We start from the raw sequence: 57,671 nt of genomic DNA on the forward strand, positions 1-57,671 counted from the left end.
AACTCGACCTTTACACTTGGCGTCAACAAGAGCAGTTGTTATGGGAAAAGATCAATAATCAAAACTTGCTTGGCGATGTCCAAGTAAATGTAAAAGTCATTGACTTTGATACATATCAGTCCCATGTACAGCTGGCAATGCAAAATCAGCGTGTTGATCTTTTTCAATGGATGCCAGGCCCTGCGGCACTGGCACCACTGATTGAGCACAACCTGATCTCTGCGCAAAGCAATGAGTTAACTTCAATTAATTCCAACGCACTTCCGGCGGCGACAGGTGCCGATGGCAATATATATGGCGTCCCATTTGCAATGCAACTAGAAGGGGTATTAGTCAATAAAAAATTACTAGAAAAGCATGGTTTAAATTCACAACCACGCTCTGTTGCTCAATTGGAAAATGTGTTTGCACAATTAAAGCGTCAAAATATTACACCACTGCAGATGGCCAGTGACCAATGGTATCTATCGCAAGTAGTTGCTGAAGTCATGGCTGCGGGATTACTGAATGCATCTCGAGCACAAGCGCTTATTGCGGGCCAAGCTTGTTTTACAGATCCTGACTATGTAAATATTTTAAGCACATTGAAAAACTGGCATGCGCAAGGTTTTATTAATCAAGACGTATTAACGCAAGACTATCATGGCATGGGCACCAGTAAAGCGCTTGGTAACTCAGCTTTAGCATTGGATGGCGGCTGGCGCGCAGGGCCAAACTCAGTGTTTTATCAAATAGATAAAAGCTACCAAGTGGGCTTTTGGGCTATCCCCGGACAAAGTGGCAAGTTCTATGGATTTGCTGACGGTACATACCAAATCAATGCCACCAGTGAGCATGCCGCTCTTGCACAAAAGGTGCTTGATTTTACAACAACCAAAACTTTCGCCAACTTATTTGCGAATACCCTGAATGAAATCCCAGCTTATGATGGGCAAGTTCAAATCAGCAGCGCAAACCTTAGAGCGCAAGCTCAGCTATTAAATGAGCAAAGCTATGATGCGAGCTTATTTACTGCTTCATCATTAAACCAAGGAACTCCAAGTTACCAGCAACTTGTTGCCGAGGCCATAAAGCAAGTGTTTTCTGGTCAATCATCTGAACATGCAGCAGCCCATATTCAAAGCGGGCTGAACAGTTGGCAATACATAGGAGCTACTCACTGCCCAATTTAAAGTATAACTGGTGGGTTTAGCTACTTAAGCCCACCAGTTGAACCCTAAAGTAACTTTGTACTTCCCTATTTTTTATTAATTCTAACATCTAATTTACCGAGAAAATCTCTAAAAGAATAAGTTGATAAATCATAGTATTACTAGGTATACACAGCTGCGTACTTATTTATATCAAACACAAAATAAATTTATCAGATAGTCAGAAATAGCAAAAAAACCACTTTGAAAAAAACTCTGTTTCATACAAAGTATAGACAGAAGAAATAAGTGAAACCCGAAAAAACATAAAACTTTATAATTAAAAATAAAAAAATAAAATTTAAGTTAAAAAGATAATGATGAAATAAATTGAAACACTTTTATGAAAAAAAATTAAAAGCATCATTTACAAAGCAATAAAATTAAAATAATGTACCGCTCGACACAAAATGTGTTTTATATAAATTAAGGAATGATAATGAAACTTTCTATAAATAAGAAAAAAATAAAATCTCTAAGCCAAGATAATAGCCAACTTCCAATTCAAGCAACACCAGCGATTGCTGGCGGTAATAACTCACAACCTTGCACAACAGCAGGCGATCGCCCTACTGGTCCTTGTACAAATGATTACTACTCTGAAGCATATCAGGGCTGTAACACCATGGTACATACAGACCGCCGACAATCAGCCTGTTGTAATACAGCAGCTTGCTAATAGTTAACTTTTAAATAAAAGTAACAAATTAAAAAAGAGGTAATTAAAGAAAAGATTACCTCTTTTTAAAATAAAAAATATGAAATATTTAATTTAAATTAATAATTCTAGAAACCGCCAACTCAACATTTAACAATACTAACCTTCCCACCTAGCGCATTAATATTTAAAAATACATTCTGTAAAATATCATACCCACGTTCATTTATAACAGATTGAATCCATTGACTTGGCCGGATTACCTACTGATATATTTGTGTAATTGTACATTCGTTAACTTCTTAACTATTTGGTCAACAATGATGTCTTCATTGATACCCATTGTCACTTAACCTATGATTGAAATAACTCGTACTTTGAACGATATTCAGCATGTATGCTCTGCACTTTAATTTTACCGACCGCTAATAACAAGCTTAAACAACTTACAACACTTTTAGTTATCAGACAGCCTTGGTGACTATGATAATACCAATAGTTCAGATAATCTCTGTTCAGCCAAAATGAAAGTCCCAATCACTGTAAGTTTGTCTGTCATGTGACTTAAAATCTTTAACGTTAGCGAGAGGTTATTAGAATAAGCGCGCAAGTCTAGCATTGTTATTTTTTAACTTCTCTACAATTTATTTAATAGTGCTTCGTCAGCCATAGCAGTCTACACAAGAACATTACCAAAGCAGAGGCTAAGCTATCAATGATCATCAAGTGGCCCCTTATATGCGGCTCCCATTATGATGCTGAAGAACTCACCTTAAGACTTTTTAAAGATCAGCTTAAAAAAAGTTCTGTGTTTTAAAGCTAAAATGAAAAATCGATACAGCGATTTCTTTCAGCATGTGAACTTCTATATGTGCAGCCTAGTTCAGCATTAATATGACCTTTTATTGACACACCACCAGCCACAATCCAATCAACTACCATATCAGCTAACACAGTACAATAATGCATTATTTGTTCAAAATGATTTGAACATCAACTAACTCTAAATTAAGCGAAAATTGATAATCATCAAATTTAGGAGATTGCACATGAAAATAAAAAATTGATTTTATTGTATTTTTAATTCTTCATTGGTACTGCACGCTGTTTGTTTTTTGCTTATCCCATACAAGCTGTCAGTAACCTTAAGTGGCTATTTTTTCCAATTGAGCGGAGCTTTTGGCGGATACGCAAATGGGCACTTACTTTTTCATACTCAGGAATACCATCTAGCCCGCTTGATAGAAATAAATTTTTCTGTGTTGATATTCACCCAGATATAATTGCTCGAACAAAAAGCTACTCAGAAAGTGTATGTACACGATTAATAAAAAATATAACATAAAAACAGGTGGTTAAGGTTCATTTACAGTTTATATTGAATCTGATTGTAAGTCACCTTAACCAGTTCAAAGTCTTTGAAAACGAATTGGTCATATCAATCTATGATAAAAGTAGAGATAGGCGTGCAAAGATAAAATGAAGATTCTACTCTCATAAACACATAACCTGAACACACCTCGATAGATTAGCTAAACGATATGTACACCTAAAGTCAGCTATGACAAGCATAGTCAAAGGCAGCTAAAAGTCTTGGAATATTAAAAAAAATCATGAAAAACAGTGACAAAAAAGCCAAAGCTTTTTAATTATGAAATAATCAACATCCATCAATGGCTGAATAAAGATACTTCTCGTCAGCTACGCTGCTAGCTTTTTCCATCTCTCTCATTTTTGAGTGAAGTCAGCTACCACCTCAACAACACACTCCTTGAAAATTATTTCAACATGACAGAACGACTAAACACCGAAAAAGTAAATAATAACTTAATAATATAAAAAATAGAGAAACGAGTAAGCCATAAAAAAACCTTGATCCAGATCAGGTAAATCTACATTTTGATAAATTTATTTATTTTTTATTATTTTATTTTATTAAAGCCTCAATTAAATAAAATTGAAAATTTATTGCCGATAATAAAACAAAAACCTTCAATTCACATAATTACAAAAACAAAAAAACCAGATGAGAACGTTAATGATAACTATAATCAATAATAAAATATAAAATTAAAACTCTATATTTCAGAGTATTAAGTTTTAAGAATTGAGTTTTTTTAGATTATTACTTCCAGATAATGAAAGGCTATCTAGGAAATGTGAATGTAAAACTCATGCTTCAGCGCTAGGTGATTGATAATTTTTCAATCCCAAAAAGCACAACAAATGGATCGAAACCCATTCAAATCTGTACAATCAACGCCCAAACCGTTAACCAGACAAGGGTTTGACACAAATAAGTAACATCATGTACAAGGAAATGGAGGACTTTCCTCAATGAAATAAATTAAATTTAAGAAGGAATTAAAAATGATCGTTGAAGCACCAAAAGAGAAAGTATCTATCTCTGAAAAACTTGATGCGCTAAAAAGCAGCTTTTCAGATCAAACGCTAAACATTGCTAATGTTGATCAAGCACGTGTTGATAGCATTTCTGTAGCGCCTCCTATCACAGCTTGGAACTGGTCGAAGTCATTCGAAAAGTAACCTAAGACGTGATAACTATGCTGTTAAATACTTGTATTTAGCAGCTTTTTAAGGACAAATGTATGAATACGCTCACCAACGAATTACCCAAGTGTTTAGAATTTAACAGCGATAGTTTTGCTGATGTATTCAGTCAATGTAAAATTGACCTTTTGGTAGATATTTTTAAACGAGAAATCTTATCACACAAAGAACTCTCAGAATTGTTTGATAAGCTTTCTAATACTTTCTCTTCTGAAGAGTTATACCACTTTTTCAAGCTCCCAAAACTATGGAAAATCATTTTTACTAGCCGTGGTACAGATGATTATATTAGCAATATAAAAGCACTCTTTATCAACGAATTAAAAGTAACTGAACTAGATAATCATGCAATATCAAATAGTGCTCTAATAGAGCAGTCACAACTAATCTGGAACTTACGCTCTGATATAGCCTATAACCCATTAACACAAAAAGCATATAAGAATAACTACCTGCATAAAGAAACAGGCATTGTCATTGATTACTTTAGTGATCTTGCTCGCGGCGAGCAAAGAGATATTCCTTGGGGTGACACCGGAATATCGCAATCCCTCATTGACAGCACAGCACCAAAAGTTATCTCTGCAATAGATTATATCCAGTCCGTGTCACCAGCGTGCTTTAATGTTTTAAAAGCCAGTATCTACTCCATCGTTGTTCGATTTGACACCACTAAAAATAAATTCAACTGCGCATCGACCAATATATGCAACGGACTTGTGGTGTTAATAAACCCACACCTCGATGAGGTAAGTGTTGAAACACTTGCAGATGCCATTGTCCATGAAATGACACATAACCTATTTGATATTGCAGAGCTTTATGAACCTTGTTTGCCTACCAAGTTTCACCCTCAGACGATCAAATCGCCTTGGACGGGCAGAATGCTTGACCCTAACACCTATATTCAAGCCTGTTACACCTGGTATGGGTTGAGAAACTTTTGGCAAAAAGCCTATAAGCATTTTAACACCGAAAATGCACACAAATACCTGCAACAAGCATCAAAAGGCTTTGAGCAGGCTGAGTTCGTGCGTATCGCAAAAAATTCAGACGAAATCATAAACACAAAACTCATAACAACATTAGAGCGCTTAAAATAAATAGGAATTTAAGATGTTGAAGTTTTTAAGCAGCCCAAAGGGACTTTCCTCTATTACAGGAATTTTTTCACTGTCATTAGGCACTATTTTACTCGGAGTTATCATTGCATTCGTATTTGCAGATAATAGGATCAATAATGGCATTGCTGGTGATATTTATAAAATTGAAACCCAATTTAATTTACCTAATGGAGAGCAAGTTAATAGCTCCCAAGCCCCAGCCGCACTAATACCAGCTCTATCTTCACTCAATGAAATCAAGCGCGTCGGTATAACACATAGAGAAACAATAAACGTATTACACAATACCACTGAAATAAAAGAGGCACAGGTATATGCACTTGATGAAGCAGCATTTAATATGCTGTCATTCAGTTCAAATGGTATCTCTGCTGTTGAAAATAGCCAGGTTTATTTATCAAGCACATTCGCCAGACAGCTCACTAATAACCCCGCAAGTCTCATCGGACAAACTCTAAAGCTAGGTCAATTGGGCAGGTTTCAAATTACACAAGTAATTGAGTTAGATGAGAGCCTATCAATTAAACCTGACCTCATGATTGCTTTTGCATCCACCTTTGAGCCTGTTATTCAATCACACTACGGTGATTGGTATGACACACATGTTCATCTGTTCGTTGAATTAAAGAATAATACATCGCTAAATCTAGATCAGGTTGTGTTAGAAAATGCCCCTCAAATACCCGGAGCCCCTTTCACACCTTCTTCATTTATCCACTTATCAAAGCGCTCTATCTCCCAATTACATTATGATTTAGCACTACCTGATGAACTGGGGACTACATTTGCTAAGTCAAGCTTATATTTGATTTATGGTGTGTGTGGTTTTTCATTCTTGCTCGGCTGCATCGGTTTTTTTAGTGCAGTGTCTTCTGTCCAAATTTCACATTCAGAGCGCATAAAAACCTTATTAAGTATCGGCGGCAGTTATGGCCAAATTACGCTGAGCGCATTACTCGACAACAAGCTATCTCTACTTATTGCCAGTGTATTGTCGTTATCTGTCTTTTATTTCGGCATGCAATTTCTCAGCGCTGAATTTCCGCTTTTAACCATACTAAGCACCGCACATATGTGGATAATTTCAATCTGTATGCTGTTGTTACTTGCCTCTATGTATATTTCAATTATCTGCCTTGTCTTACGTAAAATTGTGACGTCACAAGAAGATCAAACAATTTCAAGATCAGCAGGCGTGAATACCATCTGGATGACGCAATTAACCATTGTCATGCAAACGCTCATCACTGCTCTGGTTATGTTTGTCGCTGTCAGTGTGACCTACGAATTGTTTTCCGCTAAACAAGCGGACTATGGATATGATATTAGCCGCACACATTACGCAAAATTAGATGGACACAATGACCTGTTGCCCACACGTATTCGAGATAATATAAATACCAACCACGGCAGGGTGTCAGAAGTATGTAGTTGGCGCCCTTTCGATAAATCAGCGAATTACATTTCGGTATCAACAGCACAGCAAAAGTTGGATGAGCAGCTCACACCTGTCCACTATTTTTTTGCAGGCCCTACTATTTCACAAGTGCTGGCGCTTGAAGTATTAAGCAGCAACCAAACAACCTTAGCGCTAGGCAAGGTAAATAATGACGATGGCAAAACTCGGGTCATTGTCACCCAAGCCTTTTCCAAACTGTTCGACAATATTCAAGTAGATCAGCTCATCAACCATCAATTTTATGCCGATTTTGGCGAAGGTTTAACTAATATAGAAATTGTACAAGTCGTGAGTAATTTCTATCTAGGTAAAGTGAAAGCTGACTTTGATCCCATCATGATAGTGCTTGATGACACGAAGGCAAATACCTTACTGGTTAAGCATGAAAGTCCAGCAAACTTAGTGTCTCAATTATCCCTAATCTCTAGTGAACAAGCCCTAGACGCAGAATTTTCAGACTTGAGTAAAATCGTGTTCTACCTGCTTTTTGTCGTTATTTTAAACATCGTCTTGATTGCGATGAACACCATTGCTAACTCACTGGTGGATGCTGAAAGACATAGCGACTCGCTGCATATTATGAAACAACTTGGCGCAGACTTAACCGCCATCTTTAACTTTGTATTTAAAAAGAATGTCTATTTATACCTAGCTTCATCACTCATTGGGATACTGCTGGGTTATATCACCCTTTACCATCAATTAATCCCTCTAGATCAGATGCAGTTTAGCTTCTACCACTATGCATTATCGCTCTTTGTTGTCGCGACACTTATCGCCTTTATCATTGCATTGAATTTTGGCGTGATAAGTAAAAAGTACTTGTCAGAATAAGGAGTCATGAGATGGATACAGTCATAGAGCAGCCAAAATATAACAAAGCTAAAATCATCTTTGCCATTGTCGTTATTATGCTGTCAATTGCATTGGGGCTTTTATACAGCAATCAATCAATCTCCAGCATACCGATTAAAGACGTTAATCGCGTTAAAATTGACAGCGTAAATCCAAACATCACTGCTGTGGGTACCATCAAACCCAGAAAGTCAATTAAGCTATCTTCAGATATTGGCGGTCGCGTTAAGTATTATCTCAACAAGAAAAATTCATTCGTAGAAAAAGGCGAGATACTCCTTGAGTTAGAAAACTACGATTACATTCTCAAGCTCACAGAAAAGATTGCGCAAATATCAGAGCAAATAAGTAACCTTAAAAATATGCGCTTAAATCTGCGTCGGGAATTAAAAACCTCAAAACTGTCATTAGAGGATGCCATTTTTCAAGTCAGTGTATTGGAAAGGGAGCTCGCTCAAAAGCAACAGCTATTACGAAATAACCTAACGCAAGAGTCGGAAGTACAGGACGTACAAAGTAACCTCACCCGTTGGCACGCAAAGCAACAAGTATTGGCAAGTTATTACCAATCACAGAAAGACCATATAAAGAATCAACTTAGCGAAATCAATGATACGGTTGATATACTCAATACCCTTCTGCTCAAACTGCAAGAAAGCGAACAACAGCTGGTGATAAGAGCACCTATTTCAGGCAATCTATCCGGCTTTGATATTGAGTTCGGTCAGCAGATATTACCTAAGCAAGAGTTTGGTTCTTTAGATCTTATTGATGACTTTTTAATTGAAGTAGAGCTCAGTGAGTATTATTTGAGCCGTGTTCATGACGCCATGCAAGCCGAGGGAAGTATCAAGAATCGCGATGTTGCGTTGAACATTATCAAAATTTTCCCTCTGGTAAAGCAAGGTAAATTTCGTATGCACCTTGAAGTGCCCTTCCAGCAGAGCATGAACACGCAAGTCAAAGTTGGCCAGTCTATTGAAATATCCCTCACAGGCACAGCAGACACAAAGCTACCAAGCGTACCTTTGAATGCCACATTTAAAGAAAATAACGACACGTTTATTTATTTGTTGAAAAGTAACCAATCCAAAGCAGTTAAAACACTGTTGAAAATCAAGGAGCAGATTGGCGATAAAGTGCTCGTAGATAACCCCAACATCCTTGGCAAAGAGCTCATTATTTTGGATTGGAATAAGAATTATAAAGAGGAGCTGTACATTGAGTAACATGATCAAATTAGAAAATGTATACAAGCATTTTTACACCAAAAAGTTAAAAACGACTGCACTGAACAACGTGTCATTACAGGTCGAAAAAGGCGAATTTTTGGCTATTACAGGCAAGTCGGGCTCTGGTAAATCAACGCTACTCAATGCGATAGGTCTTTTTTCAAATATTGATCAGGGTCTCATAGAGCTAAACGGCACAAGCGTTGCGGGCATATCCCAAAAAAAGAAGCTCAAATACCGTCGTGAGCACTTAGGGTATGTATTCCAGTCATTCAATTTGATCCCAGATTTAAGCGTAATCGAAAACGTGATGCTGCCCCTTAAATTTAGAGGGGTGGGACTAAAAGAACGCACAGCTGTAGCAGAGCAAGAATTAGACAAGCTGTCTCTGTCATCACGACGCGACCACTATCCAAGCCAACTCTCAGGCGGACAGCAACAACGCGTTGCCATCGCCAGAACCATGGCATGTCAGCCCAGTATCATTTTGGCCGATGAGCCAACAGGTAACTTGGATGAAAAAACAGGACAAACAGTACTCGATATTCTACACCATGCAAATACCGCCTGCGATGCCACCATCGTCATGGTAACGCACAGCGATAAAGCGGCTAGCATGGCAAATCGGCAAGTAAAAATGGTTCAAGGTGAACTGATTAGTTAGGGAGAATGCATCATGCTCGGAGATATTTCCGTCAAAGTAATAGAAGAACCCGTTAATCCCGTCAATCAGCTAGAATTAACGGATTACCAATACTCTCGTTTAGCGTCACAATTGATAGGTGAAATCCCAGATAGTGATATGCTTGACGAGGAAGAGCTTGCGCTATTTAGACGTGAGAAAGACGCCTATTTCGAAGCCAAGCCACTCAACGCAAGCAAGGTAGTGGTGGTACTAAAAGCCACACGACTGTGCAATCTCAGATGTACTTATTGCCACTCATGGGCTGAGGGACCTAACCAAACGGTCAAATTTGAAAACCTCATTTCCATTGTAAAGCGCATCTTAGCTATTCCCAATGTCTCACGAGTCGAATTCGTATGGCATGGCGGCGAAGTCACCCTGTTGCGCCCTGCGTTTTTCAAAAAATTGATCTGGCTTCAAGAGCAGTTCAAACGCAAAGATCACTTTATCACCAACACCATGCAATCAAATGCGGTGAATATCTCAAAAGAATGGCTCACCTTTTTACAAGGTATTGGCATGGCCGTTGGGATTAGCTTTGATGGGGTGCCTGAGATCAATGATACTCGTCGGCTTGATGTCCGTGGACGCCCGACTAGCCTAAAAGTTGCAGAAGGGATCAAACGCTTGCAAGAATATGGGATCCCCTATGGCGCTCTGATAGTCGTTGATAGAGATGTGTACAATGTAAGCCCGCAGCGGTTGCTCAGTTACCTCGCATCGATTGAGCTCAATGACATTGAGTTTTTAAACATTGTCCCCGATAACCGAGCACAGCCCGGCGATGACATTGGCGATGCTTATATTAGCTACAAAGAGTATATCGAGTTTCTAAGTCGAGTTTATACCGTTTGGCATGCCCAATATCGCGGCATTATTCAGATCCGCATGTTCGAAAACTTTATGGACGTATTAGCAGACAGAAGCAAACAACTCTCTGCCTGTTATTGGGCTGGCAACTGTTCACAAGAGATCATTACCATCGAGCCAAACGGGGACGTGTCGCCCTGTGATAAATATGTTGGCGACATTGGTAGTATTTATGGTTCATTGCTGGATTCAGATTTAGCCACGCTGCTAGCCGACTCGAAACATAACCAAACCTCAGTACAAGAAGAGGTTGAGTCACACTCTCGCATGCATGAATGTAAGTGGTTTTCAATTTGTAATGGCGGTTGCCCTCATGATCGTGTAATCAATGCCCGACATGTAGAAGACTACGACGATAAATGTTGTGGCACAGGCAAATTATTAAAAGTCATTGAAGAGTCGATTTAAACATATGCAATTCAATGTAGAAGGGGCCGTTTATCAAACACTGAAGTCGTTATGTGCCAAACGCTACTGGGCAATAACGTGTATTGTTATGCTAAACGTCCTTGTCGTTTGCAGCTCATTTGGGATTGCTTATACCGTTGAGCTGCTGTTTAAACAAGAGGTCACTGCAACCAAACTGAACCAATTTGTTGCCATCATTTTACTTCTGTTACTGACCTTTGTAGCAAGCAATGCCCTGAGACAAAAACTCGTATTTGATGTCAAAGAAATGATGAGCACCAAGTTGATGAGCTTTGCCATTGGCCGGTTAATGTATAAGCAACAGCAACTCTTTGACCATACAGCGCCGTCTAAACTGTATTCTAATGTCGATTACGACATCAAAGCCATTAATGTCTATGTCCACTTTGTTTTGAGTATTTTAATACAAGCATCTGCCACCTTGCTGTGTGGATTTATCTATTTGCTTGCTACTAATATTTATATGACCTTAGTTTCCATCGTTGCCGTGCCTGTGGTGATCTTAATGATCTTTCGTATCAGCCAAAAAGTCTCACAAGCCAATAACCATAAACGAGATATGGTCTCTATGCTCAACGCCGCCACCATTGAATCTCTCAGTGGTATCCAATCTATCAAAGTGCACAAAATGGAAGGTTTACTCTCCAAGCAAATAGAGTCAAAAGCAAGTGACGTTTACCGCGCGACAAAAAGGCTGCACTCATTAGAGTCTATTGTCTCAGGCTTGATTATATTTGGCGGATTTTCAAGTGTTATCTTGGTGCTCTGGATAGGCGGGCATAACGTCATATCGGGGACAATGGCATCAGGTGAACTGGTCGCTTTTGTTATGGTATTGCTTTTAATGTCATATTCATTTGCCTCGATCAGCGACATTAATACCGTTACTGCCAAAGCAAAAAGTGCAATCAACAACTTAGAAAAGTTATTGCAATGTGACTACGAATTGCACGCCATCAACACAAAATCAGCCAAAGATATCAAGCATATATCACTGTGCGATTTGTCGTTTAGCTATCAGAATAATAAAGACAAAGCCCTCGATGGGATCAACTACACTTTTCAGCGCAATCATATTTACTCCATTGTCGGTCGCTCTGGCTCTGGAAAAAGTACACTGATCAAACTCATTTCCGGGCTGTATTATAACTACCAAGGCAAAATCTTATTGTCTGATGCTGAAGCAAAATCACAACAAGGCAGTCCATACAAACATGTGGCGCTGATTGAGCAAGACCCCTTTTTTTTCAATGGCACAATTTGGCAAAATATTACGCTTGTCGATAACGATAAAAAGATTGATGAGCTGAGGCTTAACCGCGCACTTGCACTCTCACAGTTTGACCGTGTTTTAAAAAACAATCAGATCACAATCGACAGTATTATTAGTACTAATGCCAACAATTTGTCCGGTGGCGAAAAACAACGCCTTGCCATTGCAAGAGCACTATACAGTGACTGCGGCATACTCATACTCGACGAAGCCACTAACTCTTTGGACAGGGCTACAGAATCAATACTGCATCAGCACCTAAGAGAAATCGCGAGGAATAAAATCGTCCTTGTCATCACACACAACTTAAACAGTATCAATCTGTCTGATCAGGTGCTAGTTATCGAAAAAGGTAAAATTGCAGCTGCGCAGCCACCCAACCAAATCATTACCAACGAACACTTTATAAAAATCAGTGAACAGACTAAGTCATTACAAAAGGAGTGTTAATAATGGAGTCAAATCACCAAGTTGTTATCATTGGCGCAGGCCCTGCCGGCATGCAGCTCAGCTACTTTTTAAACAAAGCAGGCGTGTCTCATGTTGTGCTTGAACGCGCCGATATTCCAGGTAGCTTCTTCGCTACATACCCTGTACATCGCAAACTTATTTCAATAAATAAAGTGCATACCGGATTCGACGATAAAACCAAAAACCTACGCTGGGATTGGAATTCATTGCTCAATGATGATGATGACTTTTCATTTAAGGACTTTGACCAAAGTTACTACCCGAGTAGTGATAAGCTGGTCGAGTATATGGCTCAATTTGCCACACGCTATGAACTACCGATCCAATTTAATACCCATGTCGATTCAATAACAAAAGCCAATTCGCAATTTGTAATTAGCTGTTGTAACAACAAAACTTACAACGCTAATATCTTGGTCGATGCAACCGGTATTGGTGAATTAAATGTGCCTAATATTGATGGTATCGAGCATGTGATCCCCTACACAGCAATGAGCAATGATGTCTCTCAATTTAAAAATAAACGCATCTTGATCCTTGGTAAAGGAAACTCTGCTTTTGAAACGGCTGACAGCCTGATGGAAGTATCAGCCAATACGCATGTAATAAGCCCTAAAGACTTTAATTTTGCATGGGTTAGCCACTACCCAGGGCACTTGCGCTCAGTCAATCAAGGCTTTTTAGATACCTTTTTCCTCAAGCAACAAAATGCCATCCTAAACGGCACCATAGCGTCAATTAAACCGACTGAGCAAGGCCAATACTTAGTTGATATGATTTTCTCAGAGGATGGAGAACGAGAGCTCAACACTTACGATCATATCGTCAATTGCAGTGGCTTTAAATGTAATTTTGACCACTATAGCGCTGATTTAAAGCCTGACTTATGCTTGATGGACAAATTCCCCAAGCTCAACCATCAATGGCAAAGTACAAATATTGATAATCTGTTTTTCTGTGGCGCGAATATGCAGTGCAATGATTACAAAGACTCCTCTACCCCCTTTGTACATGGCATTCGACACAATGCACAAACGCTTGCCGAGATACTGGTGAACAAGCTCCAAAATCGCACATGGCAAGCTAAACAAACAATCACAGCAGAAACAGATTTATATGATGCCATCAGCGAGCAAATTCGACGCGCAACCACCATTTGGTTTTTATTTGGTAACGTATATGATGTTTACGCACTTGATGCGCAAAATAATTTTCAGTTTTACGAAAGTATCCCTAAATTAGTCTTTGAACAAGATGAGCTATTTAAAAATTTCAGTGGCTATACGCTTGAGTTCAGTTACAAGCTGCCAAAAGATGAGAACGAAAAGCCCAAGTTTTCAACACATGGCTTTTTGCATCCCATCATCATGAAGTATCAAGGTGGCGAATGCATTGACGAAATACACATGCTGGAAGACATTTATAGTGAATGGGAAGATTTAGATAAACTTGATAATGGCATTAAAGAGTTTATTTTAACAAGCCAATTTGAAGTCTAACCTTATTCCCTTATCTACATTAAAATCAATATGGCGCCATTTGGCGCCATATATACCCTGCTAATATCTAATTTCCCATCATATCATCAAGCACTTGTCGGGCTTTTTCTAATTGAATATCACTGTTGGTAGCAAATGATACTTGCGTAACTGGTACCAAGTGATCAGGCTGAATCCCGACACCTATCAGCTTGCTGCCATCCACTTGATCGGAGCGTTTACTGGTATACACATATGTAATCGCACTGTCGTTATCACCTTTAAACACTTCACCAACCATGATGTCTCCATTAATACCAGTTGTGACTTCTCCGATAATTGGGAAACCCATACTTTGGACAAACATCAGCATGTGCTCACCGGCGCTTTGATTTTTCCGCTCACTCATAACAACCGTAGGCACGTTAAACAGCTTTTCGGTATCAGGCAATCTTGGTGGCTCTGATAATACAACTGAGTCCGCTTGTTCTGGTAATCTCTGAGCTGCAACAATAAAAGGCCCAACCGTTGTGAGTTTATCTGTAAAATAACTTAAAAACCTTAACGTCAAAGAGAAATTACTGGGATAATTGCGCATGTCTAGCACTATCCCTTTGGCGCTTTTTAACGCCTCTACCGCTTGCTCTAACTCTGCCTCATCAGCCATTTTAAACAGTCTAAATAAAACGACGCCATCACCGAGTTCTTCTAGCAAAGGCTGTTCCGGTCGATGATCATGCAGTGGCCCCATGACATCTTTATGCACGGTGCCCGTTGTCGTGGTGAAGTCTTCTCCGGATAACTTTTTAAAGGTCAGCTTAACAAGCTCAGGGGTTTTGTAGCTGCGATAGAACCTAGAAACGGCAATTCTTTTTTCAACATGCGGGCTTCTAAATGTTTTGCCTAGCTCAGCATTGATAAGATCTTCGACTGATACATCATCAATCGCAATTAATTCATCTCCAATATCAGCTTGCAAAGTCAAATAATGCGTTTTCTTACTTAAGATGACTTTTCCTTCAATGTACTCTAAATCAAGCGGAAGTCGATAATCACCAAATTTAGAAAACGGCGCAGGTAACATAATAAACAAGTGATTATCTTGGAGTTTGGTAAACTCTCTTTGAACTTCGGACTCTATATTTTTTGCGTCCCGAGTACAAGCTGCGAGTAAGTTTTCATGGCTATTTTTCCAGTTGAGCGGCACCTGTTCAAAATACGGCCAAAAGTGATTAATTTCTCCCCATATCATGCTCAGTGCAGCCATACATTTTGGGGGGGAAGCCAAAGAAGTACTTAGGTTGGAAGCGGTATAAGCTTGTCCGTTTAGACCTTGCTGATATTCTAAGTATAGTGGCCAAAAGATGGGCTGCCCTGCATACACATCATCGTATACTTGACGTTTCGATGTCACTTCCCAATTAGAAATATTGCCATACTCAAAGGTTTGCATGACGCGAAAATTACCATTTATTGTCCTTGCGCCGATATTTATCCACGTATTTACAACGTCGGTATCACTGAAGGTAGGTAACTGATCTACACTGCGATAAATATGCGGTGCGACCTGCTTTAACAAAGACAACCCCTGCTCAAGCCTTTGTGTAGTCGGTGCTTCCACCATCTGACTGATACTATGTTCTAAAAAATCCTCCCATTGTGTATTTGATACTGCATGACTTGGATAGTAGTAGCGCACCCTATGTACCAATTCACTGAACTCTAGAATATCTGGTAATGCTGCTTGGTACTGAGCTTTATCGTAAGTTAAATCTAATGATGCTTGGGCGACTTGACTACTTGCATATGACGCACTACTGATAGTAATTAACGCGAGTGCACACTCCCGGCTATTAATACATTTTATTGCCATGTCATTTCCTTGTTATTATTTTGCACACTCTATAGTCGATAAAAATAAACTTTAATGTCAACTTATTAACAAACAAGATGAAATATTTAATAAAATATGTATGCTTGGCTTATCCGAATAAATACGCGTTTAGCGTTAAGCTTTATCAAACTTCGGTGATCGTAATTCGTATGAGCAATCAAATAATTAAAATTGGGAAAGTATATTATTTTAGGGGTTAGGGAGCTTGTTCTTACCTAAGCCTGCTCAATGAAACCAAGAGGAATTTAGCAACACGGCTTTCTAATCAGTAAGCGGGTTGATAAAACACCGGTCCATACTCAAAATCGATGAAATAACTAAGACTTATTTCTCATAAGTACACAAATTATGCTTGTGTTAGAAAATAGGAAAGGTATCGTATAGCAAATTTTATATTCAAGCTTGTTTGTTGGAAGTCAAATGCGTTTATTTATGTTGTTACTTTTCTGGTTATCAGTCCCTGCCTTGGCCTACCAAGTCCAACCTATGATTGTTGATCTTGCAGCGCATGGTAAAAAATCACTGGTTACTTACCGACTGCAAAACCCCAGTGAGAACACATTACCAATCGAAATAGAAGTATATAAACGTACATTTGATGAAAACCAGCAAGAAGTACTGGTGCCTGCTGAAGATGATTTCATTGTACTTCCTCCACAGGTCGAAGTTGCCGCAAACAGCTATCAAGTATTTCGCGCCAAATACTTGGGCTCACCAGAGCTCAAAGAAACGCACTCATACCGCATCGTTTTTAAGCAGCTTCCTTTACCTGAAGAAGATGACAAATCTGGGGTAAAAATGGTCTTTAATTTCGCCACTCTGGTATTTGTCAGCCCAGAGGGGATCAATGCGCAAGCACAAACCTCTATCCAGTGTGAAAAAATTGAAGAGTGTAGTCTTACCATTGCCAATTCTGGAAAGCGCGTTTTAGATTTGTCGACCTTTGACTATCAGTTCCATAATGGCGAAACCAATATCGAGTGGGCACAGCTTCAATCTATCACCTCTGGCCGATTTATCATGCCTGGACATAAAATGGAAGTTGACTTGCAATCTATCTTGAATGAAAAGCCTAGTAAGAGCGCAACGCTGATCAACCTATTTAATCAAAAGTAATTTCGTCCATGTTTAAAATAGGCGCTTATTTCTGGCCTACTCGTTTGCGAAGTGTGTTAGTCACTCTTCTGTTGTTTTCGGCTACTCGTGTTTTTTCAGCCTCATTCGAGATGGACTTTCCAGTACGGCTATATCTTGCCGAGGTGGGGCAGATTTCTGCCACCACAGACGGCTTTGAACTAAAATCCGTTTCTGCTGCTGAGTTTAAACAACAACTAAGCCCTCAACTAAGCCATGATGTCATTATGTGGCTTACCACCCAAGGCGAAAAAGCCATCACACCAGAAGCGTTTGCGGCGCAAGGTATTGAATTAAAATTACAACCCCAAGATCTCATCATTGATATGACACTGTCAGAAACAGCCATGGCAACTGACAACTTATCATATGGTCGACAAACCCATTTTGAGCAACCCAAAGGGGAAGCTTATTGGGCCATGCTGAACAACCTCAATTTAAATCATGAACGTTTCAACAATCATAATGACCACAGATCACAATTTGAGTGGCTGACAAACGCAAACATTGGTGGCGGGGATGGCGTCAACATACGCAGTTCATTATTTTGGGAAGATGGCAGTCGCAGAGAAAGCAAAGTCTACCGAGGAGAAACGGCATTTTATTACGATCAGCCAAACAAGCCACTGCGCTTAACCTTGGGTGATACCAGTATAACGAGCACAGGGCATTTATCTGGCGCACAGCTAGCTGGATTCAGTTTCAGCAAAGCCTATTCTAAGCTTCAGCCACAGCGTAGGATAACCCCCGGCAATAGCCAACAATTTGTTCTACCACGCATGGCCATATTAGAAGTCTACATTAACGACTTTTTAATCTCACGATTGCGTCTAAATGCTGGTCGTTATGACCTCAGTGATCTTCCCCTTACTTCAGGCGAGAACGACATTCGCGTTATTGCCACCTACCCTAATGGCGAAACAGAAGAGTTTAACTTTACCACACATTATAATGCAAGATTACTTGCCAAAGGTTTAAGCGACTACGCTTTTGCTATTGGGTATTTGTCGACATTTGAAGAAAGACGTTTTGAATACGATAATGAGTTACTCATATCTGGTACTTACGAATACGGTTTAAGTGACAATTTTACCTTTGGATTTAGCGGTGCAGTGCACCCCATTGGCCATGTAATTGGCTCTTTGGCTACCATAAACACGCCTCTGGGTAATCTTTCATTACGCTACTCGCAAAGCGAGAAAGATGGCACTACCGGTAATATTTATTCAGTAGAAACCGAACACAGTGTTTGGGGTCATGGTAACTTTGGCTCACCCAACTTACGCCTTGGCTACGAGATCAGCCATAACTTTACCAACACTCCTTGGCTTGAGTTTGATACTATTAATAATCGAAATCGTGCATTTGTTGATTACAGTTATTTTATCAATCAACATATGGATATTAACCTTAATGCTGCTCGTGCAGACAATGACGACAATGAAACAACAGATATCATCACTGCTGAATTCAATGTACGCTATGAGGATATCCGCTTTAGGCTAGGTTACAACTTTAGCGACAGTGAAGATGAACGGTTTGTCTCGGATAACAGGCTTTTCCTCACCTTTACCTGGAACTATGACAGCCGTCGTTCAAACCACAGAGCACGAACGCAATATAATAGTCGCACAAAAGTCACCAGCGCCAGTTATGGCAAAACCAATTACAACTTTGTCAATGACTACGGCTATCAAGTCTTGGCAGAGCAAGGCGAAGACTTTAGACAAGAACAATTAGAGGCCAGCTATACAGGCTCATTGATGAGAGCGGATGTCAGTACCAGCAACTATTCTCGCTATGGCATTGGTTCCGATAGTACCAGCAGTGTAAATCTGTCGACCAGCCTCGGTATTGCCGACGGACACATCGGAATGAGTGCAACCACAACAGCGCCCTTTGCTGTTATTACCAAACATAAAACGTTGCAGGGCACAGATGTATTAGTCAATATCGACAGAGCGGGACGAGCCCAATCAGAGCCAAGTGATCACATTGGTTCACTTATAGATTTAGGCAGTGGATACAGTAAAGCGCAACTCAATATTGATGTACCGGATGCGCCACTTGGCTATGACTGGGGGCCAGGTATGTATGTTAAGGTCGGAGGCGCAGCCACAGGACATCATATTCAAATTGGTTCTGACTTGTCTTATACCGTGATAGGCACATTGGTTGATCACTCAGGCACACCAATTGCAATGAAACGAGGACGTATCATCAAACAGTACGCTGACAACTCGGATTATAAAAATACAACCGATACACAGGCGCAAAGCTGGGCATTCTTTACCAATAGAACAGGACGCTTTGTAGTCGAAGGCATCAGCACAGGCCATTTTCGTATTGAGTTGGATGAACTGAGTGGGCAATTCAGTATTGCAGATACAGCACAAAGGTTTGTTAGGCTAGGTACTATCTCCACACACATTGCGCAGCCCAAAGGAGGCACACAATAATGAAAATCAAAATCTTGACCTTAATGATTTTGAGTTTTTTGATACTCAGTGCCAAAGCTCGCGCAGACTGGTATAGCTGTTACGGCAACTTATGGGTCACGTCTAATTCAACCGACATCATCACTGAACATACAAATAGAGTTTCCGTTTTTTTGCCACTTAAAGTTCAAGTTTCTGAGCAGCTGCTAAACTGTGCAGACGAAATTTGGGTAGAAGATGTCTATTACTACTCCATGGTGTTTGAAGGGCCAACCCAAGACAAGTATGCCAAATTGTTTGATGCCCAATTTAAAAAAATTAAAGTCAGAAATGGCATTTGGAAATCACCATTAAATGAACGCACCACACAAATGTGGGTTCGACTGCGTCATTACAGCTTATTCCCTGCAGGTGCTTACAACGGAGCGATTAGAGTCTCTATTGTCAAAAACAATCAAATTGTTGAAGAACAATATTTTGACATGACTTATTACTCTGAACCGCAAGTTTCAATCTCTTTAGACAACAACAGTCAAGGCAAAGTCGCTGGCAGCAACGGCCAATATCAAATTAACCTCGGAGAGCTAAAAAGTAATATGCGCTTTTATTGGGGTATAAAAATCCTCAGTAATAGTTCATACGATATCGTTTTGGATTCAGAATTCAATGGCTTGCGTCATGAAACCAACACTAATGCGCTGATTAATTACTCGGTCAGCTTTGATAACGTCAAAATGTCGTCAGCTGATCAAATTTATCGTAGTTACAACTTCAACCCAGGCGTCAAAAATAAGTGGTACGGCTTTGAGTTCATTTTGGGCAATGTCGAATTAATGCCAGCCGGTTACTATAGAGATAATTTATCATTAACCGTTTACCCAAGGTAAGTTTATGATTTAAAAAGATTTAACAAACTTTTATGACGAAGGATACAATTTTTTTGGAATAATTTTTCATTCTTGGCACACCCTTTGCTTTTAATTAGCCAACTAGGTGAACACACCTAGAAATTAAAATTAGATATAAAAACTACTTCTGTTTTTTAAAGGGGAAAAGCCATGAAAACACTATTAAAATCACTATTCGTTGCAACTGCATTCACATCAATCACAGCTGCGGCGGCTGTATCAAGTACAACTGGTACAGAGGCGAAGTTTACTTTTGAAGGCACTATTGAGCCAATGTGTAAAACAAGCAGTGGTAGTAACAACAGCATCACTGGTCTAAAACTTGATTCTACTCAGCAAACTCAAGAAATCGGTACTCTTGATGTTTGGTGTAACACAGGTGAAAACGCAACAACAGAGTATACTTCTGCCAACGGTGGTTTCTTAGTAGCAAATAATGCACAAGGCAGTAAAATTGCTTATACACTGAACATCGGTGATACATCTGGCATTGATTTACAAACAGGTACTTACAAGCATTCAAAAGCAACAGCAGCTGGTACAGGTGTTTCTGGTGAGACACAAGCAACTTCACTTAAAATCACACCTCAGTCAAACGGTTTAAATGACGCAGGTACTTACTCTGATACTATTACCGTTACTGTAAGCCCGAACTAATTTAATATTAGGCAGCAAAGTTTTTATGGCTTAATCTTCACTGCCTAATATAAGATGATGGGTTAATTTTTAAAAGTTAGCCCATCAAGCTATAAAAAACACTTTCCATACAACATTTAAATTAAATATTTATAATAAATTTTATTTTAAAACCCACCCCAACACTTTCTTTAAAAACACATATTTAAATATAGATCACAAACTTTAACACCTTGACAAAAAAACCAACCTAAAGCCTAATTAAGTTAAAATTATATTGATAACAATCAAAGTTATAATGCTTAGCCCATAAGGATATAAAAATGATAATTTCATTAAAAAGCAAAATGGTTTTAACTTGTTTATTGCTCAGCACTTCATATGCAAACGCAAATTGTAATGACCTGTTAAACCAGCAACTTTCCTTGCTAGACAAGACTTTAACTGAATTTGACCAAACACCAAACCGTGGCTGGCGGGTCTTATCAGAGCAAAAGTGCTTTTCTGAATCAGCCCTGCTAATTGAACGCTATATGGCACATAACAACCAAAAAAGTGCAGCTCTACTGTGGCACCTGTTTCAAATGAACGCGATGGCTGGGCAGAATCAAAAAGCGATTAAAATTGCTAAAAGCATTGCAGCATCGGCACCTGACAGTCAGCCTTCATTTTTATGGAAGGAATATGTACTGGCAAATATTGCTTTTTTAGAGGGTGATAATAACGCGTTATTAAAAAATAGAAACTTAATAGCACAGCATAAAGAACACAAGCCCAACGCTATGAACTTAGTAATGTTAGATAAATTAATTAGCAATATTAAGAAAAGCTATCTAGATGCATACTCAATATAAACGGAAGAAGTCAATACAGTATTAAAAAGACTATATTGTTTTAAACTTAGTGCGCTTAGTTCAAACTTAAAGCGCACCTTGGTTAATAAAACGCTAGCAAGCTATTTAGGTGAGCGCCAAATAGCTGCCAGTATTAACATCACTGCTATCAGCGCAAAAGGCAACCCATAATCTAACCCGTAAATGGCAGTGCCCACGATTGGGCCGGTCACAATTCCTAGCCCTTGTGCAGCTGAGACCGTGCCTGCAGCAGCACCTTGCTCATGTGCTTCAACCGAATTAGCAGCCAATGCAGAGAGTGATGGATATACCCATCCCATCCCAAAACCTGCCAAGCCATACCCTACCCATAACATGACTGAAGATAAAGAAAGGTAGGCAACAATAAAGCCCGCCGCAGCAATGAGCGCGCCAAACATAATGAATCTCTGTGGTTGCCACGTCAGCTTTTGCACTGCGACTTGCGCAACAATTAAAGCCACACCTACTATCGCAAGCGCAATACCAGCGGAGCGCGCAGCTGATGACGTATCGAGTTGAAGGCGATCAAGAATAAAAAAGCCCACGGTAATTTGTGCAATCGCAACACTAAACGCAGCAACAAAAGCTACTGCCACAGGTCTGCGAATACGCACATCTGTCAAACTCACTGAGTGTCCATCAGGCTTTGCATGTTGCTCCACTTTAGGCAGTACGCGCCAAAGTACCACCAGTGCAATGGCCGGTAACATGGCCGTAACGTATAAAGGAATGCTTAAGCTATAAGCACCAACCAAACCCACAAACCCTGGGCCAATCACCATGCCTGCTGCACTTGCCGCACCTATACCTGCCATGGCCGCAGTGCGCTGTTTAGGCGTTACATGATCTGCTACCAATGCTGCACTGGTGGCTGGTACCGCCGCATAAAAGACCCCAGCAACTCCTCGTCCAATCACCAGTCCAATAAATGCCAGTATCGGAGCAACAGCTGTTTTCATGGAGAAATCAATAAATAATGCAAGGCTTGCATAACTGATCACAAACCCGCTAAGGCCAAATAATATAACTGGACGTCGCCCGCGTTTATCACTCAAGCGCCCCCAAAAACGAGCCATCAATACCCAAGCTAAACCCGCAGCGGTCATGGCAGTACCAACTTGCCATGCTTCTAACCCAATCACTCGGGCTATCGGCCCTGCCAATGCAGCAAATGCCATAACGGCCATCGTGCATACAAAGGTTTCAAACATCAGTGGTTTTATACTAAATGGTGCGTTTTCTTTCGACGCTATTTCACTGCTTGCTAAATTGGTCATTTGCATTCCTTGTTATTGAAACTGAGCCACATTTGCTGTTTTCTTTTGTGTCAGCGCATTTATTTTGAAAGCGATTGTCATCGATTGAGCGTTCATACCCTATCCCTGCATAAAACAAATAACTACCGTCAAGCTCCACACCGCGCTGAGCCAATGACTGCGGCTTGTATTCCTGCATACGCATGTCTGAGCCTCGTAACAATAGCTTTTGTGATGCAGATTGTGCCTGCCAGCCACCTTCTTTCCAAACCCAATTTAATACAGACACTTCAACGCCTGTATCGCTGTTTTTTATCGCCACATCACTGCTTCTTGGTGCACCAATGAGTAACTCAAGGGATTCATTCCCGACAGTGTTAGACAAACGAGACAATAAATCACCTGAGTCAATGCTCTCAAACATCCTCATCATAGAGCTGGGTGTACGATACTCAGATGCGCCCCAACTATCCAAAGATAATGCGGCATAAAGGCCAAGCCAACTGATATCTCCATCCATTGCCTTGGTAATAGGTTTATCCGTTGTCGCAAACTCTTCCGCAAGCTGTTCTGAGGCACGCTTACGCACCGCAATTGCAGCATCAAACCCACTTCTAATTTCGACACAGCGCAGCGCCGTCCAGCCAGCGACCCCCTCGACAAACCAACGAGCACCGGCTTCGTCTCGTAACTCACCTCGCCTGCTGATCGCTTCACGCGCCAATGCTGTCGCCAAATTATATTGCCTTTGCCAAGCACCTCTGCCTGTACCATCACTTTGCCACGCAATGTCTTCTGGCGCCCACAATACGCCGTTATAAAGCGCAATTTCACCAGATTTACGTGGCGCTTGAACCACCGTATTGATAGGTGAAGCTCCCCCTAATTCAGACTCGACACACTGTTGCAATGACACCAATTCTTGTGCAAAACCATCGACTAGCGGCTGGCGAGCATCCCCCACTAAAAACTCAACACCAGATTGTTGATGGGTTGATGATCCGTCACGCTGCCATATCGATGCAAAGGCCAGTACCCCGTCGATATCTCCTTTATCAAATACCTGATACTCACCAGAGCCACTATCGATGGCAACCGACCAAGTCCAATCGCCTATAGGCGCAACCCCCTCTAATGAGGCTAGAGCAGCAGCTTGCGGGATTGCTGGCAACTGCGTCGGTAAACCGAGCAGGGGCCGATCGCCAATAGAACGAACCAAACGCTGTGGGTCATGGCCTAATACAGGTAATATATCGTGTGCACGCAGCCAAACACTGGCTGTATCTAGCCAAGGTGCCGCCTCTGTCTGCCAACCTTGCGCGCCAATGTTAAGCTCCAGTGTCAGTTCACAATCTACCAAGCAGCCAACCTCAACAACAAAATGCTCACTATCCACGGCAAAATCAAGTGGCACGCCTTTTCGTGTCGCGCCAACAAGTTCAACGCCATGAGGTAATGTGCCATGCAGCCTTTGTGCGCGCACACCTTCTAAACGCCAATTGACATCACCAGTCCCATTTGATGGGTTGAGGCGAATTAGCACTTCTCCACCACTGATTGAATAAGGAGATGCCTGCTTCCACCACTTTTTCTCCCAATTTCCATCATGTGCCAATGCATCCATTGAAGAAGCATATCCACCTTCATCAACAAACCGAATATTCAGCACAGCAATACACACAAATACCAAGGACAGAGCGGCCGTGGCAGCGATGCCTGCGGTGCCGAGCACACGCCTTTTTGCCTCATTAATACGGTCGCGCAGAGTCAATGCGGTCCCCCGTCGCCAAGCAAGCCAACTGCCAGCAAATAACAAGAAGGCAAGCGACAGCTTTAAGCTGGCAAGGGCAACAATCATAGTTATCCACGGAGACCAACCGGCCAGTTCAGATGGGTAAGCATGAATAGGCGTACCAATCGCAGCAGGAGTATATTGCACCAGCTCCACTTCATGATTCACAATCGCAATAAACGCAGCGAGTATGGATACAACATAGGCCGTCCCAGCACGTTGGAAAATAGCATGGGCAAGCACTGCAATAGCACATAGTTCAGCCAATGCTGGAAACACTGTGAGCAATACATAGGCAAAAGGATAAGTGATATCAAGAGCATGCGGCGCAGCAATTGCCGTCATGAATACCGATGCGACAGCGGGTACCAAGCATAGTAACGCTGTGAGTCCCAGTGCGGCAAAAAAACGTGCGAGCAATCTCGTGCCAAGTGGCACTGGTGACGTATCTAACCACTCAATAAAGCCATCGCAATCATCTCGGCGCATTAATGCCCCGACAAAGCCCACCACAACAAAGACAATAAAAACAAAGAAGAACCCGACCATAAAGTAAATTAATGCCTGAGGTGTGGGCACCAAAGGACCGTCAATGTGACCAATCGAATTTACCCATGCTGCGGCAACACCAATTGCGGTGAGTAGTAGTAGCGCGAGCCGTAATCCAAAACTCTGCAATGAGATCTTTAAATGCCATGTACACTCCACTACCAAAGTACGCCACCAATTAGGGTTGACAATTAACCCTGCTGGCGCTGCTAAATACTTTGAGACTGACGCGCCTTTACGAGCTTGTGCACGAGGAGCACGTTCCATTGCAAGGTGCTCACGGCGTAGTCGAACTAAAAGTATGCCCCCCACGATTAACCCAACAGACAACCACAATCCACGGTTGATCAATAACATATCTGTCAGGCCAATCATCGCGACTTTTTTCTCAGCAGGTGTCCATATCAAGGCTTGTCGTTCAGCTTCCACATAAGCAGAGGGGTCGATAATGGAGGCAAGCATCGGGCTCACTCCGCCCTCGTGCAATACAACTAAGCCAATCATCCAAATCAGGCTCAGTATTGCTGCAGTGGCAAACGCACCAGTATTTGAGCGAGTTAATGATGCACCAGCTAAAAACAGCACACCAGTGGCAAATGCACTGGGAATGGTAAATACCAGCAAGGAAACCGCAGCTGCCGCCCAAGGAACAGGGCCGACAGCATCAGGCGGAAGTGCACCAAATGTCACTAGGATTGGCGCCATCAGTAAGCCGACACAAATGGAAGAACCCAAGATCACAGCCACGACGAGTGCACCACTAAACCGCGCAGCAAGCAGTAATCGCAGCGAGATGGGGCTGGCTAAAACAACCTCATGGAGCTCAGCTGAACGATCTCGTACAACAATTTGCGCAAAAACCCATGCCCATGCAAAAAATAGCCACAAGCTTTGCCCTGATACCATCAAATAAATCACGTGCGGACTGTTTCGATAAATGTCCACAGCGCCCATACTGCGCATATAATCTGCGTTGAGTAAAAAAATAAGCATGTAAGCTGTCAGGCCGAAAAAGACAATAGGCGTGATCAAGCTCTTCAAGCCCAGCTTGGCCTCATTGGCGGCTTCTTGGAAAAAGAAGCTGATGCGAGAATGTCCCATCAGACCTCCTCGACTTGCGCACTGCGCAAGGCATGATAATAAACATCTTCAAGGCGCACCGTGCGCTCGCTATACCCAGCCAAAGCCTCACCAGCCATCACAACTCGCGTACCATAAGGTGTCGCTGTCGCATGGAGTGCATCATCTGGTACAGCCTGCTCGCGTGATATTTCCCTCTCCCAAATCAGTCCTTTGAGGCTCGCCTTTAAGCTATCAGGCGTCCCAGCGGCAACGATACGGCCTTTGGCCATGATAGACAGTCGTGTACATAAGTTTTCAATGTCTTCAACGATATGCGTCGATAAAAGTACAACTGCATCAGAGCCAATATCAGCAAGAATACGATGAAAACGACTTCTTTCTGCTGGATCTAAACCCGCAGTTGGTTCATCAACAATGAGTAAACGAGGTTCACCGATAAGGGCAACAGCAATGCCAAAACGACGCAACATACCACCTGAATAGGTAGCAACAGCCCTGTGTGCATCACGCTCCAAATTAACACGCTCAAGCAGGTATTCGACTTCTTGCTTACGCACCTTTTTATCCGTGCGACCCTTTAACCAAGCAAAACGCTCAAGTAAATCGCGTCCTGATACATTTGGATATGCACCAATTTGCTGAGGCAAATAGCCGAGTTTAAAACGCAAACTATCTGGATCTGCTAACGCATCGATACCGTCAAGGGTAATTGAACCTGAGTCTGGCTGCTGCAAAGAAGCCAGTGTACGCATCAAGGTACTTTTCCCAGCGCCATTAGGCCCGAGTAACCCATACAATCCAGGCGTCACTTCAAGATTAACGCCATTTAGCGCACTGACACCGCCTTTATAAGTCTTCCTTAGCCCTTTCACTACCAGACCACGTTTGCTCACTTGTTGTTCAGTCATGTCTTGTCACTCATTCCTTTCTAATATTGTCTAAAAAGAACGCATGACCCAATGAGCAACGCGTTCCTTACTGCACCGATTTTTACACCATCACGTCGGCTGCTTTACCAGTCTAATTGGAAGCCAACACCTATCGTACGCGGCTCACCGATGCTGCCATAAGCGCCGGACAGGCCAAAGTCCCTGCCGTCTTGGACAAAGATTTCATAATCATCATCAAGCAGGTTATTACCCCAAACATAGGCTCTCCAATCATCTTGCTGATAGCCGATCCGGCCACTCAAAAGGCTACGATCGCGGATTTTAGTGATTTCAGGGGCATCAATGCGAGAATATGTTTTATCGGTATAGCTGTAAGTCATAGAGACAAAAAAGCCATTATCGTTTTGGTATAAACCGCCTAAATTTGCCGTAAACTCAGGAGCTTGAGAAAATGACATTCCAGCCAGATCAATACCTTTGGTAACGAACTCTTTGAATTCAGTATCAATAAAGCCAAAATTTGCGAATAGATTTAAATCAGCAGTTGCCTGATACTCAATTTCAAATTCGGCACCACTGACTTTTGATTTACCAGCATTAACCACCGCGTCATCAAAACCCGGTAAGCCACCTGGTAAGGTAATAGTGACTTGTTGATCTGACCAATCAAAATAGAACAAGTTAGCATTCAATAACAATTTGCCGTCAAGGAGCTGGTTGCGCATAAAGAGTTCATAGTTATCAATGTACTCTTCTCCATATGGCGTCGCTTGTCCAAGGAACATCGCAAAAGAAATACCGCCGGCTTGAAACCCTCGACTGTAACTGGCACCGACTCGAGTAATGTCACTGATATCATGAGCGACTGTAAAAGATGGGATAAATTGGCTGAAAGACTCAGAAGCGGTCTGATCGCTGACAAAGCCATTGTCCTTAAAATCTTTTGTTGTGCGCTCTTCTTTGTTAAAACGCGCGCCAAATTTAAATTCCCAATCTTCGATAGGTTGCCAATTTAGTTGGCCGAACAAGGCTTGCTGTTCAATGATTTCTGTACTTTCAACGGTGTTGTTAAATGGCACAACTCCGCCTTGACCGTCAGGAAAAACACCTGCTCCGGTGAAGCCATTATTGTAATCTCCATCAGAGTAAAATAAACCGACTAAGGCAGAAAACTGCTCTCCTTCATAATTAAAGCGAAACTCTTGGCTAAACAGCTCTTCATTCATAAAGCCGTCAACACCTAACAGGTCAAAAGCAGTGTGATCTCCCTCAAAACGCTGCTCAACACCAAAATCATTGAATCCTGTAACCGAGGTAAAACGAAGCTTATCGCTTATTTGCCAACTGGCCTCTAAAGAAAATAAATCAAAGTCAGAAGGGAAGTCACCTTCAATATTGTAGACTTGTTCACCATGAAAAATATCACCGTCAGGTAAAGCCGCCACAAAAGGCGTTGCATTGGTGTCTGATTTATTATGCATATACGTGAAATCAAACACCAAATCCTCATCACCACGAGGCTGCCAACGAACTGCCAAACGAATTGTTTCTTCATCTTCGTTCTGCACATCCTCGCGACCAGTGGTTGTATTGATCACATCACCATCAGATTGACGTGTTTCGACCACGACTCTTGCAGCTAGTGTGTCTTCGGATAATACAAAATTTTGCATCAGTGCTAGGCGCATGGTATCAAACTGCCCGGCTTCTGCTCGCACCGCACCTTCATAGCCATAAAAATCAGGACGATTGTAATTAATATAAACAGAGCCAATCAGTGCATTTGGCCCTTGTAATGAAGACTGCGGCCCACGTAGCACCTCAGCAGAGGTTGCATCAAACAGCGATGGTTTGACATAGTTACCAGCAGACACGCCCATGGCAACTTGGTTTATCAAAATCGATGCCAGTGCGTTTGATCTATTCAAAGAGCCTGCAATGCCATCCGTATTTACACCTCGAATGCTATATGCACCAGAAATCGAGCTGCCTATTGAAACGTTTGCGGTACGATCAAAGGCATCTTCAACGTTATAAATGACTTGGTCTTTAATTTGGTCTTCACCAAAATACCCAACGCTAGATGCCATCTCCTGTCGTGTTTCACCTGTTTTACTGCCCACGACGACGATTTGCTCAATCTTACTCGCCTCAGGCTTGCTGCTCGGCACGTCCACCTCTAAAATAAAATCACCCGAAGCGGTTTGAGCAATACGTAAATCATTACTCGCAGCTAATTGTACTAACGCCTGTTGTGCAGTGAAGTTCCCTGAAACAATTGCGCTTTTATATTGGCTAATGTCGTCAACTTGCACTACAACCTGTTGCCCGGTTATTACCGTAAAATCTCGCAGCGCCTTCATCAATGGCTGAGCCTGAATCTCAAATCGATAAGTCGCGCTGCCATCAGCTGCGCCTTGGCCTAATGCAACTGGCGCGGTGATTAAAGCAGGCACAAACGCCAATGAACATAATAAATTAATGCGATTATTTTTCTTCCGGTATTCCATGCATACCATGCTTGATGTCTCCATTCAGTGTTAGACTCCGGTGACAAACTCACCGGTTCTTAGCTAGGTAGACAATTAAGCTGGCTGTACCCGTAAAAAATTAATCAAAAAAATAAAATAAACTTTCTAGAGAGGTCTTTGTGGCGTTTCAGAACGCAGTACCAATGTATTGCGCCCTTCTACATCACCACTTAAGCGGTAACTTTGCATAATAGCTCGCAGGGCATCATCCCCTTTATTCAGAATAAATGTACCTGAAACTGGGCGTTCCCCATCATAAATATAGCGGGTGTCCAATAGATAAGAAGTATAAGGTTGCAGGACTTCAAGTGCTTCAATCAGCGGCCTCTGTTCAAACACAATGATGCCGTCTCGCCATGCGCCTATCTCGGCCAAAGGTCTGGTTTTGACCTCACTGAGCTTGCCATCGGTTACCCGTACAACATCAGACTCACCTAGTTGTTTGGTCACATTGTGATTTGTGTCACTCACACCAACTGCACCACTTAATACTTCAATTTCTACCGCTTGATGGTCCAGTTTGTTCACCACAAACTGCGTACCCAGTACCGTTGCAACCGCACTGTCACTGGTCACCGTAAAAGGTCGACTCGGATCAGGCTGCACACTAAACAGCGCTTTACCACTGAGCAAAGTGACATGTCGACTTGAGTCAGTCATTGAGACTTTAAGATCAGTACTCCAATCTAACCAAACCTCAGTGCCATCTTCTAGCTCAACAGTTTGCTGTTGTCCCCATGCAGTTTGATAGTGTTTAGTCGACACTTTGGGTTTACTCGTAGGAGGAACCACTTTAACGACTGAAGGCTGAATGGGAGTAGAGGCTTGCTCATCGACACTGACATACAAGAGCGTCGATAAAGCCATAGCGATACCTAGAGGAGGAATAAGTTTAAGAGGTGCTTCTGCAAAACGCTCAAATCTCAATTGAATGGCGAGCTTAATTTTATCAAAAAGAGATAAAGACACATGCTCTACTTGACCCAATATAGCCCAATCAGCTTCCGCCTTTGCTGCTGCTTGCTCATGCATGGGTGACTGCTTTCGCCAAGCATCCAACTGTGATCTACTTTTTGGGTCATCGTAAACTGCGACCACTAAGTCAAACGCTTCTCTTAATAGGCGCTTGTCAGGCTGTTGGTTATTCACAGCTTGTTCCTCAATTAACGTATCGTGTCCTATGAAGCCCAAAGGCTTCAATGTCTTCCTATTATAGAATACACGTCACGCGTAAAAAACCGTAATATTTAGTCATAAAGGCATGTGAAACAATGAGAAAGTGCTTTTTTTACGTGCTTCTCCACAGTGGAAAGGCTGACTCCAAGTTGCTGGGCGATGTCTTTTTGGCTGATCCCATGAAGTCGATACATGGTAAAAATTTGACGCGTTAGTATCGGTAAGTCCTGAATAGCTTGATTAACTTTTATAACATTCTCCCCAGATTCTACGATGGTCTCTGGGGTGCGCTCATCCCGCTCATCCATCATTGGTGCGATCAAAACATTTAATTCAGCTCTCGTGCGCTCAGAGCGCTGCAGGTTAAACGCTGCATTTTTAGCGGCTCGATATAAAAACGCTCGAACATCTTCGATGGGAGGATTTGGATCACGCTTTAGCAGGTTTTCTGCGACGGATTGGAAAATGTCAGCAGCCGTATCGGCACAGCCCACACGTCTGGTCAGGAAGCGATTAACTTCCAGTCGATATCGTTCGATTGACCCTGTGAGCGACTCAACATGGGACTTCAAGGATTTTTTACTCTTTACAGACAAATACATTATAAGTTCTTGATAAAAGGTTGTTGAACAAAATACTACTGACTGACAACGACGACTGAACAAACTATGTTATTCAGTACCCATGACACTATCACGAATAAAAATCATTCTCAATAAAAACCAGACCAATATCAGGAACTAAAATCACCCCCTTTAGTTTGCAACCACTTACAAACTACATAAGTTAAGAATTAAAAGTAGTAAGCACAATTAAATAAGCGCCAATCAAGCATGTGAAATGCTCACAACGTTAGATCAGCGCTCATTGATTTTCTATCATTAATCGCCGTGGAGATTAACCACCAGCGATTAAATTAGCTGTCATCTTCGTCATCATCATCTTTATCTGACGGCTTTGTAAACTTAAAGCGCTCAGGCAAGGTGTCTAGGTCTCGACCTTTACTCGGCGCTCTCAGCTCAGCAGTACCGTTTACTAACTTTGTCATATAGTCATATGCTAGGTTTCCAAACATAGGACAAAACTCAGCACTTTCATCAACAGCTGCTTGGAAGTGTACGCCACCCCATACACGGCTTTGGCCGCATTCTTCTGCAAATTTAGACCATGTATTGTAGGTGATTAGTGTATCTTTCGCTGGTGTCACTCCCGGCTCAATACGTGATTTACCTGCAGGATAAGTCAAGTTAAACGTCATGTTATCATCGCCAAAGTACAGTCTTGCTGCTTGTGCATGCGCATAACAAAAGCAAGTCGATGCAGACGGATATTCTGGGTGGTCGGCCTCTTCAAGGTAGCTCTTCCAGTCTCTGCCTTTCATGGTAACCGTGCCCTTACCTGGACCGCCCCATGCCTCAACAACATTGTCTTTAAATAGCTTTTGAATTGCACTGAAAGGTCTTACAGCGTCATATCTGTATTTCTCTTGCCAAACAAAAATACCCGCATCAAATGTTGCCATATTGACCACAAATTCAAATTGCATGAAGTCGAGAAGCGGTAAGTTTCTCGCGGTCGTATTTGATGCAACAGAGTAAGATAATGAACTGAATTTATCGTCAAATAACTCAGCTTTAAGCTTAAGCTCATCAGTTAAGTTTGCCGATACTTCTAGCACTTCTTTCGCTTGCTGACGATATGCTTTGCGATTACGGTGGTTACTATTGTGCGGAGGCGGCATTTCAAAATCACGCGGATCTTCATATGAGTAAGGTTCTGCCAATGCAAATTGTGGAGTTACAAACTGTTGGATCTTGTACAAGCCCAATCCTTTACGCTGCATATCTGGCTGCCAACGTGACGGGTTTTTCAATTTATACGCCGTGTTGACTGGTTTGTAATTTGTATAATCCGCATAAGGCGTTGGGTTATATGTTCTGCCGACATCACCATATTGATTCATACCATCGTTAAGGCGACCTGCGACAACCGCTTTACCAGCCACATTACCTAAACCAATCGGTGTGGTGATATCTGTACTGTTGTTGTCTGGATCAAGGCCAACATCAAGCAATAGCTTGCGCCAAGTTGGCTTGTACGTTGGCATGTAGCTATTGAGTACATGATATGACGCATAAAACACCGCAATATTGATATTTCTGTTTGTTGCCTCACTTTGCGGTCTGCGGCCTAAGTGCGAATAGACACCAACCGCGGTTGGGTGATAAGCAGCGGTGGCATCGTACCAAGCGTTTGTTAGCAAAATTGCATAACGAAATACCAGTGATGCATCACCATAATTTGCCGATACGTGCTCGCGCAGAGCTGGCAGACTACCAAAACCAACAACATCCAATGCCGCATTGTCGACATCAAAATCAAAGTCTTGCTTTACTTGTGCCGCACTGTGCATTGAGCAAAATAGAACAGACACTAATAATCCGACTTGGCAGATGTTTTTTCGTATTTGATAAATCATGTGTCTAATCGAAAGATACATTTTCATTTTCTTAAATTTCCTTGTACAAGTAGGAACCAGAAAAATACAGTACTGAGCTACACATTAAGCTCAGTACTGCTATCACTGGCATATGCAAAAAATTGAGCGGTTAATCCTCATCAACAGGTAACCCATGCTTAGCCCGCCAATGCTGAGTTTGCTGGCTGATAAACCACTGAATAATTCCGTGGTACAACGACTCAATATAATCAGCTGGCAACTGGTGTTGCTCAGCCCATTGACGCCTTTCCAACAACATGGCGGCAACCCGCTCTGGTGCAGGAATACTGGCTTGGTTTGGTTTAAAACGCGCAGCGGACAACACATATTCCATGCGTTCTCCCAACAGTTTGATGATCTCTTGATCAATGGAATCAATGCCGTGACGGATGTCCGTCAGGTTTTCACAGTCTGATGGACGCTTCATAGATTTCACAAAATTATCCTTCTTTTCTAATCATTGTTGTTTCTCGGTGCCCCATGCATACGCAGATCCGTATGCCCATTTTTTGCTTGCCTCTTTTGACCAAATTCACCAGTTTCATTAATGAAAACACCTGCAACGACGCGACCCGTAAAATTTGCCTAAAAATTTTCCTAAAAACCTCATCACTGCGCCCTAAGCTGTGCTTGAAGCACTTCAGCAATGTAACTAAGTAGCGCAGCGCGACTAGTCTCATTTAGATAAAAATGATCGCCTGCAAATAATGTTCGATTAAAATAACCATTCGTTTCATTGCGCCAAGCGTCAAGCTCAGCCACACCAAATTCGGGCTCATCCTCACCACCAAAAGCATGAATAGGGCAATCAAGAGGCGCTTCGGCTGCATAGCTATAAACATCTGTGATGGCAAAGTCGGCACGAATGACTGGCATAAACAGCGCCATCAATTGGGCTTCCTGCAACACGGTCTCAGAGGTACCACCTGCATAATGGGTGCGTAACACATCAACAAATTGCGTATCTGGCAAGGTATGATAAAAAGGCCGAGATAGCGGCAAACTCGGTGCGCGGCGCCCGGACACCATCAGTATTTGTGGCATTGGTCCACCGCGTCGACGTAAGGCCCGCGTCAATTCAAATGCCAATAACGACCCCATACTGTGGCCAAAAAAAGCAAATGGTTTATCCAAATAGTCACTCAGACCATCAGCCAGCGCGTCGGCAGCTTGATAGGCATCATCAAAACATGCTTCACCAATTCGCATTTCTCTTCCCGGTAACCTTATCGGGCGTACCTCAATATCCGAAGGTAATTGCTGCGCCCAACCTCGAAAGGCCAATGTGCCGCCACCTGCGGCGGGAAAGCAGAATAACCTCATTTTTGCTTGCGGGTTCTCTGTTCCACCAACCCATAATGATGCTTCGTGGCTCATGTTGCGCTCCTTGTAAGCGTTAATTTTTAAAACATTTATAAATTGCCAACTTCACCCAATGGTGAACTAGCAAACAGTGAAAAATGAACTTAGCTTAGGCATCTCTTCTCACATCACCTCAATATGCTTTTAAACTAGGTTCGGCCCCGATTGCGGGGCCTTAGGTGCCAATCATGACTTTGTTTAGTTAGTTAGATACGCAGTGATATGCTCTGAAATTTGCTCAGTGCCCGCAGTATCATGCATTGTGAAGTGACTACCCACTATCTCAAAAGGCACTACTTTTGATGAAACCTCTTGCCAACCGGATCGCAAGCTGTCGCCCTGTCCTGCAAGACGCTCTGCAGCGCTGAAGTAAAGGATTTCCTTATTCAAGGCATTTGCTTGATAAGCTGATAGCGCACTGAGGTTGGCACGATAGATAGGCAACAATTGCGCTATTTCATCAGGACCGAGTGGATTTGTGGCCTGTGCAAGACGTGCCCGCAACACAGCGCAGCGGCGCTCAGGTTCAATATCTTGAAGCTCGGTAAATACAGCCTCGCTGAGCTCACCAGTTTCAGCCAGCAGGTGCAATAACACCTCATCATCTTTAGGGGCTTGATGGTTTGTACTCAGGCTTGGCAGAGTTGAATCCGCTATCGCAATCATGCCGACTTCGCGCCCATCAGCAAGTAGCTGGTGCGCCATTTCAAATGCAATAACGCCGCCCATCGACCAACCATACAAGTGATAAGGACCTGCTGGGTAACGTGTGATAATCTCCTCCACATACTGTGCAGCCATCACCTTGATATCATCGAGCGGTTCAGCTTCGCCCTCTAAGCCTAAAGCCTGTACACCATAAATACTGCGTGATGTCCCAAGTGATTCAGCCAAAGCTTGGTAGCAAAACGCACTGCCGCCCACCGGATGAATACAAAACAGTGGCGCCTCTGAACCACCGCTTTGCAGCGGCACCAGCAGGCTCTCTTGCCAATGCTTATTCTCTTGGATTGCTAGCGCCAAGGTACTTGGGGTCGGGTGTTGAAATAGCACACTGAGCGGCACTTCAATACCAAGCCCTGTTCGCAGTATAGATAGTAGTCGCATCGATAAGATTGAGTGGCCGCCTAGGTCAAAAAAGTTATCGTGAATGCCAACCCGTGATGTACCAAGTAACTCAGCAAATGCCTCACATAAATCCGCTTCCACACTGTTGCGCGGCGCACTGTACGATGGACTTGTCTCACACAGCTGCGCGTCGGGTACGGTTAATGCGCGTCGGTCAATTTTGCCACTGGGTGTCAGAGGTAAAGTATCCACAAATACAAAGCGCGTTGGGATCATCCAATCAGGTAACAACGCGCGTAAATGTGTTTTAAAATCATCTTGTTGCGGCTCACCGGTCATATCATCTAACCTAACCCAAGCAACTAGCTGCTTACTTTCACCTTCTCCCCAGGCATCAACCACCACAGCTTTAACCAAAGCATGTGATAGCAATGCACTTTCAACTTCGCCACACTCAATTCGAAAACCGCGTACTTTAACCTGTGTATCTACTCGGCCCAGATATTCGAGTGTGCCATCGGATAACTGTCGACAAAGATCGCCAGTGCGATAACAAGGTGTTTCACTCTCACTGTTCAGCGGATCAGCAATAAATCGTTGCGCGTTAAGTTCAGGCCTATTCAGATAACCTCGAGTAACCCCAGCTCCACCTACATACAGCTCTCCAGGAATACCGACAGGCACAGGCTGACCCCATTGATCTAAAATATAGACGTGTAAATCTGAAATAGGCGTGCCAATGTTGCTCGAGGTATTCTCTACATCTTGTGGCTGTAACACATGCAAAGTCACATGCACCGTCGTTTCGGTGATACCGTACATGTTTACAATCGTTGGTCTCCGCTCACCGCGATGTGCATACCAAGGTTTTAAGCGTGTTGGCGCGAGCGCCTCACCACCAAAAATGACCCAACGCAGTGCCAGCGATGCTCGTTGCGGCGCGCTTAACGTTTGCTCATACTCTATCAACTGATAAAAAGCAGACGGCGTTTGGTTTAAAACACTTACTCGTTTTTCTTTCAATAGCTGATAAAACAATGCCGGTGTTCGAGTCGTCGTATAGGGCACAATAACCAGCGAACCACCATAGATAAGCGCACCCCAGATCTCCCACACTGAAAAGTCAAAAGCATGTGAGTGAAACAATGTCCAAACGTCATCACGACCGAATTGATAGGTTGATTGGGTAGAATCAAAAAGCCGAACAATGTTGCGATGCTCAACACACACGCCTTTAGGTTTGCCCGTACTCCCCGAGGTATAAATGATATAAGCAAGGTCACTTGAACCACAGAGCGGCTCTGGATTTTCGGGGCACTCTTTTGCTATCGCTGCTGAGGACATATCTAACGTCTGCACCTCACACTTTGGCAAACGCGCTTGTGTCGCCTCATGGCACAGTAATACTTGAAGATCGGCATCCTCGACCATAAAACTCAAGCGGTCTGCCGGGTATTCAGGATCAAGGGGGACATAAGCACCACCCGCTTTGAGGATTGCCAAAATACCAATCACAACATCAATTGAGCGCTCAACAAACAAGCCAACCAACACATCTGGACCGACGCCTCTGCGGCGTAAATGATGTGCCAAGCGATTAGCGCGCGCGTTGAGTTCACCATAACTCAGCTGCTGTGCTTCAAAGATCACCGCCGTTGTATCGGGGTTGTTTGCGGCATGTTGTTCAAACAAGGTGTGGACACATGTTGCCCTTGGCCCATGCTCACTGCTGACAGATGGCTTTTTCACCCACATTTGTTGCTCAGACTCCGTCAGCAAAGGGAGCTGTGCAATCGATGTGTGTGGTTCACGCACCACCGCCTGTAAAATCACTTCAAAGTGACCCAGCATGCGCTGGATCCTGTCCTCATCAAACAGTGCCGCATTATATCTAAACATACCTGACAAAGGCTGCCCAGCCACATCCAATACATCAAGACTTAAGTCAAACTGGCCTTCTTGCTGGGGCATTTTAAAGGGCTCAAGTGTCAGCCCAGCACTTTGAATAGTTTGACTTTCACTGCTACTCGTTGCTGAATAAGCGGGCGATAACACATGGCCTTGCTGCGGTTGTTGAAGGTTGAATTCCACCTGAAAAAGTGGAAACCTATCGCTCTCTCTTTGCAGCGCTAAACGCTCAATTAATAACAGCGACGGGTAATCTTGATGCGCCAACGCCTCTAACGTCGTATGCTGCATGTGTGTCAAAAATGAGGCAAAACTTTGCTGTGGTTCTAGTTTTCCACGCAGTACAATAAAGTTAAAAAAGCAGCCGCAGATATCTTTAAATTCATCAAGGCTGCGGCCCGCCGCTGCTGAGCCAACCCAAATATCTTGTTGCCCAGTATAGCGATGCAAGAGTACTTGAAAGCAAGCCAGCAGCACCACGTATAAGGTGCTGCCAGTACCATTCACATACATTTTCAGCTGTTCCGTCAAGGCTTTTGAAAGAGTAAAATTAACGGAAGCACCTATATTTAGCTGCTGCGCTGAACGAGCTCTATCCGCCGGTAAATCAAGGGGCGCTGGCGGATCTGACAACTGCTTTTGCCAATAAGACCAAAGACGCTCTCCTGCATTACTGGAGAACAGCGCATTTTGCCAACTGACATAATCTTGATAACACCAAGGTAAAGGCGATAGTTCTGAAGGACGATGTCCCTTTATAGACTCATATACAGATAAAAACTCAGACATTAAATTCCATAACGACCAACCATCAAACACAATATGATGGATGGTCATTAATAAGACATGCTTTTCCTCTGCTTGAGTGATTAAATGCGCTCGAAATAATGGGCCTTCTTCTAAGTCAAACGGACGCAAATAAGCCTCCCTGACTTTTTTAAACACGCCCTCTTCACTGTCTTTATCAGCAACTTGTAGCGTTAATTCGGCCGCTTGATGAGCATGAACTTTCTGCATTACTTGCCCATCTTGCTCAAAAAAAGTGGTTCGCAGCGATGGGTGTCTATCTGACAATGCTTGCAGTGCTGCCTGAAGTACTCCAGTGTCTAATTTAGACAAAATGCGCCACGGCATGGCCACATTATATGCCGGGCTTTTTGGTGCATTTTGGTATAAAAACCAAAATGCCTGTTGTCCATAAGACAGCTCAAAAATCGACGTCCGATCACACCGTTGTAATGCGGGCAATTGCAAATAGCCGCCTGCGTGCTCTGGCTCTGGTTGGCTAATCGCTGCACTTGGTGGCTGCATCAAATAAGTGAGAATATCCCCCTTATTGGCCTTTAACTGCGCCTTCAAAGCCGGTGAGATCCCCGCCGTTGAGGTGCGCACTTTTAACTTGCCATCTTCAACCCAAATCCGACAGCCAATCTCCTTGAGATCAGCAAGCAGTAAACGAACCGTTTCAGCCGCACTCATAGCTCAAACTCCTCTTCACCCACTTGCAACGCCTCTGTGGGTTTAACATTAATCCCTTGCCGAGGATCTAGCTCTGATGCCAAGTCTAATACAGTGGTGCCTGCTTTCATGATTTGCGCCATGGATAGCTCAGCGCCCAGTTCTGAGCGGATCCGATTTCGCAGCTCAATCGTCATCAAAGAATCAAGCGCCATACTATTTAGCGGCTGTTGAACATCAATTTGCCTTGCGGTCATGCCAAGCACTGCACTCAATTTATTACGAATAAACTCAGTCAATATGAGGGCGTACTCGTCATCACAGGCTTGCGCTAATTGCTGTTTAATCCCAAGCGCATTAGCCACAGGTACGTCATCCGAAGCCAATACAGATAGAAAATGAGGTACTTTAGGTAACTGACTGAAGAAACGAGTCCAATTTACTGGCAAAACGCCAACTTGTGCATGATGGGCTTGGTGCAACAAGCTTGTTAACTGAGCCATGCCTTGCTCAGGTGCAATTGGGGTCACCCCCATGGCATGCAAGCGACTTTGCTCTCGTTCATGACCGGGCATTCTGGCTGCCATCCCGATACTGGCCCAAGGGCCCCAGTTTATTGACAATGCAGGTAAGCCCATTTGTCTGCGGTAGTGAGCCAAGCTATCCATAAAGGCATTGGCACTTGCATAGTTTGCCTGTCCAGCTGATCCCAACAGAGAAACCGTTGAAGAAAAGCACACAAAAAAGTCCAACGCGCTATTTTTTGTCAATGTATGAAGGTGCCAGCTGCCTAAAACTTTGGGTGCCATCACCCGCTCAAAACGCGCCTTATCTTGTTGCACTAGCACGCCATCATCTAACAGCCCTGCCGCATGAATAACGCCCTTTAATGCCGGCATATCTGCGTCTATCTGGTTAAATATATCGGTTACTTGGGCTTCATTGGCAATGTCTGCCCTGATAACACGAACCTGCACGCCAGTCGCTTGCAACTGCGCAATCACATTCGCGGCTTGTTCCGTCGGTGCGCGCCTTGCGGTTAAAACAAGATGACGAGCGCCCTGTTTAGCTAGCAGTGTGGCGACTTCTAATCCTAAATCACCCAATCCACCAGTGATAAGATAAGTCGCATCTTGGCACACAGGTGTCTGATTTTCCTCGCTTGAAGGCACAGTCAAAATGACTTTTCCACTGTGTCTTGCCTGCTGCATGTAGCGGAACGCATTAATTGCATGGCTAATTGGAAAAGCTCTGAATGGCAGAGGCTTAAGCTCACCTTGCTTAAATAGCCACATGAGCTTTTTCATCATGCCTTGCACTAAATCTGGCTGGTCTTGACCCAATTGCGCTAGGTTTATCTGATGGTATGCTAATTCAGGGTTAAATGCCTGAACCTGCTCAGGCAGCCATGTGTTGACCACTGAGATCTCTAAAAAGCGTCCACCCGTACGCAATACTGATAAGCTTTTTGGAATAAAGTCATCTGAAGTCAATGAATTTAAAACTACATCTACCCCTTCCCCATGGGTCACTGCCATGATCTGCTCGGCAAATTCCGTGGTACGAGAATGCATGATGTGTTGAACGCCCATCGCTTCAAGTTGCGGCCATTTACTGGGACTTGCGGTGGCAAATACCTCTGCACCTGCAAGCTGCGCAATTTGTATCGCCGCCATACCAACGCCACCGGAACCCGCATGGATCAGCACCCGCTCACCTTTAGACAATTTGGCAAGTTCGTTCAGTGCATACCAAGCAGTTAAGAACACCACAGGGATAGTCGCTGCGGCTTCAAAGCTAAGCTGCTCAGGTTTGGCCACCACTTCACTTGCGTCAACCAGCACGTACCTGCTGAAGCTATCTGGCGCTGCAGCAATGACGGCATCCCCGACATTAAACTCTGTGACACCTTCGCCAACAGCCACGATTTCGCCCGCGCACTCTCCGCCAAACGGGGGACTGCCCGGATACATGCCTAATGCATTGAGCACATCTCTAAAATTAAGGCCCGCAGCACGCACTTGGATCTCAACTTGGCCTTGTTTTGGTGCAGGGCGAGCGACATTCACAAGCGCCAGCGCATCGAGCGCACCTTTTTCAGCCATCTGCATATTAAATGCGCCTTGAGGCACATCTAGCTCATTTTTTATTCCCTTTGGATCATGCTGTACCAATCTCGCGACAAAGCGATCATGACCATGTAAAGCAATTTGATCTTCACTAGCATCCGCGCCAAGTTCAGCATATAAAGGCGTAATGTCATCAATTTGGCTCAGATCAACACATGCACAGGCCAACTCTGGATGCTCCATCGCGATCACCTTGCCTAAGCCCCACAGAGGCGCTTGCGCTACGGCTATCTCTGAAATATTGGCACCAGTACTGACCGCATTGTGAGTCACCAGCCACAGCTTGCTCGACCAGCCCAGTTCAGCCATTGCCTGTACCAAGTGTAAGGTACCTGCGCAGACAAGATCTTGTGCTTGCAGCAATGATTGTTGGCATAACTCGTCAGAATCAGGAGCGTCTAAGCTCCACAAGTTAATCACCGCCACTGGCGCGCTAGATTGCTCGGTGCAATAGTGATTTAAAAGCTGTTTAAATTCAGCGGGATCGGATGGGTTCACTGATAATTTAGCATCACTTTGAATACTCTCACTTTGGGCACTATCAGCTCGGCTACCCGTGCTGGCATAAACCAACACACAAGATTTACCCTCTTGTTCTAGTTTGTCTGCTAGTTTTTTCCCTGTGCCCTGTTTATCCGCCAATATCAACCAAGTACCTTGGCCAATATTATTAAGGTGAACTTTAGAAATGAGCTGTTGTTGTTGCCACTCTATCTGATAAAAGTCGTTCGACTGGTTTTTAAAGTGGTGCATCACTGTCGCGTCAGCCACACGGCCAATTTTAAATCCGGTGACTTCAGCAACCAATTTACCTTGGCTATCAAATAAGGCGATATCCGTGATCACTTGATCATCACTTTGCTCAATCAAACGCACAAAGCTCCATAGCCGTTGCACGCCTTGCTGATGAACCGTCAATGCATCCAAGCCGATCGGCATAAAAGTCCCTTCAGAAGGCTTGGCAACGGCAGCACCTAAGATTTGAATACAAGCATCAAACAGGGCTGGATGAAGATGATAGTGAGAGAGTTCATTGGTGGTGATACATTCGGGCAATTGAACGTGTGCCAAGGACATTGAGTTGGCTTTTTGCAACTGCGTGATGCCACGAAAACTTGGTCCATAATAAACACCGCGCTCATCGGCCATACTGTAATGTTCATCAACACTTAACTCAACAGGGCATTGAGCTTGTAATTCCGCTGACGTCACTACACGTGGCGAAGAGGTTGGCACGCTCGCGGCGAGTTTCCCTGATGCATGTACCTGCCATACTGATCCACCTTGTTGGCTCAAGATTTTAAACTCATAGCCATGCTCACTCGGGCTTAAAACCACTTGCATGATCTGAGAACCTGTCTGCTCCAAGATCAAAGCTTGCTCAAACCTAATATCTTGTATGTGCAGTGTGTCCTGTGCAGCAGTCACTGCTTTACCCGCAGCCATGGCCATCTCAAGGTAACCCGTCGCAGGAAATACCATGGCATCAAAAAAGCGATGCTCACTCAGCCAAGCCGTTACCGACACATCCACTTCAGACTCAAAGTAAATCTTATCTGAGTCAGCCAAACGCAGCTTTTTGCCCAGTAAAGGGTGCAGTTTAGGATCTTGGTAAGTGCGTGGCTTTGAGGTCTTTTTTTCAACCCAGTGGCGTTCACGCTGAAACGGATAGGTCGGCAGTTGCACTTTACTTCGCGCATAATCAGCGTCAACTGCGAGCCAATCAACCTCGCCTCCTTGGTTGTGCCACTGCCCTAGGCTTTCTAACAATTGCTGCCAATCAGGCTGGTTCTCTCGCAAGCTTGGGAGCTGAATAATCTCGGTATCACCCGCTAAACACTGTCCTGCCAAGCCCAGCAGAACAGGTTTTGGACCGACTTCCAGTAACACCTGAATACCCTGCTTTTGCAGTGTCTCGACACCCGCAGCAAAGCGCACTGGTTGGCGCACCTGTTTCACCCAATAGGCAGCTGAGCAAAGCGCATCACCGCTCATATCTCCACTAACCGTCGAGCAAATTGGTAGCTTAGGCTTCGCATAACTAACCGCTGTTGCGACCTTTTCAAACTCATCTAACATGGGCGTCATCATCACAGAATGAAAAGCATGAGACACGGCGAGCTTTTTACCTTGGTTCCCTTGCTCAGATAAGCTCGCAGCAAGCTGCTCAATCGCATCTGTTCCTCCAGAGAGCACAACACTTTGCGGGCCATTTATCGCCGCAATTGAGAGCGCATTGCTATCAGCAATCAAGGATTGTGCTTTGGTCTCGCTGATTGGCAATGCCAACATTTCACCGCCGCGACATAGCGTGTGCATCAAGCGACCTCGCGCTGCGATAAGTGTTAACGCATCTTCTAAACTGAATACACCCGCAATACATGCTGCGACGTATTCACCCACGCTGTGTCCCATCAAGACATCTGGCTTTACACCCCATGACTGCCATAGCTTCGCAAGGGCATACTCAATGCAAAATAGTACAGGCTGCGTATACACAGTCTGATTGAGGTCAGTTGGCGCCTCACTTTGCTCATAAAGTAGTTTCAGTAACGGCACATTTAATGGACGCAAAATTTCATCACACCGCATCAGTGTATTTCTAAACAACGGCTGCGTTTCAAACAGCGTGCGACCCATACCAAAATATTGTGCGCCTTGGCCGGTAAATAAAAAGGCCGTTTTTGGTGCGGCTTCTGTGGCAATACCTTGCTGGTACTGACGGCTTCGCAATTGGGCTTGCGCCTCACTAATAGAGCCTGCAACTAAGCTTAAGCGATGTGCAAAATGGCTCCGCCCTTGTGCAGCGCTATAGCAAACATCCGCAAAATCTGACTGTGGATTTTCGGTAAACCAACTGTCATATGACGCGATAAGGGCATTCAAGGCCGGTGCGGTTTTAGCCGACAAAGTCAATAAATGTTGCGGGCGCTGCGCATTGACTTCAGGTGCTTGACCGACAATATTCGGCGCTTCTTCAAGGATGACATGGGCATTGGTGCCGCCAATGCCAAACGAGCTCACCCCGGCACGGCGGGGCTCATCTTCACTTTGCCAATCTGCCAATTCGGTATTCACGTAAAACGGGCTATTGGCAAAATCAATATTGGGATTGGGTGACTGGTAATGCAAACTGGGTGGAATTTGTCGGTTTTTCAGCGCCAGCACGGTTTTAATTAACCCTGCCACACCCGCAGCTGCATCGAGGTGGCCAAAATTAGATTTCACTGTGCCAATTGGGCAAAACCCGACTTTGTCAGTCGATTCTCTAAATACACGAGTCAGCGCGGCGATTTCAATAGGGTCGCCAAACGCAGTCGCCGTACCGTGCGCTTCAATATAAGAAATGGACTCAGGTTCAACATCAGCAATGGCCTGTGCTTCCATGACCACCGCCGCTTGCCCTTCGGCACTGGGCGCTGTGTATCCCACTTTTTGCGCACCATCATTATTGATGGCAGAGCCTTTAATAACAGCGTGAATGGTATCCCCATCCGCCATTGCTTCTGTTAATGGCTTTAACACCACAATGCCTGCGCCATTCCCAAATAAGGTGCCTTTAGAGTCCGCATCAAAGCTGCGGCAATGTCCATCAGGAGAGAAGATCATGTCCTCCTGATAGAGATAACCGCTTTTTGCAAAGTTGCGAATAGCCACGCCACCAGCAAGGGCAACGTCACATTCACCATTGAGCAGATTCTGACACGCCATATGAATCGCAACTAAGGCACTAGAACAGGCAGATTGAATAGTGACAGCCGGTCCTCTCAAATCTAGCTTGTATGCGATGCGAGTACTCAAGTAATCTTTTTCGTTACCTGCCAGTCCAGCTAGCCCGACATCCTCTGGCGTGAGGTGGTCAAAAAAGTAGCTATTAAGTGCAGCGCCTGCATAAACACCAACCACTTCCTCTGTCTCACCCGCTTTAAAACCTGCGTCTTCTAATGCCTCCCACGCACACTCCAAAAAGATCCGCTGCTGCGGATCCATGATCTGCGCTTCTTTGGGGGCAAAACCAAAAAAGTCGGCATCAAACATATCCACATCAAAAGGCGTTGGGCTTGCTTTCACATAGTTAGGCATCGCCAGCAGATCAGGATCAACGCCCGCATCTAATAGTTCTTGATCAGAGAAGAAAGAAACAGACTCCTTCCCCTCTCTGAGATTTTCCCAAAACGTCTTTATATTTGGCGCTCCAGGGAAGCGACAAGACATACCAATAATCGCAATATCAGACTCATGAGGTAAATGCGCGCCCATCAGCTACCCTCCTGCGGGTTTGATCGATGTTTTTTACGTGCTTGCTTGCGTCGCTGCGTTGAGCCTCGGCGGTCTTGTCGTTTATCTGCCTTACTGGCTATCGCCTCTTCTACCTTCTCTTCTTGACCAAGATAACGTGCAAGCGCATCTATCGTGGAATGCTGGAATAGCTTAGTAACGGGGATCTCTTGGTGATAAATTTCCCTCAGCTTAGATTGCATCCTGACAATCAGCATGGAGTCTCCCCCAGCTTCGAAAAAGTTATCATGAATCCCGATATTGTCATGTCCCAATAACGCTGCCCAAATCTGCGCAATGGACTTTTCAAGTGCACTGTCCGGCGCCACAAATTCAGGTTTCTCGACTTCTTGATTGCCAATTTGCGCATGTAAGGCCTTGCGGTCCACCTTGCCATTGGCTGTTAATGGCAAAGCGTCAAGTAGCTCAAACGTATTCGGCACCATATAATCTGGCAGTCTTGCGCTGATGAAGTCTTTCAATTTATCTGCAAGAGACGCTGTTTTTGACACCGGACGCGACAATTTACGCGTCTGCTCAGGATCAATGCCTCCGCCAAGGAAGGTATACAGGGGTAAATGACGCTCACCTAACCCAAATAGTGCCTCAACTGCAGAGAGATCTTGCTTGCCAATCGGGCAAAGGCCAATACCATGGCGTGTCGAAGACTCCATCAACATCTGACCTATATGTCCGGCTTCTAGTAGTGAAAAGCGCTCGGAGTAATGCGCATATAAAGGCTCTATGGCACTGAGATCACTGATCAAGAAAATTGCAAATGCGGCTTCCTCATAAATATCAATGTTGCCAGCAAATACTTGCTCGCCTATGTCATGTGTTTTGGCCATTTGCAGTAGCGAGTTTCTCACTGGATGATGGTAATACACACCGCCTTCAAGCCCTGCTACGCGGTTTGGTTTGACGTATACGTAGCACTGAACAGGATACAAGCTACCTGCTGATGGGTAGCGATACTTAGGTAGAGGAGTTTCCTCAAGCGTTACTGCACTTAGGTGTGACAACAACTGACCAAGGTGCTCTTGTGCTAATGGGTCTTGACGAAACTCACGGTAACTTTGTCGTGTCAGCCAAGCTGACTCCACCACCTCTGGCGCGGCAATGGGGATTTCAACCATGCCGTCTTCCACTTTGCGTACACCCGGCTGCGTAAGTTTAAATTCTAACCCTGCAAACTGATCTAAGATCACCTCCTCTTGCTCTGCCTGTTCACTATCGCCACTAGGCTGCCCAGTGCCTTCAGGCACCACAAATGCCGCCAACGATTGCAGGCTGCGCTCACCGCCCACAGCGGTAACAACCGCATCACGAATGCCCGGGTATTCACTGATCACAGATTCTATTTCATTTAATTCAATGCGATGACCTCGGATCTTGACCTGAAAGTCAGAACGTCCCATGATCTCTAAATTACCATCTGGTAGATAGCGAGCGAGATCGCCACTCTTATACAGGCGCTCACCGGTTTGCGGATGAGTGATAAAGGTTTCATTGGTTTTTTGCGCATCTCCCCAATATCCTTTTCCTAAGCCTCGACCGCCCACGTATAAATCACCCGTCACCCAAACAGGGCGGGGCTCTAACTTATCGTTTAGGACATACAAAGTTTGGTTCGCAAGCGGTTTACCGTATGGAATACTTGTCCAACTGGGGTCAACCTCTTCAATCACATAATGATTGTTCCAAATCGAGGTTTCTGTTGGGCCACCTAATCCGACAATCATCATATCCGACGACAATTGACGAATGCGATCCGGTAAATCAACAGGGATCCAATCACCGCTCATCATAACCAATCGCATACTCGATGCTAAATCACCTCCACTGGACTCAAGGTAATCCACCAACATTTGCTGAAGCGCAGGGACTGTGTTCCAAAGCGTAACCTGATGCGTATTTATCAGCTCCCGCCAGTGAGCGGGGTCGCGCAGCCCGCCATGTTCGGGGATCACCAACGCGCCCCCTACGCTAAGTAGACCAAATACATCGTAAACAGATAAATCAAAATTAAGTGCAGAGAGACAAATTGCTCTGTCTTTCTCTGTGACACCCAATTTGCGATTCACATCTAAAATCGTATTGACTGGACCACGATGCGGTAGCATGGTCCCTTTTGGCTTGCCTGTTGAGCCTGAGGTGTACAGCACGTAGGCAAGATCTTCGGCACTGATTGAGACATCTGCTACTTCGGTAGCTTGCTTTGCTAGATTCTCATCAGTGATGATAAGTTGCAGCGAATCAGCAGGCCACGCTAGCGTTTCAAATTGCGGCTGTGTTAATACCAAGCTCACTTGCCCATCGGCTAAAATAGCGTGGCGACGAGCATCAGGTTGATGCGCATCCACTGGCAAATAAGCAGCACCTGACATCAAGACACCCAGCACAGCAACAATTTGCTCCCACCCTTTTTCCATTGCCACAGCAACTAAGGTATTGGGCTTTGCACCTTGTTGCTGTAGCCAATTGGCGGTGCGCTTTGCAAGGTCTAGTAACTCACCATAGGTCAAGGTTCGAGACGCAGAGATCACCGCGATCGCATCTGGGGTGTCTATGGCTTTCGCTATAAATAATTCGTGTAAAAGCGCTTCTGAAGGCGTTTGCGCAGTGTCATTGATAAGCGCACGGTGCATCAATTGAGTCGCTAACAACTCATCTTGGAATGACGCCTTTTGCCACGCTGCTTCATCGGTTGCCAGCAAGGTAAGCATGTCACAATACGCATTAAACATGCTTTCTAATAATCCTGCAGGGAAGCGCTCCTCAACGCAGTCCCAACTCACAATCAGCTCACCTTTAATTTCCGCCAATTGATGATCAAAGAGCACTTGAGGGGTTTGCGTGATGCCATATACCGAGTCACCAAGCCATCCTTTTGGTGACATGTCGCCTGCAAAGCTTTCCTGCTCAGAGCCTGACCACAGGGTACTGGTGAATACAATTGGCATGGTGACATACGCCCCTTTACGACGTCGTGTCATCTCTCTTAACACACCAACAGCACTGATGGCATTGTGACTTAAATCTTCCCATAACTGCCGCTGGATTCGCACGGCACGGCGCTCAAACGACTCAGTGGTGGTGTTGTCGATTTCGACTAACATTGGGGAGGTGAAATCACCCACAATATCATTGACCTGAGGGTGCAAGCGGTCAAACTGCGTGACATTGAGAATAAAGTGCGAGCTCTTACTCCAAATACTTAAGATTTCCGCAAACACAGCGGTCAAAATACTCGAAGGCGTCAGCCCCAGTTTCGCGCCTCGAGCTTTGAGTTTGCCCCAAACATCCGCGGGGATGGTATCGTGTCTGCGGCTAAACCGGACTTGAGTATCTTCGTCCACTGCGGGCACCAAAGGTAGCTCTGCCGCGGGTGGTAGGTTATCAATACGGTCAAACCAGTAATCACATGACTTTTTGTAATATGCGGTCTCTTGGATTTTGTCCGTGGCCAGCACATAATCACGGAAGTTCAGCGGTAACGGTGGCAGCGCAACCTCTGGCTGATTCATCATTTGATATAGCTCTTTGTAGAGCAAAAACCCGCTGTAACCGTCAACCACCAGCATGTCGACACTGACAAATAGCCTAACCGACTGCGAGCCAGTACGCACCGCTTTAATATCAAAAATAGGCCAAGTATAAGCATCAATCACTTGATGCGACATCTGCTCACGAAGTTCGGCCAGTTGCGATGCTTTTGCAGCTTCTGGCTGTGCACTCAGATCCGTCACCTCAATGGTATAGGGCGGAATTTCTTGCGGTGAAAGGACTCTTTGCTGACCATCGGGTAACATCACAACCCGCAACATATCGTGGCGGTCTATAAGCTGTCGGCAGACCTGATTAAACGCTGCAAACTGTGCCTCGTCATAAGGGCAATCAATTTCGTGATACCAGTGACAAGCAAACCCACCAAAGTCAAAGCTACTTTGTCGGCCTAACATGTAAGCTTGCTGAATTTCTGTGAGTGGGAAAGGCAAAAAGCGCCCCTCCGGATCTGCCTCTACAGTCGGTAATGCCTCACTGATATAAGCAAGTTGCTCTTTGCCCGTATTTGCCTGTTGCTTTTTGGTTTCCACTTCAGCGCGCAATTTCTGTTGAAGTAGTGCGCGCTTTTGTTCCGTCGTCAGGGCTTGTTTATTGTCTTGGGTGTTGTTCATTAGGTTAACCTGCTTAATTGTTCTAACCGAAATATTCATCAAAAAGCGCATCGATCTGCTCACCACTTAACTCTGCTGAGTCCAATTGGTTGAGCAGCGCTTCTTTTTCATCAGTTGGCGTCTGAACGAGCAGTGCACCAAGTTGACCGGCCAGATCCATCACGCTGATGTCGTTCATAATATTGGCCATGGGAATATCGATATTGAGCTCAGTTCGGATCCGATTTCTAAATTCCACTGCGCGCAGTGAGTCCAGCCCCATGGTATTGAGATGCTTGTGCACATCGACTTGCGCTGTGTCCATTCTCAATACCTCAGCAAGGCTACTTTGGATAAACTCCGCCAACATCCGGGCATGATCCTCAGCGCTCGCTTGTTCAAGCAGGTGTTTAATAGAGAATGACATATCATTATCAGACTCACTTCGTGTCAGTTCAGATAAGAAAGGCGGCACCTGTACCGGATAGAACATTTCCAAGAATTTAGCGCTGTCGCCTGGTAGTACGGCATTACAGGTCACATCTGGACGAGTGATTAAATTATCTAAAATCGCCAAGCCAGATGCAGCGTCTAGAATGAACTCACTCTGTGATTTATTTACTCCCTCATCAATATCCGCTGACATCCCGCCATCAGCCCATACACCCCAATTGACACTGAGCGCGGGCAGTCCTTGCTGAGCACGTAACTGGGCAAGTGCATCCATAAAGGTGTTAGCTGCAACATAGCTGCCCATACCAAGACCACCTAACAGGGCAGACAAAGAAGAAAAACACACAAAGAAATCGAGCTCTAGGTCTTTAGACAATTGATGTAGGTGCCAACTTCCCTCAACTTTTGCGCTCATCGCCTGACTAAAGCGCGCCCAACCTTGGTGCGTTAACGCGTCTTGGTCCATCACACCCGCTGCGTGAATAATGCCTTTCAGTGACGCCCCCTGACCTGCAATCTCATTAAACAGCCTAGTCGCTTGTACCTCATCAGCGATATCTGCGTTTACAAGCTGTATCTCGGCACCGCGAGCTTGCAACTGTGCAATCACAGCGTTTGCCGCGTCAGATGGTGCACTGCGCCCAGTTAATACTAGCTTGCGCGCCCCCTTTTCGACCATCCAGTTAGCCAACATGAGTCCCAGCCCACCTAAACCACCTGTGATCAGATAGCGACTGTGCGCATTTAGCTCAGTCAAGGTCGCGCTTTCATCTTGCGGTGCGCTGATAACGCGGGGCACATGTCGAGCGCCTGCTGTGTAAGCCACTTGGTCTTCATGATCATCAGAGATAATTTCTCTCACCAAGTCACCCACACTCGGGTTATCTATTATGCCGCCCCATAATTGCGGGTGTTCTTGAGCTATCACTTTTCCAAGTCCCCACAAGCTCGATTGGGCAATATTCAACGGATGCGTTTGTTGCGCCACTTGCACGGCATTGCGTGTTACCAACCACAGCTTGCATGACTCAGCATGCTCAGCTTGCGCTTGAAGCAGATGCAAGACACTTGCACAGCTCAATGATTGCGCATCTGTGAGCGCTGTTGCATTTAACTCTGTACTTGTCGGTGTGTCGAGACTCCAAAGATGCACGACGCCTTTAAGTGGTGTAGTTTCATTCGCACATACTGTTGCAAGCAGAGCTTTAAATTGCGCCGGCGCGCTTGGGTCTAGGTGATAGTGAATACCTTGTGACGAATCAGACGTCGTCAGCGCTGCAACCCCATTTTTTGCATATACTTGCGTGCAAAGATGGCCTGCTTTTTCCAGCTGTTCTGCCAATTGCTGACCTTGCTCACCTGCGTCAGCAAAAATCAGCCAATGTCCGGCCTCAGTGTCATGATTTGACGTGCTGATCTCACTTGGCTGCCAACGTGTCTCATACACGCTCTCTGACAGCAATGCTTGAGTTGGGCGACCTTTTAATAACTCGGTATAGGTCATCCAATTACTCAAGCCCGCCTCATTAATGCGTCTTAGCTCTTGTGCACTTAACTGCGTATCTTTTTCTGCGGTCAGTAATACAAAGCTCGCCAACTCGCGACGTAATAGCCCACCTAATTGATTGTGTGAGCGGATCCCTGCGCGTGCTTCTTCAGTTAAATCAAATGTTGCTAAATTCTCCTCAAAGTGAGGATCTTCAAGGAAATTTGCGATTTCATGGCTGGCATCAATGCAATCAACAACTTTTAAGTTGTTTTTTGTTAACTGCTCAACCCATTCATCTTTGGTGATTAAGAAAGATGATGTTTCACCGTGGTCAATGTCAAACAGCGTATTGGAAATAATATCTGCCAAGACTAATTTGCCGCCTTGATTGAGGTGATTACCTATGTTGGCAAATAGCGCGGTTTTATTTTTAATATGCAGTGCAACTTCAAAACCAAAGATCAAATCAAATTGGTCTGGGAACTCTTCAATGGCACTGTCTCGATTGAACACCGCAACGCGATCTTCTAACCCAAACTTAGCGATCTTTTTATTGGCCGCTTCAAGTTGCTCCCCCGAAATACTGTAGCCTCTGAGTTGCAGGTGCGAGTGCTTTCTGGCCAGCACACAAATGTCTGTGCCAAAACCACACCCAAAGTCCATCACTTTTTCACAGGCATCAAAGTCGACTTTTCTAAATAACACTTCACGCATGGACTTTTGTGCATTGAGCACCAAGCGAGAATGCTCAGGGTATTTTTGTGCATCAGAAAAGGCCAGTACCCAAGAAAAGCCCGGCACCATGTCAAAAAATGGGCCAAAGTTTAGGAATCGTCCTTCCTCTAAATGATAATCTTGGGTTTCTAAATTGGCCGTAGAATCATAGTACTTAGTTACAGTTCGGCTTCTTTTATCCTGCTCCACAAACACCTGTAACAGTTTCAAACGCTCATGCGGCTCCATCGCCTTTACCTTGTCATCAACAAGGCTATTGAGACGTTTAAACTGTTCAAAATGGGCTAAATCATCTTGGAACAAAAATTCAAGTAAGGGGTGGGTTTCTTCAGGCTTAGCGGTTGTTGCAATCTTTTCTGCTTCAATCCAATAACGTTGGCGCTGGAAAGGATAGCTTGGCAATGACACTTTATTGCGTCCATAGCCCTTATCAAACGCTTGCCAATCTACAAAGCCACCACAGGCATGCCATTGCCCTAAGCTCTCTAAGATTTGCTGCCAATCATCTTCGCCCTCACGTAAGCTGGGTAATTGCACCACAGGGGTATCCGCTGTGAAGCAATGTGATGCCATCCCCAATAACACAGGTTTTGGCCCAATCTCGATAAATGCAGTGACGCCCTGTGCCTCTAACGTTTGCACGCCCGAAGAAAAACGCACCGGCTGGCGAACTTGCTTGACCCAATACTCAGGATCTGTCAGCGCATCACTGACATTTTCCCCTGTGACATTGGAGCATACTGGCAGTGTGGGCAATGCATAATCGATACTTGCGGCAACTTGCTTAAACTCAGCCAACATCGGCGCCATCATGCTGGAATGAAACGCATGGGAAACCGCCAGTGGTTTTGCTTTGATGCCTTGCTGCGCCAAATTCGCTGATAGGGCTGCTATCGACTCACTATCACCAGAAACAACCACGCTATCAGGGCCGTTAATCGCACCAATTGAAACCTTATCTTGCACAGGTGCTATCAACGACAGCGCCTGCGTTTCACTGACAGGCAAGGCTAACATCGCGCCTTTTTCACACAGTGTGTGCATTAAGCGGCCACGGGCTGCAATGAGGGTTAAGCCATCTTTTAAGCTGAAAACATCGGCTATGCAAGCCGCCACATACTCACCAACGCTGTGCCCCATAACGGCATCAGGACGCACGCCCCATGACAGCCAAAGTTTTGCCAACGCATACTCTAATGAAAACAGCACAGGCTGGGTGTATACCGTTTGATTGAGCACCTCAGCGTCAGCATTGTCACTGTAAAGCAAATCCAACAAAGGCACATCCAGTGGGCGTAAGATGTCATCACAGTGCTCTAAGGATTCTCTAAACAGCGGCTGTGTTTCAAATAACTGCTTACCCATATTCAAATACTGTGCACCTTGTCCGGTAAATAAAAACGCAAGTTTAGGCGCGTCCTCTGATGCAGTATCAATATGATAAGTTTTATCGCGCAGCTGCTGCTGTGCGTCTTGGATTGAGCTGGCAACTAAGGTCAAACGATGTGCAAAGTGTGTACGCTGATTAGCAGCACTAAAACACACATCAGCCAAGCTTGTTGCTGTCTGCGTGTCTAGGTAATTTGCATAGTTAAGCGCTTGTTGGTTTAGCGCGTCTGCACTTTTTCCCGACAGGGTTAAGACATGTTTTGGACGTTCTGCTTGATGAGATTCTGACTGTGTAGCGAAGACAGGCGCTTCTTGTAAAATCACATGCGCGTTGGTACCACCAATACCAAATGAACTCACCCCAGCACAGCGAGGCTGGCCATCATTGGCTTGCCAGTCCGCTAGCTCACTGTTGACATAAAAAGGGCTATCATCAAAGTCAATATTCGGGTTTGGCGTATTATAATGCAAGCTTGGCGGCAGTTGCTGATGCTTCAATGCCAGCACAGTTTTGATCAAGCCTGCGATCCCGGCCGCTGCGCCAATATGGCCGATATTACTTTTTACCGTACCAATTGGCAGCTTGTCGCCTATTCGCGCTTCAAATGCAAGGCTTAAGCCTTCAATTTCTATCGGATCGCCAAGGCGCGTGCCGGTACCATGGGCTTCAACATAAGAAATATTGTTCGGATCAACGCCAGACACAGCCAACGCATCCGCAATGACATCCGCCTGACCTTCAACACTCGGTGCCATGTAACCAACTTTCATGCCACCATCATTATTGACCGCAGAGCCTTTGATAACCGCATGAATGATATCACCGTCCGCCAACGCATCATCTAAGCGCTTTAAGATCACCACACCCATGCCATTGGTAAATACCGTGCCTGTCGACTGCGCATCAAATGCTCGGCAATGACCGTCGTCGGATACATGCATGTCATCGTAATACACATACCCTTTTTTCTGTGGCAACACTAAGCCCACACCACCAGCAAGTGCCATATCACACTCACCATTGAGTAAATTTTGACACGCCACGTGTACACCCACCAAAGCACTTGAACACGCGGTCGCGATCCCCATGCTCGGCCCAGTGAGATCCAACTCGTATGACACTCGCGTCGCCACATAATCGGCATCATTACCAATCAGTTTCGGGAAAAACTCGAACACATCACGAGATTTATCTGCGGTTTGCAGATTATCAATAATATATGAGCTCAAATTGGCACTGGCGTACACGCCAATGGCATATTGATGCGTTTTAGCGGTATAGCCCGAATCCTCGAGCGCTTCCCAAGCACATTCAAGAAAAATACGTTCTTGCGGATCTGTGATCTCAGCTTCTCTGGGTGTAAAGCCAAAAAACTCGGCATCAAACATATCGATATCCGGTAAAACGCCCCCAGCTTTGACGTATTCAGGCTGAGCAAGCGTGGCTTGATCAACGCCAGCATCAAGCAGTTCTTCATCAGAAAAAGCAGTGATAGATTCCACCCCACTTTTGAGGTTATGCCAAAATGTCTCGATGCTTTTTGCACCGGGAAAACGGCAAGACATGCCAATAATGGCAATATCCGAATCATTTATATTTGGTAAATTCGTCATCGTATTTTCCTTATTTAACGCTGAATGTCAGTCTGACGATTCGAACGGCGCTGCTGCCGCGTTTGTTGTTGTTTTCTCATAGAGCCTTGTCGAGTGCGTCGTTCGCCTGCTCGACTGCGATTGGCTCTTTTTTGCTGGTCTCCGGCTAAATAGCGGGCCTGCGTATAGATGGTTGGATTGGCAAATAACTTGGCCACGGCCACATCCTTATCAACCTGCTCCTTGAGCTTTGACTGAAGTCGGACGATGGACATGGAGTTACCACCGGCTTCAAAAAAGTTTTCATGAATACCAATGTGCTCACGGGTCAATAATGCACACCAGATATCAGCCAGTGTTTTTTCTAGCGCTGTTTTTGGCGGAACGCGTTGTGCCTGCGCATCTCTTTGCGCCGCATCCGGTGCAGGTAGAGCCTTTCGGTCAACCTTACCGCTGGGTGTAAGAGGTAACTTCTCAACAAAGACAAATTGAGTTGGGATCATCCAATCAGGTAACGAGGTTCGCAGATGAGCACGCAACGCATCCCATGCCAGCCCCGTATCTGCCTGTGCGGATGATGCGCCAGTCAGCCAGGCAACTAGTTGCCTGCTTTCCCCTTCACCCCATGCATCGACGACGGCGTCCACAATGCCCTCATGACATAAAAGTGCGGTCTCAATCTCGCCGCACTCAATGCGAAATCCGCGGATCTTCACTTGCGTATCCACTCGCCCAAGGTATTCAATATCGCCATTGGGTAACCAACGACATAGATCGCCCGTGCGATATAGTCGCTCTGCTGTATCCTGAAATGGATTTACAATGAACCGCTCATCTGTCAGCGTTTGACGATTAAGGTAGCCACGGGTTACACCAGCGCCGCCAACATACAGCTCACCGGGGATCCCGATTGGCACTGGGTGTTGATGTTGATCGAGAATGTAAGCACTTAAATCAGCGATTGGCTGCCCTATGTTGCTTGTGGCAGACGCAATGTCTTTTGCGCTTAACTTATTGAGCGTGACATGCACGGTGGTTTCAGTGATCCCGTACATATTCACCAAGGTCGGTGTTTGCTCACCGTGGCGTTCAAACCAAGGTGTCAACTTTGCGGGTGCCAGTGCCTCTCCGCCAAATATCACCCAACGCAGTGATAACGGCTCGCTCTGAGTCACATTGGTTGCTTGCTCGTATTCAATCAATTGATAAAACGCAGACGGCGTTTGATTCAGTACCGTAACCTTTTGTGCTTGCAGTAACTGATAAAACAACTCAGGTGAGCGCGTCGTCATGTATGGCACAATGACCAAACGGCCGCCGTATATGAGTGCCCCCCAAATTTCCCAGACAGAAAAATCAAAGGCATGAGAGTGAAACAGTGTCCACACATCTTGATTGCCAAAGCCATATTCCTGCTCGGTGACTTTGAATAAACGCAGTACATTTTTATGCTCTACACACACGCCTTTGGGCTTGCCTGTGCTGCCTGAGGTATAAATGATGTAAGCAAGGTTATCTAACCCAGCAAGCGGTGCTGGGTTCGCCGCACTTTGCGCTGCAATCGCATCAGCTTGCGCCGACATATCCACAACAAGCGCGTCGCTTTTAGGTAATCGAGAGACTGTAGCGCCATGACATAACAGCACCTTAAGCTCTGCATCTTGCACCATAAAGGCGAGTCGCTCTACCGGATAG

The 57,671-nt window shown here is 44.4% G+C and carries 30 protein-coding genes (2 of these 30 cut by a window edge); 15 read left to right on the forward strand and 15 right to left on the reverse strand.

Annotated features, from left to right (window positions below):
- The 10 genes from AC2CZC_RS22020 to AC2CZC_RS22065 form a co-directional block, all read left to right on the forward strand.
- A protein-coding gene (locus AC2CZC_RS22020; RefSeq protein ID WP_484585430.1) for an extracellular solute-binding protein crosses the window boundary here: on the forward strand, positions 1 to 1,172 show its 3' portion. 67 nt of this gene lie to the left of the window's left edge; 1,172 of the gene's 1,239 nt are visible here — the last part of the coding sequence; its start codon lies off the left edge, out of view; it ends in the stop codon at positions 1,170 to 1,172.
- Positions 1,173 to 1,629: 457 nt separating this feature from the next.
- Entirely contained in the window at positions 1,630 to 1,869 is a 240-nt protein-coding gene (locus AC2CZC_RS22025; protein ID WP_484585431.1) for a hypothetical protein, read from the forward strand.
- Positions 1,870 to 4,218: 2,349 nt separating this feature from the next.
- Positions 4,219 to 4,395 carry a darobactin family peptide antibiotic gene (gene darA, locus AC2CZC_RS22030; RefSeq protein ID WP_237136156.1) on the forward strand — a complete coding sequence of 59 codons (177 nt, stop codon included), beginning with the start codon at positions 4,219 to 4,221 and terminating at the stop codon, positions 4,393 to 4,395.
- Between the two features lie 62 nt (positions 4,396 to 4,457).
- Positions 4,458 to 5,522, forward strand: a complete 1,065-nt coding sequence (locus AC2CZC_RS22035; RefSeq protein WP_484585432.1) for a hypothetical protein — start codon at positions 4,458 to 4,460, stop codon at positions 5,520 to 5,522.
- A gap of 13 nt (positions 5,523 to 5,535) precedes the next feature.
- A complete protein-coding gene (darB, locus tag AC2CZC_RS22040) occupies positions 5,536 to 7,836 on the forward strand; it encodes a darobactin export ABC transporter permease subunit (RefSeq protein WP_484585433.1) in 2,301 nt (766 codons plus the stop codon).
- 11 nt (positions 7,837 to 7,847) lie between these two features.
- On the forward strand, positions 7,848 to 9,086 hold the full coding sequence (locus AC2CZC_RS22045) for an RND transporter (RefSeq protein WP_484585434.1): 1,239 nt from the start codon (positions 7,848 to 7,850) through the stop codon (positions 9,084 to 9,086).
- A gap of 1 nt (position 9,087) precedes the next feature.
- Positions 9,088 to 9,753, forward strand: a complete 666-nt coding sequence (locus AC2CZC_RS22050; protein WP_484585783.1) for an ABC transporter ATP-binding protein — start codon at positions 9,088 to 9,090, stop codon at positions 9,751 to 9,753.
- Between the two features lie 12 nt (positions 9,754 to 9,765).
- Entirely contained in the window at positions 9,766 to 11,052 is a 1,287-nt protein-coding gene (gene darE / locus AC2CZC_RS22055) for a darobactin maturation radical SAM/SPASM protein DarE (RefSeq protein ID WP_484585435.1), read from the forward strand.
- 4 nt (positions 11,053 to 11,056) lie between these two features.
- Complete coding sequence (locus tag AC2CZC_RS22060; RefSeq protein ID WP_484585436.1) at positions 11,057 to 12,796, forward strand: ABC transporter ATP-binding protein; 1,740 nt, start codon at positions 11,057 to 11,059, stop codon at positions 12,794 to 12,796.
- A 2-nt stretch (positions 12,797 to 12,798) separates the two neighbouring features.
- The gene (locus AC2CZC_RS22065; protein ID WP_484585437.1) at positions 12,799 to 14,316 is read left to right on the forward strand and encodes an NAD(P)-binding domain-containing protein; all 1,518 of its coding nucleotides are present in this window, start codon (positions 12,799 to 12,801) and stop codon (positions 14,314 to 14,316) included.
- A gap of 67 nt (positions 14,317 to 14,383) precedes the next feature.
- On the opposite strand, the gene AC2CZC_RS22070 is transcribed toward AC2CZC_RS22065, so the two are convergent.
- On the reverse strand, positions 14,384 to 16,168 hold the full coding sequence (locus AC2CZC_RS22070; RefSeq protein WP_484585438.1) for a S41 family peptidase: 1,785 nt from the start codon (positions 16,166 to 16,168) through the stop codon (positions 14,384 to 14,386).
- Positions 16,169 to 16,609: 441 nt separating this feature from the next.
- Between AC2CZC_RS22070 and AC2CZC_RS22075 the strand changes: the two genes are divergently transcribed.
- From AC2CZC_RS22075 to AC2CZC_RS22095, 5 genes are all read left to right on the forward strand, one after another.
- Positions 16,610 to 17,305 (forward strand): fimbrial biogenesis chaperone, encoded by a 696-nt coding sequence (locus AC2CZC_RS22075; RefSeq protein ID WP_484585439.1) that lies wholly within the window; start codon positions 16,610 to 16,612, stop codon positions 17,303 to 17,305.
- Between the two features lie 8 nt (positions 17,306 to 17,313).
- Positions 17,314 to 19,782 carry a fimbria/pilus outer membrane usher protein gene (locus tag AC2CZC_RS22080; protein WP_484585440.1) on the forward strand — a complete coding sequence of 823 codons (2,469 nt, stop codon included), beginning with the start codon at positions 17,314 to 17,316 and terminating at the stop codon, positions 19,780 to 19,782.
- Positions 19,782 to 20,648 (forward strand): hypothetical protein, encoded by an 867-nt coding sequence (locus tag AC2CZC_RS22085; protein WP_484585441.1) that lies wholly within the window; start codon positions 19,782 to 19,784, stop codon positions 20,646 to 20,648. Before AC2CZC_RS22080 ends, AC2CZC_RS22085 begins: the two co-directional genes overlap by 1 nt.
- A 171-nt stretch (positions 20,649 to 20,819) precedes the next feature.
- On the forward strand, positions 20,820 to 21,326 hold the full coding sequence (locus AC2CZC_RS22090) for a hypothetical protein (RefSeq protein WP_063364339.1): 507 nt from the start codon (positions 20,820 to 20,822) through the stop codon (positions 21,324 to 21,326).
- Between the two features lie 302 nt (positions 21,327 to 21,628).
- Positions 21,629 to 22,159 (forward strand): hypothetical protein, encoded by a 531-nt coding sequence (locus AC2CZC_RS22095; protein ID WP_484585442.1) that lies wholly within the window; start codon positions 21,629 to 21,631, stop codon positions 22,157 to 22,159.
- A 101-nt stretch (positions 22,160 to 22,260) separates the two neighbouring features.
- On the opposite strand, the gene AC2CZC_RS22100 is transcribed toward AC2CZC_RS22095, so the two are convergent.
- The 14 genes from AC2CZC_RS22100 to AC2CZC_RS22165 form a co-directional block, all read right to left on the reverse strand.
- Positions 22,261 to 23,457, reverse strand: coding sequence for an MFS transporter (locus tag AC2CZC_RS22100; RefSeq protein WP_484585443.1), 1,197 nt, complete (start codon positions 23,455 to 23,457; stop codon positions 22,261 to 22,263).
- Positions 23,435 to 26,878 carry a hypothetical protein gene (locus AC2CZC_RS22105; protein WP_484585444.1) on the reverse strand — a complete coding sequence of 1,148 codons (3,444 nt, stop codon included), beginning with the start codon at positions 26,876 to 26,878 and terminating at the stop codon, positions 23,435 to 23,437. Before AC2CZC_RS22105 ends, AC2CZC_RS22100 begins: the two co-directional genes overlap by 23 nt.
- The gene (locus tag AC2CZC_RS22110) at positions 26,878 to 27,768 is read right to left on the reverse strand and encodes an ABC transporter ATP-binding protein (protein WP_484585445.1); all 891 of its coding nucleotides are present in this window, start codon (positions 27,766 to 27,768) and stop codon (positions 26,878 to 26,880) included. Before AC2CZC_RS22110 ends, AC2CZC_RS22105 begins: the two co-directional genes overlap by 1 nt.
- Before the next feature lie 104 nt (positions 27,769 to 27,872).
- The gene (locus AC2CZC_RS22115; RefSeq protein ID WP_484585446.1) at positions 27,873 to 30,260 is read right to left on the reverse strand and encodes a TonB-dependent receptor; all 2,388 of its coding nucleotides are present in this window, start codon (positions 30,258 to 30,260) and stop codon (positions 27,873 to 27,875) included.
- A gap of 126 nt (positions 30,261 to 30,386) precedes the next feature.
- Positions 30,387 to 31,430: a FecR family protein gene (locus AC2CZC_RS22120; protein ID WP_484585447.1), complete on the reverse strand. Its 1,044-nt coding sequence runs from the start codon at positions 31,428 to 31,430 to the stop codon at positions 30,387 to 30,389.
- A gap of 98 nt (positions 31,431 to 31,528) precedes the next feature.
- Entirely contained in the window at positions 31,529 to 32,059 is a 531-nt protein-coding gene (locus tag AC2CZC_RS22125) for an RNA polymerase sigma factor (protein WP_484585448.1), read from the reverse strand.
- 314 nt (positions 32,060 to 32,373) lie between these two features.
- The gene (locus tag AC2CZC_RS22130) at positions 32,374 to 33,963 is read right to left on the reverse strand and encodes a vanadium-dependent haloperoxidase (RefSeq protein ID WP_484585449.1); all 1,590 of its coding nucleotides are present in this window, start codon (positions 33,961 to 33,963) and stop codon (positions 32,374 to 32,376) included.
- Positions 33,964 to 34,066: 103 nt separating this feature from the next.
- On the reverse strand, positions 34,067 to 34,384 hold the full coding sequence (locus AC2CZC_RS22135) for an isochorismate lyase (RefSeq protein ID WP_063364351.1): 318 nt from the start codon (positions 34,382 to 34,384) through the stop codon (positions 34,067 to 34,069).
- A 182-nt stretch (positions 34,385 to 34,566) separates the two neighbouring features.
- Positions 34,567 to 35,334, reverse strand: coding sequence for a thioesterase II family protein (locus AC2CZC_RS22140; protein ID WP_484585450.1), 768 nt, complete (start codon positions 35,332 to 35,334; stop codon positions 34,567 to 34,569).
- A 183-nt stretch (positions 35,335 to 35,517) separates the two neighbouring features.
- Complete coding sequence (locus tag AC2CZC_RS22145; protein WP_484585451.1) at positions 35,518 to 39,774, reverse strand: non-ribosomal peptide synthetase; 4,257 nt, start codon at positions 39,772 to 39,774, stop codon at positions 35,518 to 35,520.
- The gene (locus tag AC2CZC_RS22150) at positions 39,771 to 46,142 is read right to left on the reverse strand and encodes an SDR family NAD(P)-dependent oxidoreductase (RefSeq protein ID WP_484585452.1); all 6,372 of its coding nucleotides are present in this window, start codon (positions 46,140 to 46,142) and stop codon (positions 39,771 to 39,773) included. Before AC2CZC_RS22150 ends, AC2CZC_RS22145 begins: the two co-directional genes overlap by 4 nt.
- Positions 46,142 to 50,377 carry an amino acid adenylation domain-containing protein gene (locus AC2CZC_RS22155; protein WP_484585453.1) on the reverse strand — a complete coding sequence of 1,412 codons (4,236 nt, stop codon included), beginning with the start codon at positions 50,375 to 50,377 and terminating at the stop codon, positions 46,142 to 46,144. The genes AC2CZC_RS22150 and AC2CZC_RS22155 overlap by 1 nt, the downstream gene beginning before the upstream one ends.
- The gene (locus AC2CZC_RS22160; RefSeq protein ID WP_484585454.1) at positions 50,361 to 55,997 is read right to left on the reverse strand and encodes a type I polyketide synthase; all 5,637 of its coding nucleotides are present in this window, start codon (positions 55,995 to 55,997) and stop codon (positions 50,361 to 50,363) included. Before AC2CZC_RS22160 ends, AC2CZC_RS22155 begins: the two co-directional genes overlap by 17 nt.
- 14 nt (positions 55,998 to 56,011) lie before the next feature.
- Positions 56,012 to 57,671 carry the 3' portion of an amino acid adenylation domain-containing protein gene (locus tag AC2CZC_RS22165; protein WP_484585455.1) on the reverse strand. The gene runs 1,946 nt beyond the window's last position, so 1,660 of the gene's 3,606 nt are visible here — the last part of the coding sequence; the start codon falls outside the window, past its right edge; the stop codon is at positions 56,012 to 56,014.

It is taken from the genome of Pseudoalteromonas sp. MMG033 (assembly GCF_057197785.1).

Excerpts from the sequence above, each read along its gene's own strand:
- AC2CZC_RS22065 (WP_484585437.1), top strand. The coding sequence starts at position 12,799 with ATGGAGTCAAATCACCAAGTTGTTATCATTGGCGCAGGCCCTGCCGGC.
- AC2CZC_RS22070 (WP_484585438.1), bottom strand. The coding sequence starts at position 16,168 with ATGGCAATAAAATGTATTAATAGCCGGGAGTGTGCACTCGCGTTAATT.
- AC2CZC_RS22050 (WP_484585783.1), top strand. The coding sequence starts at position 9,088 with ATGATCAAATTAGAAAATGTATACAAGCATTTTTACACCAAAAAGTTA.
- AC2CZC_RS22150 (WP_484585452.1), bottom strand. The coding sequence starts at position 46,142 with ATGGGCGCGCATTTACCTCATGAGTCTGATATTGCGATTATTGGTATG.
- AC2CZC_RS22145 (WP_484585451.1), bottom strand. The coding sequence starts at position 39,774 with ATGAGTGCGGCTGAAACGGTTCGTTTACTGCTTGCTGATCTCAAGGAG.
- darE (WP_484585435.1), top strand. The coding sequence starts at position 9,766 with ATGCTCGGAGATATTTCCGTCAAAGTAATAGAAGAACCCGTTAATCCC.
- AC2CZC_RS22105 (WP_484585444.1), bottom strand. The coding sequence starts at position 26,878 with ATGGGACATTCTCGCATCAGCTTCTTTTTCCAAGAAGCCGCCAATGAG.
- AC2CZC_RS22075 (WP_484585439.1), top strand. The coding sequence starts at position 16,610 with ATGCGTTTATTTATGTTGTTACTTTTCTGGTTATCAGTCCCTGCCTTG.
- AC2CZC_RS22140 (WP_484585450.1), bottom strand. The coding sequence starts at position 35,334 with ATGAGCCACGAAGCATCATTATGGGTTGGTGGAACAGAGAACCCGCAA.
- AC2CZC_RS22025 (WP_484585431.1), top strand. The coding sequence starts at position 1,630 with ATGAAACTTTCTATAAATAAGAAAAAAATAAAATCTCTAAGCCAAGAT.
- AC2CZC_RS22090 (WP_063364339.1), top strand. The coding sequence starts at position 20,820 with ATGAAAACACTATTAAAATCACTATTCGTTGCAACTGCATTCACATCA.
- AC2CZC_RS22095 (WP_484585442.1), top strand. The coding sequence starts at position 21,629 with ATGATAATTTCATTAAAAAGCAAAATGGTTTTAACTTGTTTATTGCTC.
- AC2CZC_RS22115 (WP_484585446.1), bottom strand. The coding sequence starts at position 30,260 with ATGGAATACCGGAAGAAAAATAATCGCATTAATTTATTATGTTCATTG.
- AC2CZC_RS22080 (WP_484585440.1), top strand. The coding sequence starts at position 17,314 with ATGTTTAAAATAGGCGCTTATTTCTGGCCTACTCGTTTGCGAAGTGTG.
- AC2CZC_RS22160 (WP_484585454.1), bottom strand. The coding sequence starts at position 55,997 with ATGACGAATTTACCAAATATAAATGATTCGGATATTGCCATTATTGGC.
- darA (WP_237136156.1), top strand. The coding sequence starts at position 4,219 with ATGATCGTTGAAGCACCAAAAGAGAAAGTATCTATCTCTGAAAAACTT.
- AC2CZC_RS22085 (WP_484585441.1), top strand. The coding sequence starts at position 19,782 with ATGAAAATCAAAATCTTGACCTTAATGATTTTGAGTTTTTTGATACTC.
- AC2CZC_RS22060 (WP_484585436.1), top strand. The coding sequence starts at position 11,057 with ATGCAATTCAATGTAGAAGGGGCCGTTTATCAAACACTGAAGTCGTTA.
- AC2CZC_RS22155 (WP_484585453.1), bottom strand. The coding sequence starts at position 50,377 with ATGAATATTTCGGTTAGAACAATTAAGCAGGTTAACCTAATGAACAAC.
- AC2CZC_RS22100 (WP_484585443.1), bottom strand. The coding sequence starts at position 23,457 with ATGACCAATTTAGCAAGCAGTGAAATAGCGTCGAAAGAAAACGCACCA.
- darB (WP_484585433.1), top strand. The coding sequence starts at position 5,536 with ATGTTGAAGTTTTTAAGCAGCCCAAAGGGACTTTCCTCTATTACAGGA.
- AC2CZC_RS22125 (WP_484585448.1), bottom strand. The coding sequence starts at position 32,059 with ATGTATTTGTCTGTAAAGAGTAAAAAATCCTTGAAGTCCCATGTTGAG.
- AC2CZC_RS22045 (WP_484585434.1), top strand. The coding sequence starts at position 7,848 with ATGGATACAGTCATAGAGCAGCCAAAATATAACAAAGCTAAAATCATC.
- AC2CZC_RS22130 (WP_484585449.1), bottom strand. The coding sequence starts at position 33,963 with ATGAAAATGTATCTTTCGATTAGACACATGATTTATCAAATACGAAAA.
- AC2CZC_RS22035 (WP_484585432.1), top strand. The coding sequence starts at position 4,458 with ATGAATACGCTCACCAACGAATTACCCAAGTGTTTAGAATTTAACAGC.
- AC2CZC_RS22110 (WP_484585445.1), bottom strand. The coding sequence starts at position 27,768 with ATGACTGAACAACAAGTGAGCAAACGTGGTCTGGTAGTGAAAGGGCTA.
- AC2CZC_RS22135 (WP_063364351.1), bottom strand. The coding sequence starts at position 34,384 with ATGAAGCGTCCATCAGACTGTGAAAACCTGACGGACATCCGTCACGGC.